The organism is Sphingomonas sp. Leaf38 (assembly GCF_001421825.1).
GTDB lineage: Bacteria > Pseudomonadota > Alphaproteobacteria > Sphingomonadales > Sphingomonadaceae > Sphingomonas.
Window position 1 is genome coordinate 793,466 of sequence record NZ_LMLD01000011.1, and the last position, 56,430, is coordinate 849,895.

The following is a 56,430-nucleotide window of genomic DNA, read 5'->3' on the forward strand; positions in this document are numbered from 1 at the left end:
GCCCGCTGCATTGATGACACCCCTGTCACACCGGTTGACTTGCACCCCCCCCTTTTCTAAACGGACCGCGCCTTGGCGGGATCGCTCGTCGCTGCTTGCTTCCTCCCCGATGCGAAATCAGGTGGAGGAACGTGCGTGGCGGAGATCGAACCCGGACAGGACCCCCAGGGTGTTGACGATCCGCGACTTTCCGCGCTCGATGAGCGATTGAGCGAGGTCAAGGCTCGGGAGACGCTCGCTAAGGGGCAGAAGGGGGCGGACGCCGAGCGGGGATACTCGCAAGGCAATCGCGTCATTTCCGCCCTGATTGGGAGTCTCGTCGGCAGTGCGCTGATCGGCTGGTTGATTGACCGCTGGTTCGGTACTGGCCCTTGGGGACTGATCGTGTTGCTGTTCCTCGGGATAGCGGTCGCGTTCAGGCAGATCATTCGAATTTCAGGCGAACGCCCGGAGTAACCGGGCGTTTGTCGTATCAAGACGGCAGGGATTCCACGTGGCGGCAGAACAGGGCGGCAAGATCGATCCGATGCACCAGTTCCTGATCGAGCCGGCGTTCGGCTCGCACTGGATCGTAGGTGGTTACGACCTGTCCTTCACCAATTCCGCATTGTGGATGGTGGTGACGCTGGTCGCATTGTGGGCATTCATGATCGGCGGGATGAAGCGCGAGCTCGTCCCCGGCCGGTGGCAGATGGCGGTCGAAGGCTTTACCGGCTTCATCTCGGGCATGCTCGAGCAGAATGTCGGCCCGGGCGGCAAGCGCTTCGTGCCCTATGTCTTCTCGCTGTTCATGTTCATCCTGTTCGCGAACATCATCGGTCTGCTGCCGTTCGGCATCGTCCCCGGCGTGCACCCGTTCACCGTGACCAGCCACATGACGGTCACCGGCGTGCTGGCGCTGATCAGCTTCGCGATCGTCCTGCTCGTCGGTTTCGGCAAGCACGGCTTCCACTTCTTCTCGCTGTTCGTGCCGAGCGGCACGCCCGCGCTGATGATCCCGCTGATCTTCGTGGTCGAGCTGATGTCGTTCCTGGTGCGTCCGTTCTCGCTCGGCCTGCGACTGTTCGTGGCGATGACCGCGGGCCATATCCTGCTCAAAGTGCTGGCCGCGTTCGTGATCAACGGCCTGAACCTCGGCGGGATGTATATCGGTCTGGTGAGCGCGCCGAGCATGCTGCTGATGGTCGGCATTACGCTGCTCGAGCTGCTGGTCGCCGCGATCCAGGCCTATGTGTTCGCGTTGCTGACGTCGGTCTATCTGAACGACGCGGTCAACCTTCACTAAGTTTTTCCATCACCTAAACTGTTTTTCAAAGGGAATTTACCATGGACGCACAAGCAGCAAAGATGATCGGTGCTGGCCTCGCAGCGATCGGCATGGGCCTCGCCGCACTCGGCGTGGGCAACGTGTTCGCCCAGTTCCTCGCCGGCGCTCTCCGCAACCCAGGCGCAGCCGACAGCCAGCAGGGCCGTCTGTTCATCGGTTTCGCAGCCGCCGAGCTTCTCGGCCTGCTCGCCTTCGTCACCATGATCATCCTGGTGTTCGTCGCCTAACCACTCGGTGATTTGGCCGGGCAACCGCGCCCGGCCGGATTAACGCAGGACACACCAATGCCCCAGATTGCCCAGATAGCCGCTACCTACGCCTCGCAGATCTTCTGGCTGCTGCTCACTTTCGGTATCCTGTATTTCGGGATCGGTAAGGGAATGGTGCCAAAGATCGTGTCCAACGTGGACTCGCGCGAAGGCCGGATCGCCGGCGATCTGGCGGCGGCGGTCGCTGCCCGTGCGCAGGCCGATACGGTCCAGGCGAACTGGCAGGCAGAAATGGACGCGGCACGTACCGCGGCGCAGGCCGAGACGGCCGCCGCTGCGAAGCGGGCGGCGTTGGCGTTCGAGCAGCAGGTCCATGCTGCCGACGCCGATCTCGCCGAGCGTCTGGGGCACCATGATCTGGCGGTCGCGAACGCGAAGGCCGAGGCACTCTCGAACCTTCAGGGCGTTGCCGCCGAAGCAGCACAGCAATTGGCCGCCAAGGTCGCAGGGCTCCAGGTCAGCCTGGATGCGGCGAGCGACGCGGTACGCAGGACGACGGCGCATGGCTAATCCCGATTCGGCCGCAAAGGTCATCCATGAAGAGGGCATGGCGCCCGAAGGTGCGATCGACAACCAGGGTATAAAGGGCCACACGACCGCGCCCGGTGGCGTCGAGCATGTCGCCGATCCGACCGCGCTTGGCCTGACCTCGACCGGCTGGGTTGCGGTTGCGATGATCGTCGTGATCCTGCTGATGATCTGGAAGAAGGTTCCAGGGATGATCGGCAAGATGCTCGATACGCGCATTGCTGGCATTCGCACGCAACTCGACGAAGCCAAGGCGCTCCGCGCCGAAGCCGAGGCGATCCGCACCGAATACGAGGCCAAGGCAAAGACCGCGCACGCCGAAGCCGAAGCCATGAAGGTCCACGCGCATCACGAGGCCGCGGCGATCATCGCCAAGGCCAAGGCGGGTGCCGAGGACCTGATGGTGCGTCGTGCCAAGATGGCCGAGGACAAGATCGCGGCCGCCGAACGCGCCGCGATCGCCGAAGTCCGCGCCCGCGCCGCCGATGCTGCGGCCAAGGCTGCCGGTATCCTGATCGCGGAGCATCACGACGCCGCCGCCGACCGCATGATGGTCGACCGCTCGATCTCGGGGCTTGGTCGCCTGAACTAAGTCTTCTCCTCTTCCTTCGGGGGAGGGGAAGGGGCCCGCTGCGCAGCAGTGGGAAGGTGAGGGCTCGTGTCCCTCCCGTGCTAACATTCTTGACGGCCGTCTCTTCCCGGGTTTCCGGCGGCCGGGTCTCCAATCTGAGCCCGTTGGAGAAGAATCATGTCCTGGCTCATCCTCGCGGTCGCCGTCGTCACCGAAATCTGTTGGGCGCTCAGCCTGAAATGGGCAGCCACCATCGCTACGTGGCAGGCGTCGAGCGTCCCGATCGTCCTCAGCTTCGTCAACATGGGCCTGCTAGCGTTGGCTATGCGCGGCCTACCGGCGGGCACCGCTTATGCGATCTGGACGGGGGCCGGCGCGATCGGTGTCATCATCGGCGGCGTGCTGCTGTTCGGCGACAAGGTCAGTGGTATCCAGGCCTGTTTCATGGCGCTCACCGTCGTCGGGATCGTCGGCACGAAGGTCTTCGCGCAGGCGTAACCCAGCGGCTCGCCGCCCTAACATAGTTTGATCATGCCTGACGCCCTCCACGTCTTGGGGGGCGCCTAGGGCTGTGTCATGTAAGCGTGGCACCCGTATGAGGTCTATGGGTCTGCTCTGCGGCCCCTGTAGCGCACGAATGCCTTGGGAGCCGCCTGCGCGCAGTGGGACCGACCTGTCCAAATTCGTCATATTGCTCCGATCGCAGGTCTTCGCGGGGCGCTTCCAGAGCCGCAAGAGCCCGGTACAATCACGTCATATCAGTTGTGATTTGAAACTAGGGTTTGCTGGCTGCCACTGTGTGGCGGTTTTGAGACACAATGTTCAAAAATTGGTTTCCGTATGCGGAAATCGCTAGACGTCAACAGCAGAAGGCCTCTACCTAACGTCCAAACCATAAGTTCGAAAAGTTCGAACACTCAGGAGAGAACGCCGATGCGCATGATCGCATATCTGTTGTCCGCCGCAGCAACCACGGCACTCGTGACGCCGGTCTTTGCGCAGCAGGCGACCTCGACCGTCGAGGCGCAGAGCACACCGTCGCAGGGAACGGCGAATGCATCGGTCGACGGCCAGACTAACGCAGCGACCGATGCAGATACGACGCGCGCTGCCAGTGCCGCCAGTGCGGTCGCCGAAACCGGCAACTCGAGCGACATCGTCATCACCGCGACCCGACGCTCGGAGCGTCTGTCGAACGTACCCATCGCGGTGTCCGCAGTGGGCCAGGCCGCGCTGCAGAATTCCGGCGGCAGTGACATTCGCTCGCTCAACCAGCTCGCACCGTCGCTGCTGATCTCGTCGACGGGCAACGAATCGAACGCGTCGGCGCGTATTCGCGGTATCGGTACGGTTGGCGACAATCCCGGTCTTGAAAGCTCGGTCGCGGTCTTTATCGACGGTGTCTATCGCAGCCGCACCGGCGTCGGCCTCAACGAGCTCGGCGAGATCGACCGGGTCGAGGTCCTGCGCGGGCCGCAGGGTACGCTGTTCGGTCGCAACGCGTCGGCAGGTCTCATCAACATCATCACGCGGTCGCCCGAGTTCGACTGGCACGGCAACGCCGAGGCGACCTATGGCAATTACGATCAGAAGCGCATCGCAGCCGGCATCACCGGGCCGCTGATCGCCGAGAAGCTCGCCTTCCGCGTCGACGGCGTCTTTGTGAAGCGCGACGGCTTCTACAAGAATGTGACCGCCGCCAATGGCTCCGAAAGCCGGATCAACGACCGCGATCGCTATTTCGTTCGCGGCCAGCTGCTGTTCAATCCGACCTCCCAGCTAAGCTTCCGCGTGATCGGCGACTATTCGCATCGCAAGGAAAGCTGCTGCGGCGCGGTCTATTACAGCCAAGTCGAGACGACCGATCCAACTGCCAATGCCGCCGGCGTCGCGCCATTCTTTGGCACCGTAAACACCGATGGCGCGGTCACGAACAATGCGAGCAACCGCATCGTCGATATCCTGCGTCGCCAGGGTGCGGTGTTCCCGCTCGCGGGTAACAAGGCTGATCCGTTCAGCCGCCAGGTCGCGGTGACGCCGGGCCAGACCTATCGCAACACGACCAAGGATTATGGCGGTTCGGTGCAGGCCGACTGGGATCTGGGCGGCGCGACCTTCACCTCGATCACCGCATACCGCGAGTATAAGTCGGGCAATGTCAGCGACATCGACTATACCAATGTCGATCTGACAAACCGTGCCGACGACGGCAACGCCTATCGTCAGTTCCATACCTTCACGCAGGAAGCGCGGCTTCAGGGCTCGCTGTTCAACGACAAGCTCGATTGGCTCGTCGGTGGCTTCTATTCGAAGGAGACGTTGAAGCTCGTCGACAACGCGAAGTTCGGTTCGCAATACGGCCAATTCGCCGCGTGCCGCCTCGTCGCGAACGTCAGTCCCGCGCTTGCCGCACTCGGCCAGAATTCGGCAGGTTGTCTGAATAGCACAGTCATACTGCCGACGGGTGCTACTGCGCGTCAAACCGTATCCGGTGCCTTTGGCGGACCGAATTCCGCAGGGGGCCTTATTACCGCAGCTCTTGATCGTCTGACTGGCGGCGCGGGGCTAGGCGGCGGCGTGAACAACGTCGGCGATTCGGGCTCGATCTACCGGCAGAAGAGCGAAAACTACGCGTTCTTCACGCACAACATTCTGCACCTGACCGACACATTGTCGCTGACCGGCGGCCTTCGCTACACGCACGAAACCAAGAAGTTCAACGCTGCGTTCAACAATAACAACAGTGTCTGCCCGATCCAGCAGGCTGCACTGGCACCGTTGACGCAGACGCAGAGCGGCGCGACGGCGTTCGCACAGGGCATCGTGACGCTGACCTGCACGGGCAATTCGAGCACGGCGCTGAACGGGTTGAACCTGAACGACAGCTTTGGCGACGGTGAGTTCACCGGCACCGCGGTCCTCTCGTGGAAGCCGTTCACCAAGCTGCTGACCTATGCCTCCTATGCCAAGGGCTACAAGGCGGGCGGCTACAATCTCGACCGGTCCGATCTGGGCGGCGTCAACGGCGTGCTCTCGTCGCGCAGCAACGCTGATGCGCCAGGTTTGCGCTTTAACGCCGAGAAGGTGAACAATTACGAGATCGGGGCGAAGTTCAACACGCGCCAGTTCACCTTGAACGTCGCCGCGTTCCGCCAGGAATTCACCGACTTCCAGCTTAACACGTTCAACGGCTCGATCTTCGTCGTGCAAAACGTCCAGGGCTGTAAGGACAACCTCAACGGTCTTGATAGCGATAACGGCTTCAACCCCGTCACCGGTGCGCAGACCGGCACCTGCGCTCCGGATCGGGCGAAGAAGGCAGGCGTGATCTCGCAGGGCGTCGAGCTCGAGGCGACGATGTCGCCGATCAAGCAGGTCACCTTCACCGCGGGCTACACCTATGCCGACACGTTTGCCCGCAAGAACCTGGTCGGCAGCTCGACGACCGGTGAGGCGCTCGACCGCGCGCTCTTCCTGCTCCCGGGCAGCCAGTTGTCGAACGCGCCCAAGCACGTCGTGACCACGTCGTTCGCCTGGACGCCCGATATCGGATCGAACGGCCTGTCGGGTCTGCTTTATGTCGATAGCCGCCTGTCGTCCGACTACAACACGGGTTCGGATCTGGCCCCGGAGAAGAAGCAGGATGGCTTCGCGGTGGTCAACGCCCGCGTCGGTCTGCGCGGCAAGGACCAGATCTGGGCGCTCGAGTTCTGGGCACAGAATGTGTTCAACAAGAACTACATCCAGGTCGCGTTCAACACGCCGTTCCAGGGTGCCGGATCGTCGGCCAACGTCGCTGCGTATGGCGGCACCGGCAACGCGCTCTACTCGGCCTTCCTCGCCGAGCCGCGCACCTATGGCCTGACGCTGCGCTCGCGCTTCTGATCGCGTAGTACCACGTGAAAAGCCGGCTCGCAGATCTCTGCGGGCCGGCTTTTTCGTGTGTGGGAGTAATTGCGCGCCCGTTCTCCTGCGAACGCAGGAGTCCCGGGTCGCAAGCGCTGCGTCCCGCTACCCTGGGCTCCCGCTTTCGCGGGAGAACAGGGGCCCGCTCACGCCGCCAAGTCGATATCCTCGCCCGCCGCCGCCGCGAGCAACCGCCGTTCCAGCGTCTTCAACCGCGCGGGCTGGGTGATCCGGTCGCCGGTCAGGTCGGTGATGTAGAACGTGTCGACCGCGCGCTCGCCATAGGTGGCGACATGCGCGGAATGGATCGTCACCTTCGACTGGAACAGCGCATTGGCGAGCTGGTTCAACAGCGCGGGCCGGTCGCGGGCGTTGACCTCGACCACGGTGAACCGGTTCGACGCCTTGTTGTCGACGAGCGCGTTGGGGACGATGTCGAACGCCTCCGCGCGCGTGCGGGGCAGGGGTTTGGCGACCAGCCGGTCGGCCAGCTTGCCGCGGTTGGCCAGCGCATCCTCGATCGCCGTCTTAAGGCGCGACAGCTGGCCGGATTCGTCGAACGGCCGCCCGAACGGATCCTGGACGAGGAAGTTGTCGACCGCCATGCCGTCGCGCGTCGTGTGGATGCGCGCGTCGATGATGTTGCCCCCCGCAACGTGGATCGCACCGGCGATACGGTAGAACAGCCCGGGATGATCCGCCGCGTAGATCGTCACCAGCGTCGCGCCGCGCCCCGGATAGACATGCGCGTCGATCGCGAGCTGCGCATCGAAGGTGGTCGCGAGGAAGCGCGCATTGTGCGCGAGCACGTCCTCGGGTTCGGCGATCCAATAGGCTTCGGGCAGGCGGTGGACGAGCGTGGCAAACGACTCCGCGTCCCAGCCGAGCGCGTCGCGCAGATGGTCCTGCTTGGCGGCGATCCGTTCGGCGCGGCCTTTCTGCTTGTGGCCCAGCCGGAGGACCTCTTCGGCGGCTTCGTACAGATCGCCGAGCAACTGGCGTTTCCAGCCGTTCCACACGCCCGGACCGACCGCGCGGATATCGACGATCGTCAGCGTGAGCAGCAGCCGCAGCCGCTCCGGGCTCTGCACGACGTCACAGAAATCGAGGATCGTCTTGAAGTCGCTGAGGTCGCGCTTGAACGCGGTCGCCGACATCAGCAGGTGCCAGCGGACAAGCCAGGCGACCGTTTCGGTTTCCGCAGGCGTCAGCCCGAAGCGCGGGCACAGCCGTTGTGCGACCTCCGCCCCCAGGATCGAATGATCGCCGCCACGGCCCTTGGCGATGTCGTGCAACAGCACCGCGACGTACAGCGCGCGACGCGACACGATCTGTTCGAAGATCGCGCTTGCGAGCGGATGGTCCTCCTTCAGCACGCCGTTCTCGATGCGCGCGAGCAGGCCGATCGCGCGGATGGTGTGCTCGTCGACGGTGTAGTGATGATACATGTCGAACTGCATCTGCGCGACGACGCGCGCGAAATCGGGCACGAACCGGCCGAACACCCCCGCCTCGTTCATCCAGCGCAGCACGAGTTCGGGATCGCGCGGGGACGTCAGCACGTCGAGGAACAGCGCGTTGGCGGTCGGACTGGTGCGGACGTCGTCGACCAGCTTTGCGTCCCGCGCGGCGGCGCGCATCGCGAGCGGGTGGATCTCGACGCCGTGCTTGTCGGCAAGTTGGAAGATCTCGATCAGGCGTTCGGGATCGGTCTGGAAATAGTCGTCGCTCGGCAGCGCGAGCCGGCCGCGATCGAGCACGAAGCCGTTGAGCTTGCGCGGGGAGCGGCGGATCGTCGGCAGGCCGAAGCGCCGCCCGCGCGCGGCGAACTTTTCGTCGAGATGCGCGAGGAAGACGCCGCTGAGCGTGCCGACGGTCTTGGCCTGCAGGAAGTAGAACTGCATGAACCGCTCGACCTTCGACTTGCCGGGGCGATCGGAGAACCGCATCCGGTCGGCGATCTCGCGTTGCAGGTCGAAGGTGAGGCGATCCTCGGCGCGGCCGGTGATGCTGTGCAGATGGCAGCGCACGGCCTGGAAGAAGTTGTCGGCGCGGTGGAACAGGCGATATTCGGCCTTGGTGAACAGCCCGACCCCAACGAGTTCGGCGGCACGCTGGACGTCGTAGATGTACTTGCCGATCCAGAACAGCGCGTGGAGATCGCGCAGGCCGCCCTTGCCCTCCTTGACGTTGGGCTCGACGACGTAGCGCGTGTCGCCCATCTTGCGGTGGCGCGCGTCGCGTTCGGCGAGCTTGTCGGCGATGAAGGTGCGCGCAGTGTCGGCCTGGACCTCGGTCTTGAAGCGGTGCGAGGCTTGTTCGTACAGCTCGGTATCGCCGCAGACGTAGCGTGCCTCGAGCAGCGCGGTACGGACGGTGACGTCGGCTTTGGCCTGCCGCACCATCTCGTCGAGCGAACGGCTGGACTGGCCAAGCTTCAGCCCGAGATCCCATAGCGCGTACAACATCGATTCGATCACGCGCTCGGCCCAGGGTGTCTGCTTGCCGGGCGTCAGGAAGCCGATATCGACATCGGAATGCGGCGCCATCTCGGCCCGGCCATAGCCGCCGACCGCGATCAGCGTCAGGCGTTCGCCGATCGTCGGGTTGGGCAGGGGGTAGAGTCGCTGCGTCGTGAAATCGAACAGGATGCGGAGCAGCGCGTCGATCAGATAGGCCTGCGCGCTCGATGCTTCCAACCCGCGCGACGGGTGCTCGATCAGCCGACGTTCGACCTCGATCCGGCCCTTCTCCAACGCAGCCTTCAGCAGCGCAGTCGCATCGCGACGAAGTGCGGTTGCGTCCACGCCTTCCAAGGTGGCGATGGTTTCGGCGACGGCGCGGCGATCAATGATCGTGCGACGGTTGGGGAGGTGATCGAAGCGGCCGGACATGTTGGTCAGATAGGGGGGTAACGCTCCTGCGTCATCAGGATTGCGCAAACTGCCCGCGAAACGTAACCGGACGCGCGAGTGGAGGACGAAAATGAGCGAACCATTGCGTGTAGCCCTTGCCGGGCTCGGAACCGTCGGCGGCGGTGTGATCCGATTGCTGGATGCGAACCGCGAACTGATCGCACGGCGGGCCGGGCGCGAGATCGAGATCGTCGCGGTCTCCGCGCGCGACCGCGGCAAGGATCGCGGCGTCGATCTGTCGCGGTTTGCGTGGGTCGACGACACGACTGCGCTGGCGAAGCAGCCGGGCGCCGACGTGGTGGTCGAGCTGATCGGCGGGTCGGACGGCCCGGCGCTGACGCTGGCGCGCAGCACGCTGCAAGCGGGACGCAGTTTCGTCACCGCGAACAAGGCGATGATCGCGCATCACGGGCTTGAGCTGGCGCAGGCGGCCGAGGCGGCGGGGGTCGCGTTGAAGTTCGAGGCGGCGGTCGCGGGCGGCATCCCGGTCATCAAGGGCCTGCGCGAAGGCGCCGCGGCGAACGAGATCGCGCGCGTGTACGGCATCCTCAACGGTACCTGCAATTTCATCCTGTCGAAGATGGAATCGGAAGGCCGCGATTTTGCCGAGGTGCTCGCCGAGGCGCAGGCGCTGGGGTTTGCCGAATCCGATCCGAGCTTCGACATCGATGGTGTCGATGCGGCGCACAAGCTGTCGATCCTGGCGGCGGTCGCGTTCGGGACGCAGCCGGCGTTCGACGACGTCGCGGTCAGCGGCATCCGGCACCTGCTGGGCGCGGACATCGCCGAGGCGGCGGCGCTCGGCTACCGCGTGCGGCTGCTGGGGCTGGCGGAAGCCGGGACGGACGGGTTGTTCCAGCGCGTGCATCCGCATCTCGTGCCCGTGGATCACCCGCTGGCACACGTCACCGGATCGCTGAATGCCGTGGTGGCCGAGGGCAACTTCGTCGGCCGGTTGCTGTTCCAGGGCGCTGGCGCGGGCGATGGCCCGACCGCGAGCGCGGTGGTCGCCGACCTGATCGACATCGCGCGCGGCGAGTTCGGGCCCCCGTTCGCGATGCCGGTCGCTTCGCTCTCTGCGGCGCCCCAGGCGGACAGCGGCGAGCGGCGGGGCAGGGCGTATCTGCGCTTCACGGTTGCCGACCGGGTCGGCGTACTCGCCGAGATCGCCGCAGCGATGCGCGATGCGGGCGTCTCGATCGAGAGCCTGATCCAGCGCGGTGCGATTTCGGATGGCAGCGTGCTGGTGGCGATCGTCACACACGAAAGCCCGGAACGCTCGATCGCCCAGGCGCTTGAGAAGTTGCGCGGGTCGCAGAGCCTCGTTGGTCAGCCAATGTGGATGCACATTCTGGATTGAGGGGGGGGCGGGCGGATAGCTTCAGGGCCGCCACTCCGACGAAGGCCGGGGCCCCATTGGCGTGGTCGCAGCAACGACGCGTGCCCTTCGTTAGTGCCGCCCCCCAATGGGCCCCGGCCTTCGCCGGGGTGGAGGACAGTAATGCAGCCTCCTGCTTGTTCTTCCGCGAAGGCGGGAGCCCAGTCTTGGCCCCACCTTCGCGGGGAAGCATGGCAGGACGATCTTACCTAGGCGGTTCGTCCAGCACGATCGGGACGCGGTTCGCCTTGTCGGGCTTCTTCCGGAATTTTCGCCCGACGTCGCGGAGCAGCGCCATCGGATCCTTTCCTTCGCCGTTCTCGCAACAGCTGTGCGGATCGATCAGCGCGCCGATGCCCCGGATCAGCACCACCGGGACGGTCAGCAGGTCGACCCCGGTGCAGCCACCCGGCGGGCAGACGGGCCCGGCATTGTCGAGCGCCGCGCGCGGATCGCCTACCGCCTGGCGCGGGCGATCCTGCGGCAGGCGTTCGTCGGGGAGGGGCAGGCGTGGCGCGGGGGTGCCGTTGGTCCCGCAGACGACGACCTCGGTCTGGCTCGAACCGGGGCAGGCGGGCGGGGCGAGGATCGACCAGCGTTGCGGCGGCGGTGTTACTGTCGAGGTAGGGGATGCTATCGTGGCTTGCAGCATCAGCGTCATCAGGATCATCGCGCGCGCCTCATCCTAGTTGACGGTACCGACCGGCCCATTGAGGTCGATCGGTACGCGGTCCCGTTTATCCGGCTTTTTCGCGAGTGTGCTCCTGATCAGCCCGACCGCCGCCTTCGCGATCGGGACGATCGGCGGGCCGAAGCCCACTTGGCACCCCCATTGGCTCGCCGCACAGGGCGTGTTTTCCAGTTGCAGTGCACGCACGGCACTGAGTTCGGGGTTGGAAGCGACCGGGCGATCGGGCGGGCCACGGTCGTCGCGCATCGGCAGGCGCGGGGTGGTGGTCGCCGACGTGCCGCAGACGACGACCTCGTTGCCGTCCCTTGATGTGGTGGCACACGGATCGACGAGGATCGAGAAACGCTCGGCACGTGGCGTTTGCGCGGCAGGCGCGCGAGCGGTCGCCTGTGCAAGGATCAACAGTATAGCGGGTATTGGCATTACAGGATCATGGTGCAGGCGGGCGCATGCCGCTAGCCGTCACGTCGCCCGAGCCCTCGCCAGGGCCGAACCCGACGGTCGCACGAACCCCTGCACTGCCCCCGCCTACCAGAAACGGACTCATGGCCTCGATTGGCGTGCGCGCATGGACCAAGCTCGCGCGCTGTTCCGCCACCATATCCCGGCGATCAACGGTCCGCGTCTCTAATGGTACACGGTAGCGATCCGCGTTGCGCATACCACAGACCGTGATGTCGGTTTGGTCAGCGCTGGGCAGACAGGGGCGCTCGGCGGCCATTCGCGACCGTGCGGCGGTCATCAGTGGATCTTCGATCAGTATCGATAGCAGCATCGCGAGCATGATCGCCTCCGGGCCAAGCGACGCTCATGATGACCGCGCTAGCCGTGCGCGGCAAGAATCATTCGGCGAGCGTCAGATGCCGGAAGCAGCGTCGATCTTCGCAACGCCGAGCCGAGGAATGTCGATTGCGGGGCAACGGTCCATGACGACCTTCAACCCGGCGGCCTCGGCACGCGCTGCGGCCTCGTCGTTGACGACGCCGAGTTGCATCCACACCGCCTTCGCACCCGCAGCGATCGCCTGGTCGACGGCACCGCCGGCCGCTGCCGAATTGCGGAAGATGTCGACGATGTCGATCGGGTCGCCGAGCTGCGAGAGGTCGCGGAAGACGAACTCGCCGTGCACATGTTCGCCGGTGATCTGCGGATTGACCGGGATCACGCGGTAGCCGTGCGCCTGAAGCTTGGCCATCACGCCGTAGGAAGGTCGATCGGGACGGTCCGATGCGCCGATCATTGCGATCGTCCGCGCGCTTTCGAGCAGCGCCTTGATGTCGGCATCGGCGGTTAACGGCATCGATGCCTCCTGTCGGGGGGAACCTGGTCCGCTCGTACCGCAACTCTACGCGTCGGGTACGACCGGTATTCAGACAACGTCGATCCGGCCCGCTGGTTTCATAGTTTTCCGAGCCATGCGACGACCTGAGCGGCAATCGGCATGAATATGCGATCGTCGGGATCCGCCGCGGGTGGCGTCCCTGCGTCTGAGGCGGTGCGGATTCCGATTTTCAGCGGTACGCGGCCGAGGAACGGGATGCGGAGCTCGCGCGCCGCCGCCTCCGCGCCGCCATTGCCGAACGGGTCCGACGCCTCGCCGCAATGCGGACAGACATAGCCCGCCATGTTCTCGACCAGCCCGATGATCGGGATCCCCGCCTTCTCGAACAGGTCGATCGCGCGGCGTGCGTCGATCAGTGCGAGGTCCTGCGGGGTCGACACGATCACCGCACCCGCCGGGCGGTATTTCTGGACCATCGTCAGCTGCACGTCGCCGGTGCCGGGCGGCAGATCGAGCACGAGCGTGTCGGTCGCGCCCCAGTCCGCCTCGACCAGCTGGCCGAGCGCACCCGCCGCCATCGGTCCGCGCCAGGCGATCGCCTTGCCCGGCTCGACGAGCTGCCCCATCGACAGCAGCGGCACGCCATAGGGCGTCGGAACCGGATCGAGCACCTTGTCCTTCGCGGTGGGCCGCGTGCCTTCGACGTTCATCAGGCGCGGCTGCGACGGCCCATAGATATCGGCATCGACCAGCCCGACGCGGCGCCCGGCGCGCGACATCGCGATCGCCAGGTTGGCGGCGAGCGTCGACTTGCCGACGCCGCCCTTACCACTGGCAACCGCGATCAGCCGGCGCGTCGAGCGTTCGGCGGTGACGGCAATCCGCACCTCGGTGACGCCGGGCTGCGTCGCTGCCATGCGGACGGTCGCCTCGAGCGCATCGCGTTCCTGCGGGTCGAGCCCGGTCGCATCGATGATGATGCCCGCACGCGTCCCTTCGAGCCGGACGGTCGCCCGCTTGCCCGCCACCGCGGCAACCGCCGCCTTTACCGCTTCTAGATCGATCATCGGGGCCAGATAGGGCCGCCGGGGCCGCTTGGCACTGTTTTTCCTCCGGCGCCTACCTATAAAGGTTCGTATGACGATCTTCTTGCGCTGGTTCCAGCGCCCCGATATCCTCGCCACCGAAACACCGAAAGGCCCCTGGGGCGGTTCGGGCGACGACGGTACCAGCGGCCCACGCAATCCCTGGGCGCAACCTCCGGGGGGCCGCAAGACGACCGCGAAACCGACCGCGCTGGACGAGTTCCTGCGGAAAGCGCGCGGATCGGGCGGCGGCGGCGGTGGCGGCACGGGCGGTTTCGGGGGCATGCCGTCGGGCGCCAATGCTCGTGCGCTCTGGGCGATCGGCGTTGCGATCATCGCGGTCGTCTGGATCCTGTTCACCTCGGTGCACCAGATCGGCCCGCAGCAGCGTGGCGTCGTCACCTATTTCGGCAAATACGCCGGAACGCTCGACCCGGGCGTCCGCCTGACGATGCCCGCGCCGATCGCCGACGTGACGGTGGTCGACGTCCAGAAGATCCGCACCGACAATTTTCCCGTCGGCGATGGCGAGAATCTGACGCTGACCGGCGACCAGAACATCATCGACCTCGCCTATTCGGTCCGCTGGGACATCGCCGATCCGCGCGATTACGTGTTCCAGCTCGCCGAGCCGAACGACACCGTCCGCGCCGCCGCCGAGAGCGCGATGCGCGCGGTGGTCGCGACCACCACGCTCGACCAGGCGATCGGGACGGGGCGCACGGTGATCGAACAGCGCGTCGCCGAGCTGACGCAGCAGATCCTCAACGATTACAAGTCGGGCGTTCGCATCCAGGGCGTCGCGATCAAGCAGGCCGCCGCGCCCGCGCGGATCGTCGAAGACTTCAACGCCGTCACCGCCGCACAGCAGGAGGCGATCGCCAACCTCAACCAGTCGCGCTCCTATGCGCAGCAGGTCGTGGCGCGCGCGCAGGGCGAAGCCGCGTCGTTCGACAAGGTGTACGAACAGTATAAGCTCGCCCCCGAGGTGACTCGTCGCCGCATGTATTACGAGACGATGGAGGCGGTGCTCGCCAAGAGCGACAAGACGATCGTCGAGACGCCGGGCGGGGTGGTGCCGTATCTGCCCCTGTCGAACGCCAAGCGTCTTCCGAACCCCGAGGCGGTCCAGACCACGCCCGCGCCGGCCGCGGCGGCGGCTGTCCCCCAGTCCGGAGCTGCCCAGTGAACGCCGTGAGTTTCCGCAATCCGATCGTGGCCGGCATCGTCGCGCTTTTGCTGGTCATCCTGGCCGCATCGACTTTCGCGATCGTCCCCGAAACCAGGCAGGCGGTGATCCTACGGTTCGGCCAGCCGATCCGGACGGTGAATGCCTGGCAGCCCGACACGCCGTTCGGCCAGACCGGCGCGGGCCTGATCGCGCGTATCCCGTTCGTCGACCGGATCGTCTGGATCGACAAGCGCGTCCAGGATCTCGAACTCGACAATACGCTCGTGCTGTCGACCGACCAGCTTCGGCTCGAGGTCGATGCCTATGCGCGCTACCGGATCGTCGATCCGCGCAAGATGCGTAATGCGGTGGGCAGCGAGGACCGGATCCCCGATCAGCTTCGCCCGATCCTGGGGTCGGCGCTGCGCAACGAACTCGGCAAGCGACGCTTCGTCGAACTGCTCAGCCCCGAGCGGTCGGAGCTGATGGACAACATCCAGAAGGGTCTGCAGCGCGTCGCGAGCCAATATGGCGTCGAGATCGTCGACGTCCGGATCAAGCAGGCGAACCTGCCTGTCGGCCTGCCGCTCGAAAGCGCGCTCAAGCGCATGTCAAGCGCCCGCCAGCAGGAGGCGATCACGATCCGCGCCGAAGGTCAGAAGCAGGCGCAGATCGTGCGTGCGCAAGCCGATGCGGATTCAGCGAAGATCTACGCCGAGAGCTTCGGCAAGGACGCCGATTTCTACGATTTCTACCGCGCGATGCAGTCATACCGGCACACGTTCGGCGCGGATGGCGGACCAGCACCCGAAGGGTCGACGTCGATCATTCTTTCGCCGAACAACAGCTATCTGAGGGAATTCGAGGGCCGCGGGCGTTAAGCCTGCGGAACCTTCGAACGCCGTTCATATTCAAGCATCATTCATGACGACGTCCCTACAGGGTACCTGTTTCGATTGATGAAACGAGAGGACAACATCTAGTGCGTTACGCCTACGCCATTACCAGTGCTCTTCTCCTCGGCGGCGCGACCGCCACGCTCGCGCTCCAGCCAAGCGGTGCGCAGGTCGCACAGAACGAACCCGGTGCGATCCAGGCCGTGTCGCCCAAGCCCGGCGCTCCGATGAGCTTTGCCGACATGGTCGCGCGGCTCCAGCCCGCGGTCGTCAACATCTCGACCAAGCAGACGATCGTCCAGAAGCAGCAGGCCAATCCGTTCGCGGGCACGCCGTTCGGCGATCTGTTCGGCGGCATGGGCGGTGGTGGCCAGGGCGGCGCGCCGGTCAAGCGCGAGGGGGCCTCGCTCGGCTCGGGCTTCCTGATCTCGCCTGATGGCTATGTCGTCACCAACAACCACGTGATCTCGCCCGGCGCGCAGGGCGCGACGGTCGATTCGATCACGGTGACGCTGAGCGACAAGAAGGAATATGTCGCCAAGGTCATCGGCAAGGATCAGGAATCGGATCTCGCGCTGCTCAAGATCGATGCGGCCAACCTGCCGTTCGTGAAGTTCGGCGATTCGAACGGCGCGCGCGTCGGCGACTGGGTCGTTGCGATCGGCGAGCCGTTCGGCCTCGGCGGCACCGTCACCGCGGGCATCGTCTCGGCGATCAACCGCGTCACCGGCCAGGGCGGCGCGTATGATCGCTTCATCCAGACCGACGCGTCGATCAACCAGGGCAACTCCGGCGGCCCGATGTTCGATCTGAACGGCAATGTGATCGGCGTGAACTCGCAGATCTTCAGCCAGTCGGGCGGCAACATCGGCATCGGCTTCGCGATCCCCGCGGCGGTCGCCAAGCCGATCATCGCCACCTTCATGAAGGGCGGCACGATCGAGCGCGGCTATATCGGCGTACAGCTCGGCCGTACGGGTCCGATCGACGAAGATACCGCCGCGGCACTCGGCATCGCGAAGAATCAGGGCGAACTGATCAACGACGTTACTGCTGGTGGTCCGGCCGCAAAAGCTGGCGTACGCGCGGGCGACGTCGTCACGAAGGTGAACGGCCAACAGATTACGGCCGAACAATCCTTGTCGTATCTCGTCTCGAACGTGAAGCCCGGCCAGACGGCGCGTCTCGACATCCTGCGCAACGGCAAGCCTGTTGCCGCCAACGTGGTCGTCGTGCCGCGTCCTAGTGCGGACAAGCTGGCAGCGACGCTGGGCGGCGATGCGCAGGGCTTCGGAACCGACGATGGCGATGACGGCGACGATGCCACCACCGCCGCGCCGACCGCAGGCGCGGTGCTCGGGATCGGTGTCCAGCCGCTCACCCCGGCGATCGCCCAGGCAGTAGGTGTCGAGGCGAGCACGCAGGGCGTCGTCATCGCGGTCGTTGCGCAGACCAGCGACGCCTTTGGAAAGCTGAAGCGCGGCGACGTCATCATCTCGGTCAACGGCACGCCCGTCCGCACCGCGGCGGACCTCCAGAATGCGGTCAACGTCGCCAAGACGGCTGGTCGCCCGCAGGTCCTGTTGCAGGTCAAGCGTGGACGTAGCCCCGCACAGTTCCTGCCGGTCAAGATCAAGTAATCCACGACCGTAACGACTAGCCTGGAAGGACCGTCGCTCATCCGAGCAGCGGTCCTTTTTCTTTGCGGGCTGCGGGGATAGGGTCGGTGCCGGATAACGAGGACGAGAGCATGAGCGACGGCATCTTCATCGGCGCGAGCGTGGATGGCAAACCGCAGACGCTGGCGTTGAAGCGCGCGAACCGGCACGGCCTGATCGCGGGCGCGACCGGCACCGGCAAGACGGTTACGCTGCAGGGGATTATCGAGGGGTTCTCGGCAAACGGCGTGCCGTGCTTCGTCGCCGACGTGAAGGGCGACCTGTCGGGCCTCGCGATGGCGGGTTCGCCGACCGCCAAGACGCATGCGACCTTTGCCGAGCGCGCCAAGGCGATCGGCGACGATGGCTGGGCCTATGCCGACACGCCGGTGCAGTTCTGGGACCTGTTCGGCGAACAGGGGCATCCGATCCGCACGACGATCAGCGAGATGGGTCCGCTGCTGCTGGCACGGCTGATGGAGTTGAACGACGTGCAGGAGGGCGTGCTGACGATCGCCTTCCACGTCGCCGACAAGGAGGGGCTGCTGCTGATCGACCTCGACGATCTGCAGGCGATGCTGACCGAATGCGCCGGCCGCGCGGACGAGCTGACGGTGACCTATGGCAATGTGTCGAAGCAGTCGATCGGCGCGATCCAGCGGTCGCTGCTCCAGTTGCGCACGCAGGGCGCGGAGAATTTCTTCGGCGAGCCCGCGCTCGAGATGAACGACTTCATCGGCGTCGACGATCGCGGTCGGGGGATCGTCAACATCCTCGCCGCCGACAAGCTGATGGCGAGCCCCAAGCTGTACGCGACGTTCCTGCTTTGGCTCATGAGCGAACTGTTCGAGCATCTCCCCGAGATCGGCGATCCCGACAAGCCGGTGCTGTGCTTCTTCTTCGACGAGGCGCATCTGCTGTTCGACGACGCGCCCAAGGCGCTGCTCGAGAAGATCGAACAGGTCGTCCGGCTGATCCGCTCGAAGGGGGTGGGCGTCTACTTCATCACGCAGAACCCGATCGACATTCCCGATACCGTCGCAGGCCAGCTCGGCAACCGCGTCCAGCATGCGTTGCGCGCGTTCACGCCGCGCGACCAGGCGGCGGTGCGCGCGGCGGCGGAGACGTTCCGCGCCAATCCGGGCGTCGACGTCGCCACGGTCATCACCGAGCTGAAGGTCGGCGAGGCGCTCGTGTCGCTGCTCCAGCCCGACGGCGCGCCGACCCCGGTCGAGCGCACGCTGATCAAGCCGCCCGCGTCGCGAGTCGGACCGATCACACCCGCCGAGCGTAAAGTGATGATCGAGACCGATGCGATCGGCGCGAAATACGACACGCTGGTCGATCGCGAATCGGCGGAGGAACTGCTCGCGGCGAAAACCGAGGAGGCGAGCGCCGCGGCGGCCGAGGCGAAGGCGACGACCGAGGCGGAGAAGGCGGCGGCGGCGCAGGCCAAGCTCGATGCACGGGCGGCGAAAGAGGCGGAACGCCAGCGTGTCGCGGACCAGCGCGAGGCGGATCGCCAGCAACGTGAGGCAGACCGCGAGTCGGCGAACTCGCCCTGGACCAAGATGGCGTCATCGGCGACGCGGGCGGCAAGTTCGTCGATCGGCCGGCAGGTGGCGAACGAGATCGGCAAACAGGTGTTCGGCACGACATCGCGTCGGCGGTCGTCGTCGAGCGGCGGCCTGGTCGGCACCGTGCTGCGCGGGGTTTTAGGTGGGCTGTTCCGGGGGTAGGGTGCAGCATGACCCGGGGCAGGCTGCCCTCAACGAACCGCCACCCCGGCGGAGGCCAGGGCCCAGTTGGCAAGGTCGATGTAACGGAGTGTCGTCCCACGTTACCTCTGTTTCCCAACTGGGCCCCGGCCTTCGCCGGGGTGGGGCTCAAATGCTAGACAGGAGTTCCTGATGTCCCTCGATTTCGAATCCGCCACCGACTGGACCAGCATCGGCGAGGACAGCCTCGACGACGCGATCACGCTACGGCGCGCGATCCATGCCGACCCCGAAGTCGGCCTCCACTGCCCGCGCACCTCGGACAAGGTGAAGGCCGCGCTCGCCGGCCTCCCGCTCGAGATCCGCGAGGGGACGTCGACCACCGGCTTCGTCGCGATCCTGCGCGGCGGGCGCGGCGGCACCGCCGGTGGCAACGGGCGCACGGTCCTGCTGCGCGGCGACATGGACGCGCTGCCGATGCAGGAGGAAACCGGGCTCCCGTTCGCGTCGAAGGTCGACGGCGCGATGCACGCCTGCGGCCATGATTCGCACACCGCGATGCTGGTCGGCGCGGCGAAAGCGCTGTGCGCACGCCGCGACGAGCTGCCCGGCACCGTCGTCTTCATGTTCCAGCCCGGCGAGGAGGGGCATCACGGCGCCCGCCACATGATCGCCGACGGCCTGCTCGATGCGCCGCTGCCCGAGGCCGGGTTCGCGCTGCACATCTCGCCCAACATGCCGATGGGGCATGTCGTCAGCCGCGCGGGCACGCTGATGGCGTCGACCGACACGCTGCGCGCGACGATCACCGGGCGTGGCGGCCATGCCGCGATGCCGCACGACTGCCTCGATCCGCTGCCAATCGCGTGCGAGATCGTCACCGCGCTCCAGACCTATGTCGCGCGGCAGGTCGCGGTCACCGACCCCGCGGTGCTGTCGATCACCAAACTCAACGCAGGGTCCGCGCACAACGTCATCCCGTCGACCGTCGAGATGCTCGGCACGATGCGCACGCTGTCGGAGCGGACCCGCGAACAGGTCCGCGCGGCGTTCATCCGCATGGTCGAGGGCATCGCCGCCGCACATGGCGCAGTCGGTACGCCGACGATCGAGGAAGGCTATCCGGTTACCGTCAACGACCAGCGCGCCACCGATCTGATGAAGGCGTGTGCGACCGCGATCGGCGGCGAGGGCGCCTATCAGGTGATGCCGCCGATGATGGGCGCGGAGGACTTCTCCTACGTGCTCCAGAAGCTCCCCGGCGCGATGGCATTCATCGGCGCAGCGCCCGAGGGCAGCGACCCGCGCACCAACCCGCCGCTCCACAATACGAAGATGACGATCGACGAACGCGTGATGGCGCACGGCATCGCCATGCACTGCGCGGTGGCGGAGCGGTTCCTGACGAACGGCTTCGACTGAGCCGCGCGCCGCGTACCCCCCATTTCGTCATCCTGACGAAAGTCAGGTCTTAGAGCCAAATACGGCACCGCCCGTGATCCTGGGTCCTGACGTTCGTCGGGATGACGGGAAAGTTTAGTTCAACGGCCGCGTGGTCCCCGCATAATTCGCAACCGCGGCCGCTGCATTCTGGATCAGCTTCTGCCGCTCCGGCATCGGCCGGATCGTGTCGCCGATCATTACCGCGATCGCATAGCGACGCCCATCCGGCGCGGTGAGCAGCCCAACATCGTTGAAGCCCGCGTTGCGCCGGCCGAGATCCTGCCCGGTCCCGGTCTTGTGCGCGATCTCCCACCCGCCGGGCAGCGCCGCGCGCAACCGGGCACGACCGGTGACCGACCGGCCCATCGTATCGAGTAAGATTTTGGTCGAGGTCTCGGACAGGAGATCCCCCTTCGCCAGCCGCGCAATGGCATCGGCGATCGCGATCGGCGCGGCGCCGTCGGGCGGATTGCGCACATAGGCGTCGAGCGCTGCCGCGCGCACCGCCGGCGACAGCCGGTTGCGCGCGGTCAGGAAGCCGCCATTGACCGCATAGGAAGGCTGCCACGTCAGCCCCGCGGTCCCGCTCTGCAACAGCCGCTCGCCGGGGCCGAAGCGGATCGCGCCCAGCTGTTTGCGCGCGATCATGCCGCGCACCGCCGACGGGCCGCCGACGCGCGTGAGCAGCCGGTCGTTCGCGGTATTGTCGCTATGCGTCAACGCGCGCGTAAGCAGGTCGCCGACCGTCGTGCGATAGCCGTCGCCCTTGACCAGCATCGCGATCGGCTGGTGGAACAGCGTCAGGTCCTGCGGGCGGACGACGATCGGCTCGTCGAGGCGGATCTTGCCCTGATCGCGCAGGTCCATGACGGTCAGCGCGACCCACAGCTTGCTGACCGATTGCTGGGGCAGCAACTGGCGGCCGCCGGCCTCGACCGTCCAGCCGTCGTCGACCGCGCGCACCGCGATGCCGGCCTTGCCCTGAAAGCCGCTCTGCAGTTGCGAAATCGCGTTGACCAGGCTGGAGGGCGCTGGGCGCGGCGTCCTCGGCAACGGCGGCGGCACCGGGATCGACACGAAACCGTCGGCCTGGTGCACCGGGGTGACCGCAGGCGGGGTGGGTCGCGATGCCGATCCACATCCGGCGAGCGCCACACCGAACAGGGTGGTTGCCAGAAGCCGCTTGAACGCACTCGCCGATGTCATGATGGATTGAACGCCCTGCACTGAAGCACCAATCCATATCGGCTGCTCCGTCGCGCGAAACAGCACCCCCGCACCGCTGCGACGAAGCGCGCGGGGGTTGCGCCCAATCGCGCCGAGGTCAGGGAACGAGAACCGTATCGACCGCATCGGGCAGAGTCTCCGGATAATCGAGCGTGTAATGCAGCCCGCGGCTTTCATGCCGGTGCAACGCGGACCGGACGATCAGCTCGGCGGTTTGGAGCAGGTTGCGCAGTTCGATCAGGTCGGGCGTGACGCGGAAATGCTGGTAATATTCGGCCACCTCGTCGTTGAGCAGCGTGATCCGGTGCTGCGCGCGTTCGAGCCGTTTGGTCGTGCGGACGATGCCGACGTAATTCCACATGAACCTGCGGATCTCGGTCCAGGTCTGCTTGATCACCACCTCCTCGTCCGAATCGGTGACCCGGCTTTCGTCCCAGGGGCGGATCGGCGGGGGCGGGGGCAGGCTGTCCCACGCGGCGGCGATGCTGTCCGCCGCCGCCTCGCCAAACACGAAGCATTCGAGCAGCGAGTTGGACGCGAGCCGGTTCGCGCCGTGCAGCCCCGATTCGGTGCATTCGCCTGCGGCATACAGGCCGGGCAGGTCGGTCTTGCCATGTTCGTCGATGACGATCCCGCCGCACGTGTAATGTTGCGCAGGGACGACCGGGATCGGCTGCGTCGTCATGTCGATGCCGACCGTCAGCAGCTTCTCGTGAATGTTCGGGAAATGGTGGCGGATGAACTCGGCTGGCATGTGGCTGATGTCGAGATGGACGTAATCGAGTCCATAGCGCTTGATCTCCGCGTCGATCGCGCGCGCGACGATATCGCGGGGGGCGAGCTCCATCCGCGCCGCGTCGTAATAGGTCATGAAGCGCTTGCCGGTCGACGGGTTGATTAACCGCCCGCCCTCACCGCGCACCGCCTCGGTGATCAGGAAGTTCTTCACCTCCAGATTATAGAGGCAGGTCGGGTGGAACTGCATCATTTCCATGTTCGAAACGCGCGCGCCCGCGCGCCACGCCATCGCGATCCCGTCACCGGTCGCGCCGCGCGGCGCAGTCGAGAACAGGTAAGTCCGCCCGGCGCCGCCAGTCGCCAGGATCGTCGCGCGCGCGGTGTAGAGCGCCACGCGCTCGGTCTTGCGGTCGACCGCATAGACGCCCCACACGTTGCCCGCGCCCGAATAGCGTTCCTCGTGACGGCCGGTCGCAAGGTCGATGGCGATCTGGTCGGGGACGAGCGTGATGTTCGGATGTGCCTCGGCCGCCTTTTGCAGCGCGTCCTGCACCGCCCAGCCGGTGGCGTCGGCGACATGGACGATCCGGCGATGGCTGTGCCCGCCTTCGCGCGTCAGGTGGAGTGCATTGCCCTCGGTCTCGAACGGCACGCCCAGACGGCTGAGCCGCTCGATCGCGGCGGGGGCGCCCTCGACGACCATCTCGACGATCGCGCGGTCGTTGAGGCCGGCACCGGCGACCATAGTGTCCTCTACATGATTCCCGAACGTGTCGCCGGGTTCGAGCACCGCCGCGATCCCGCCTTGCGCCCACGCGGTCGATCCCTCGTTCAGCGCGCCCTTGGCCAGCACCGTCACGGTAAAGCGATCCGCGAGGGTGAGCGCAGCGGTCAGTCCGGCGGCACCCGACCCGACGATGAGGATATCGCTGGTCATGCCGGTCGTGTTGGAAGGCCGCGTATCGTCGCGCGACGAGGGAAGAAAATCCTGCATTGCGCCGCTGTGGCACAAAAACGGGGCGGCAGGACAGGGTTTGCCGCAGACGCCAAGCCGCGTCGATGCGCAAACCCGAATCCCGGGGGTCGAACACGGGCCGGATCGCGCCTAGGCTGGAGCGCGTGAAGACCTATGACGCGCGCTTCTGGATCCTTGCCGCCGGCCTGTCGGGTATGGCCGGCTATGTCGACGCGATCGGCTTTCTCAAGCTGGGTGGCCTGTTCGTCTCGTTCATGAGCGGCAATTCGACTCAGCTTGCGGTCGGCGCGGTGCTTGACCCGCCGATGGCGGCGATGGCGGCGCGGCTCGTGCTTGGGTTCATCGGCGGGGTCGTCGTGGGCACGCTGCTGTCCGAGATTGCCGGCCGCTATCGCAAGTCTGCCGTCCTGGTCCTCGTCGCGGCGGTCCTTGCGATCGCGGCAGGCATCGACGGCCGCGCCTCGACCGGCTGGACGACGATCATGATGGCAGCGGCGATGGGATCCGCGAACACCGTCTTCCAGCGCGCGGGCGAGGTCAGCATCGGCGTGACCTATATGACCGGAACGCTCGTCAAGTTCGGCCAGCGGCTAGCTGGCGCGATGATCGGCGGGCCGCGCTGGGCGTGGCTGCCCTATCTGGTGCTGTGGGGCGCGCTGGTCGGCGGCGCGGTCGGCGGTGCACTCGCTTATGCGTGGCTTGGCACCGACGGATTGTGGATCGCCGCCTTGGTCGCGATCGCGCTGGCTGGCTATGCCGCAGCGCTCGGCCCCGCCGAACCTGCAGGCGCACGACACCGGCCTGCGGTGTAGCGCCTACCGCGACGTCAGGCGTTGGCGGCGCGTGTCAGGCTCAGGAACACGTCCTCGAGATCGGGTTCCTTGGTCGAGACATCGACGATCCCGAACCCGCCGCCTTGGATCGCCGCCAGCACTTCGCCGGCATTCACGCGATTCTTCTTGTAGGTGATCTCGAGCGTGCGATCGCCCTTGAGCGTGATCTTCTCGAAGCAAACGTTCGCTGGCACATCGGTCACGTCGCGGTCGACCGTCACCGCGACGATCTTCTCCTGCGCCTTGCCGACCAGCTCGCGCGTCGGCTCGTTGGCGATCAGGCGACCGTTGTTGATGATCGCGATCCGGTCGCAGAGTTCCTCGGCTTCCTCTAGATAATGCGTCGTCAGCACGACCGTGACGCCCGCCGCATTGAGGCTGCGGACATAGGTCCAGAGTTGCTGGCGAAGTTCGATGTCGACTCCCGCGGTCGGCTCGTCGAGCACGAGCACGGGGGGCGAATGGACCATCGCCTTGGCCACCATCAGGCGGCGCTTCATGCCCCCCGACAGCGTGCGGGCATAGGCGTGCGCCTTGTCCTCCAGATGCACCGCGCGGAGCAGCTCCATCGTCCGGCGCTTCGCCTTGGGCACGCCGTAAAGCCCGGCCTGGATTTCCAGCGTCTCGAACGGCGAGAAGAAGGGATCGAACAGGATCTCCTGGTTGACGATGCCGATCGAGGCCTTCGCGTTGCGCGGGTGCTCGTCCGTGTCGAAGCCCCAGATCGCGGCGTTGCCGTCGGTCTTGTTGACGAGTCCTGCGAGGATGTTGATCAGCGTCGACTTGCCCGCGCCATTCGGGCCGAGCAGCCCGAAGATCTGGCCGCGCGGCACGTCGAACGTCACGCCGTCGAGCGCGCGCTTGGGTGCCGCCGCGCCAACGGGGGCGTAGGTCTTGCAGAGATTGTTGATGGCGATCGCGGCTTCGGTCATGGTGGCGGCATAGCGGGGCGGGACGGGCGGGTCATCCCCTCGGGCGTCGCAAAGAAGATTTGTTCGCGCAGAGGCGCGGAGGCGCGGAGATGTTGCATCCCGCCTGTCGGTCGGGAGACTTACTTCCTGTCCCGCCGCTTCTGATGTGAAGGTCGCTGCGCGACAAGCGCGACACCTCCGCGTCTCCGCGCGAACCCATTCCTCCTTCTCCCCGACACAGAAGAACCAATTGCCCGCCCCGCCCGCGCTTGCTATCGCGCCCGCATGCACCCGCCGCTCGAAACCACCCGCGTCACCCACGCCCGCGTCGCCTGCGATGGCGCCACCGACATTCCCGGCGGCGCAGCGCTCGGCCATCCGCGCGTCTGGTTGCAGATCGACGAGACCGGCTATGTCGATTGCGGCTATTGCGACCGGCGCTTCATCCTGGTCGGCGGGGCCGCCGATGGCGCGGACCAGTCGACATTGCGCGACCATGGGGATGGCGCAGGCCGCTAAGCCCCTTATATCTATCGGATGACGATAGCTGCAGACCCCCGCTCGTTCCTCTACCGCGACACGCTCGACCCCGAGCAGGCGCAGGCGCTGACCGCCAAGGCGCTCGGCAAGGCCGATGACGGCGAACTCTATCTCCAATACCGCAAGGCCGAGGCGTTCGGGTTCGACGATGGCCGGCTGAAGACCGCGTCCTACGATACGAGCTCGGGCTTTGGCCTGCGCGCGGTGTCGGGCGAGATGACCGCGTTCGCGCATTCGAACGAGATGACCCCCGCCGCGATCCGTCGCGCCGCCGAGACGATGGCGCTGATAGAGCCGGGGGTCGCCGCCAAGGCCAGCCCGCCACAGGGCACCAACCGCCACCGCTACACCGCCGCCGATCCGCTCGACCTCGTGCCGTTCGCGGACAAGGTGAACCTTTGCCAGACGATCGACGCCGCCGCACGCGCGCGCGATCCGCGTGTCGCGCAGGTCTCGGTCAGCCTGTCGGGGACGTGGTCTGTCGTCGAGATCGTCCGTGCGGACGGGTTCATCGCGACCGACGTGCGGCCGCTGGTGCGGCTCAACGTCTCGATCGTCGCCGAGCAGAATGGCCGACGCGAGACGGGCAGTTACGGGATCGGCGGCCGCTATCTCTACACCGACCTGTTCGAGCCCGCGACGTACAACCGCGCGATCGACGAGGCGCTGTCGCAGGCGCTGGTCAATCTCGACTCGATCGCGGCCCCGGCGGGCGAGATGACGGTGCTGCTCGGTAATGGCTGGCCCGGCATCCTGTTGCACGAGGCGATTGGCCACGGGCTCGAGGGCGATTTCAACCGCAAGGGCACGTCGGCGTTTTCGGGGCGGATCGGCGAGCGCGTCGCGGCCGAGGGCGTGACCGTCGTCGACGACGGCTCGCTCCAGGATCGCCGCGGGTCGCTGACGATCGACGACGAGGGTACGCCGACTCGCGAAACCGTGCTGATCGAGGATGGCATCCTCAAGGGGTATATGCAGGACCGGCTCAACGCGCGGCTGATGGGCGTCGAGGCGACCGGCAATGGCCGCCGCGAAAGCTATGCGCATGCACCGATGCCGCGGATGACCAATACCTTCATGAAGGCTGGCAACGACGATCCCGCCGAGCTGCTGAGCCGCGTGAAGAAGGGCATCTTCGCCAAGGCGTTCGGCGGCGGACAGGTCGATATCGTGTCGGGCAAGTTCGTGTTCAGCTGCACCGAGGCGTATCTGGTCGAGGACGGCAAGCTGGGCGCACCGATCAAGGGCGCGACGCTGATCGGCGACGGTCCGAGCTCGCTGACCAAGGTGCGCGGGATCGGCAACGATTTCGCGCTCGACGAAGGTATCGGGATTTGCGGCAAGGGCGGGCAGTCGGTGCCCGCGGGCGTCGGGCAGCCGACGTTGCTGGTCGACGGGCTTACGGTTGGTGGAACGGCGGCCTAATAGCCTGAGATCAGCATATCGAGCGCGGCCTCTATCTCGAACTGTGCCGCCTCGAGCGTGGCCACGGTGTCTTCGATATCGCGGACGTCGACTGCGCGGGCTAGCGTCGTGACCATCGTCAGGACTTCGCCGTTGATCGTGAAGCTGGGCGTCAGCCTCTTGAAAATCACGGCTTCGGTTGGACGGAGCGGCACGACGAAGCGCGTCTGCAGGTCCGACAGAAGATCCGATTGGCAATCAATGGCCAGCACGTTGCCGCGGATTCGATAGACGTCGAACTGTGCCACTCAGAGCGGCCGCAGATGCGCGAGCGGATCGCCATTCTCGTCGTACCAGCGGTTCCAACCGTCGATTGCTTCACGATTCTCTTCCTTCCAGCGCCGCTCCTGCTCGACCTTCGTAGCGTGCCGGATCGCTTGTTCGCTGATCTGCGAAAGGTTGAGTCCCGCTTCCCGTGCCGCCGCGACAATGCCGGTATCCAGCGACATATTGACCGATTTGCGCTTGCCGCTTGCGATTGGACCATGCTTCATGCGCACAGGTTATGCGCGGAACTGGGGCGCGTCAATTCGGAGTAGTTCGATGGAATTCTTTCCCGCGCTCACGGACGATCACCGCGCTTTCGTCGCGCGGCAGCCGGTGTTCTTCGTTGCGACCGCAGCGGAGGGCGCGCGGATCAACCTCAGTCCGAAGGGCATGGACAGTTTTCGCGTGCTCGATCCGACGACGGTCGCGTATCTCGACGTGGGCGGCTCCGGGAACGAGACCAACGCGCATCTGGCCGCGGACGGGCGGATCACGATCATGTTCTGCGCCTTCGATCAGCCGGCGCTGATCTTCCGCATCTATGGCACGGGTCGCGCGGTGCTGCCGCAGGACGCGGAATGGGCGGCGCTCTATGCGCAGTTCGCTCCGCTGCCGGGGACGCGGCAGATCTTCGTGATTGCCGTTAGCGAAGTCCAGACGAGTTGTGGATGGGGCGTGCCGTTCATGACTCTGGAGCGCGAGCGCCAGACGCTGTCGAAATATCACGCCAAGCAGACCGAGGCCGAGCGGGTCGAGGAACTCGCCGGCCCCGTCGCGAGCATCGACGGGTTGCCGGTTCGGCTTGGCACCGTACTGCCGGACCGCGTCAGCGCATGAGCCTCGCCGAACTGGGCCGATACGGTCGGAACGAGGCGCATATCATCGTCGGGCGGCTCGAGAGCGAGGGCATTCCCGCGGTGGCATTCGATGGCGGGATGTCGATCATGGAGGGAAGCTGGCTGCTGATCCCGGTGCGCGTCATGGTCGACGAGGATGATCTGGACGCTGCGCGGGGGATTCTGGCGGAACGGCCCTGACGCGATTGCTGGGTTGGGGGGTAGCATTGTAGCCACCCCCACCGGATCAGCCGCCCGCGCTGACCCGCCAGATCACGTTGCCGACATCGTCGGCCACCAGCAGGCCACCAGTCTTGTCGGTAATGACCCCGACCGGGCGGCCCTGCGCATCTCCGTCTTTGTTCAGGAAGCCGCCGAGAACGTCGACGGGCTTCGCGTTCGCCGCCGGGAAGCCGGTGTCGCCGAACGGCACGTACACGACCTTGTAGCCCGAGACGGGCTTGCGGTTCCACGAGCCATGCTCGCCGACGAACACCCCGTTGCCGAAGCGCGCACCGAGCTTGGCGTCGGCCGAGAAGGTCAGGCCGAGGGCTGCGACGTGTGGCCCCAGCGCATAGTCCGGGCGCTTCGAATATTGCTGGAGTGCGGGATTCTTCGGCTCGACGCGGGCATCGGGATACCCGCCCCAATAATACCAGGGCCAGCCGAAATTGTCGCCGAACTCGACCTGCGTCATGTAATCCGGCGCGAGATCCGAGCCGAGCATGTCGCGCTCGTTGACGACGGTCCACAGCCCGCCCGACTTGGGGTTGATCGCCATGCCGTTGGGGTTGCGCAGGCCGGCGGCATAGATCCGCCAGTTCTTGTCCTTCGGCCAGACCTGCAGGATGTTGGCGCGGTATTTCTCGGCGTCCATGCCGTTCTCGGCGATGTTCGACGACGAGCCGACGCCGACATACAGCGTCTTCCCGTCCGCGGCGGTGATGACGTTGCGCGCCCAGTGGTTGCCGCCTGGGTTGAGCTTGATGACCAGCTCGGGCTTCGCGGTGATCTTGGTCGCGCCGTCGGTATAGGGCACGCGGACGAGCGCATCGGTGTTGCCGATATAGAGCTGTCCATCGAGCAGCGTCATGCCGAACGGCGAGTTGAGCCCGGTCATGAACACCGACTTCGTCTCCGCGACGCCGTCACCGTTCGCGTCGCGTAGCAGCGTGATGCGGTTGGCCGAGGGGACGCCCGCACCGGCGCGGCCCATCAGCACCTTCATCACCCAGCCGGTGATCCCGCCGCCTTCGCGCGGTGGCGAGTTCGTCTCGGCGACCAGCACGTCGCCATTGGGGAGACGGTACATCCAGCGCGGGTGATCGAGCCCGGTGGCGAACGGCTGGACCTTCAGGCCCGCAGCGGGGGTCGGCATCGCGCCGTTCTGCCAGCCGACGACCTTGGCGACCTTGACGGTCGGGATCGTCTGGATGCGCGGGTCGGTGATCTTGGGCAGCTTGCCGGCAACCTGGTCCACCGACAATTGGGCGGTGTCGGGCCAGGCGAGATAGGTGACGCCCGCAGCGACCACGAGAAGGATCAAGCCCAGGACGATGAGGATGTGTTTGCGCATGGGCGGAGATTAGGGGGGCGAGCGGGCGGGGGCAATGGCAGGTTTGGGACACGCCGTGCGGTCATCAGCCCGCCATCCCCGCCGCGCCATTCCCTACCTGTCATCCCCGCGGAGGCGGGGAACCAGATACGCCAACGTCGGCGCATCACCGTACCGCCAGCCAGTATGGGTTCCCGCCTTCGCGGGAATGACGGGTGGGTACGAGTGCCGGTCGGTTTGACGCCTTTCGATTCTCCCCCGCCAGGGGGAGGTGGCAGGCGTCAGCCTAACGGAGGGGGCGGGAAGGGGGAACGGCTGTTCCGTGTCCGCCCCCTCCGTCGCCTTCGGCGCCACCGCCCCCTGGCGGGGGAGAATTTGCGGGGGCGAACGAAAAAGGGCCGCCGGCATTGCTGCCGGCGGCCCCCTTCAACACGCAAACGGCGCTTACGAGATCGCGGCGTCCTGTTCCGCGCGGACCTTGGCGAGGTCGAAGCGGTCGGCGTTCATCACCTTGTTCCAGACCTTCACGAACGCGCCCGCGAACTTCGCGCTCGCATCGTCGGCCGCATAGACTTCGGCGAGCGCCCGCAGCTGCGAGTTCGAGCCGAAGACGAGGTCGACACGGCTGCCGGTCATCGTCGTTTCGCCGGTCTTGCGATCGCGCGCCTCGAACGTCCCGTCACCAGTCGCGGTCCACTTCGCGGTGAAGCTCGTCCGCAGGAGGTTGCGGAAGAAGTCGTTCGTGAGCGTCTCGGGACGATCGGTGAACACGCCGAGCTTGGAGTCGCCATGGTTGGCGCCGAGCACGCGCAGGCCGCCGACGAGCACCGTCATCTCAGGGGCGGTGAGGCCCATCAGATGCGCGCGGTCGACCAGCAGCTCCTCCGCCGAATAGACCGACTTTTCCCCGACATAGTTGCGGAAGCCGTCGGTGCGCGGCTCGAGCGGCGCGAACGAGATCGCGTCGGTCTGCTCCTGCGACGCATCGGTGCGGCCCGGCGTGAACGGCACGCTCAGGTCGTGACCCGCCTTCTTGGCGGCTGCCTCAATTGCAGCATTGCCGCCAAGCACGATCAGGTCGGCGAGCGACACGGTCTTGCCGCTGCCGGCGAAGTCGCGCTGGATACCCTCGAACGTCGAGAGCGCCTTGGCGAGTTCGGCGGGCTCGTTGACCGCCCAGTCCTTTTGCGGGGCGAGGCGGATGCGCGCGCCGTTTGCACCGCCGCGCTTGTCGGTGCCGCGATAGGTCGAGGCGGACGCGAACGCCGTCTTGACCAGACGTGAGATCGACAGACCCGAGTCGAGGATCTTCGCCTTCAGCGCCGATACGTCGGCGTCGGAGAGCGGCTCACCCTCGGCAGCCGGCACGGGATCCTGCCAGATGCGGGGTTCGGCCGGGACTTCGGGGCCGAGCAGCAGTGGGTAGGGGCCCATGTCGCGGTGCGTCAGCTTGTACCAGGCCTCGGCGAACGCCTTGGCGAACTCGTCCGGATTCTCGTGGAAGCGGCGCGAGATCTTCTCGTACGCCGGGTCCACGCGCAGCGCGATGTCGCTGGTCAGCATCGTCGGGCGATGCTTCTTGGTGGCGTCATGCGCGTCGGGCACGTCCTCGGCCGCGTCCTTCGCGACCCACTGGTGCGCACCGGCGGGGCTCTTGGTCAGCTCCCATTCGTGACCGAACAGATTCTCGAAATACAGGTTGGTCCACTTGGTGGGCTCCTGCGTCCAGGTGACTTCGAGGCCGCTGGTGATCGTGTCGCCGGCATTGCCCTTGCCGTAGCTGTTCGCCCAGCCGAGACCCTGCATCTCGATGCTCGCGCCCTCGGGCTCGGGACCGATATAGGGATCGGGCTCGGCGGCGCCGTGCGTCTTGCCGAAGGTGTGGCCGCCGGCGATCAGCGCGACGGTTTCCTCGTCACCCATCGCCATGCGCGCGAACGTCTCGCGGATGTCGCGCGCCGACCCCATCGGATCGGGGTTGCCGTTTGGGCCTTCCGGATTGACGTAGATGAGTCCCATCTGGACCGCGGCGAGCGGATGCGCGAGGTCGCGGTCGCCCGAGTAGCGCTCGTCGGCGAGCCATTCGCGCTCTGCACCCCAGTTCACGTCGGTCGCGGGTTCCCACACGTCGATGCGGCCGCCTGCGAAGCCTGCGGTCTTGAAGCCCATCGATTCGAGCGCGCAATTGCCGGTGAGCACGAGCAGATCGGCCCAGGACAGGCTCTGGCCGTACTTCTGCTTGATCGGCCACAGCAGCATGCGCGCCTTATCGAGGTTCGCGTTGTCGGGCCACGAGTTGAGCGGCGCGAACCGCTGCTGCCCTGCGCCCGCACCACCGCGACCGTCACCGATCCGATAGGTGCCCGCGGCATGCCATGCCATGCGGATGAAGAGTGGGCCGTAATGACCGAAATCGGCCGGCCACCACTCCTGCGAGTCGGTCATCAGCGCGACGATGTCCGCCTTGACGGCTGCGAGGTCGAGCGCCTTGAACGCCTCGGCATAGTCGAAGTCGTCGCCCATCGGATCGCCGGCGGGCGGATTCTGGTGGAGCACCGAGACGTTGAGCTGGTTCGGCCACCAGGTGCGGTTGGTCATTTCGAACAGGACGGCGGGGCCGTCCATCTTGCCAGGCTCGTTGGTCGCCTGGTGCGACGAACCGCCATGCATCGGGCATTGGCCTGCGGTGGGTACTTCGGTGGTCATACCATCTCCAATTCAGCGTATTCTGACGTTGCGGCTGGTATGCCACTCGCACACTGATTGGGGAAATAGATTGCGTCGTCGGCAGTGATCGGGTGGGTGATATCTGCGCCGAGCGCATGAACGGCAAACGCGGTGCGAAATCGGCATCCGTTCCCCTCCCTGCCGGGGAGGGGAACAGCACGTCAGTCGTCATCCTCGATCGGGACGGCCGGCGGATGCAGCCGCAGCCGATTGATGCGGCGCTCGTCCGCATCGGTGATCTCCAGTTTCCAGCCGCTCGGATGATCGACGCATTCGCCGACTTGCGGCACGTGGCCGGCGAGCAACGCCGCCAGACCACCCAGCGTATCGATATCGCCATCGACCTCGGCGAGACGCGGATCGATCAGCTTGGCTGCGTCTTCGAGTTCGGCCCGCGCGTCGACATCCCAGGCGCCACCGTCGATCGGCGTCATCAGGACCTGCGGCGCATCGTCATGCTCATCCTCGATGTCGCCGACGATCTCCTCGATCAGGTCCTCGAACGTGACGAGCCCCTCGGTCCCCGAATATTCGTCGAGCACGATCGTCAGGTGGACATGCTTCTGCCGCATGTCCGCGAGCAGATCGAGCGCGCCGCGCGACATCGGCGCATAGAGCGGCTCGCGGATCAGCCCGGCGATCGACGCCGGATGCTCGGCGCCGGTCGCGAGGATGTTGAACACATCCTTGATGTGGACCATCCCGATGATCGTATCGAGGTTGTCGCGGTACACCGGCAAGCGGCTATGGCCCGCCTCGGCGAACAGCTTGACCAGGTCGGCGAACGGCGTGTCCTCCTCGACCGCGATGATGTCCGCGCGCGGCACGCCGACATCGCCCGCATCGCGCTCGCTGAAGTGGAGCAGGTTGCGGACCATCTGGCGTTCGAGCGGGGTCAGGTCGCCCTTGGCATCGGGGGCGGGGTCGCCCTCGTGCCGGTCGATCGCATCCTCGAGCTGGTCGCGGAGCGATTCGTCCGGGTTGCCGAAGATCAGGCCCTTGAGCCCGCGCCAGATACTGTCGCTACTATCGCCGTTACCGGCAGTGGGGCCATCGGCCATCGTGGTCGTCAGTCCTCTGTTATCAAATAGGGATCGTGGAGCCCGAGCGCGGCGAGCACGTCGCGTTCGATCTGCTCCATACCCTCCGCCTCGTCGTCGTCGATATGGTCATAGCCTAGCAGATGCAGCGTGCCGTGCACCATCAGATGCATCGCATGATCCTGGACCGAGATGCCGCGCTCCGCGGCTTCCGCGACGCAGACGCCGTGCGCGAGGATGATGTCGCCGAGCAGCACCTCGCCATCGTCCGAATTCTGCGTGATGGTTTCGAGCAGGTCGGCCTGTACCATCGGAAAGGACAAGACGTTGGTCGGCTTGTCCTTCTGGCGATACTGCTTGTTGAGCGTGTGGACCTCGTCGTCGGAGGCGAGCCGGAACGAGATCTCGACCGTGGCGGCGCTGGTCAGCAGTTCGCCGTGCGGCGTGCGCTCGATCGCCGCGGTCGCGGCGCGCTGGGCGAGCGCGTCCCAGTCCTGGTCGGGCCAGGGAGCTTCCGAAGAAAGCGCGATTTCGAGCATGCGGGTCCTTCCGGCGGAAACGTCAGGGCGAAATCATTACACATGCGGCAAAGTTCCGCACGCTTTACGGTATGCGGATGGTCCGGCGGCTATCCCGGGGTGTCCGGGATAGCCGCGCGCGGATCAGGCGTCGCTGCCCTCATAGGCTTCGACGACGCGGCCGACGATCGGATGGCGGACGACGTCGCCGACGGTGAAGCGGCACATCGAGATGCTCTCGACCCCCTCCAGACGGCGGACCGCGTCGGCCAGACCCGATGCCGCGACGCCGCCGGGGATGTCGACCTGCTTGGGATCGCCGCAGATCACCATGCGGCTGTTCTGACCGAAGCGGGTGAGGAACATCTTCATCTGCGCGGGCGTGGTGTTCTGCGCCTCGTCGAGGATCACGAACGCGTCCGCCAGCGTGCGGCCGCGCATGAAAGCGATCGGTGCGACCTCGATCTCGCCGCTCGCGATGCGGCGTTCGACCTGCTCGGCGGGGAGGCAGTCGTACAGCGCATCGTAGAGCGGGCGAAGATACGGATCGACCTTCTCCTTCATGTCGCCGGGCAGGAAGCCCAGCCGCTCGCCCGCCTCGACTGCGGGGCGCGAGAGGATCAGCCGCTGGACGCTGCCGGTGATGAGCTGCTGCACCGCCTGCGCGACCGCGACATAGGTCTTGCCGGTCCCTGCGGGTCCGAGCGCGAAGATCATGTCGTTGTTGGCCAGCTCGCGCATGTAGTGCGCCTGCGCGGGCGTGCGCGGCACGATCGTCTTCTTCCGCGTGCGGATCATGATCGGCGGGGCGCCGCCGCCGCCGGCATCCGCGCGGATGATCCCTTCGAGCACGGGTTCGTCCGCCATCGCGATCGACGCGTCGACTAGGCCCGTGTCGACATCCTCGCCACGCTGGATCCGGGCATAGAGATCGTGGAGCACGTCGCGCGCCTTGGCGACCTGTTCGGCGGTCCCCTCCAGCCCGATCTTGTTGCCGCGCGCGGTGATGTACACGCCGAGGCGATTTTCCAGCGCCACGAGATTCTGGTCGTACTGGCCGAACAGCCGGACGAGGAGTTGGGGCTTGTCGAACAGCAGTTCGACTCGGGCGCGGTCACCGGACTGGGCGGGAACGGGTTTGCGGCTCATGCGGTCCTTTCGGGGGCAAGCGTGTCGGATCGATGATCGGGTATGGCCGGGCCGACACGCATCACGCCTGGGATGGCGTTCGACCAGAGATGAGCATGGGAGCCCGCGCGTTCAAGCGGTGCCGGGGCACCCGCCTGGAGATGATTCGAGTCGCGTGGGCGAAGCTGCATCGGGGGCGAGTGTGGCAGGGGATTCGGGTGGTGGACAGCGGTAGTTTTCGTGCGGTGCGCGAAGGTTGGGGTGGCGTTGCCCGAAAGCCTCAGGGGGGCGATGTGGCGGACGCCACCAACGAAACCAGCCGCTGTACCACCCCGGCGGAGGCCGGGGTCCAATTGGAAAGGTCGATGTAACGAGGGATCGTCCGTCGTTATTGCCGGTCCCCAATTGGGCCCCGGCCTTCGCCGGGGTGGTGAAATAAGGTGGGGGCGGTTTCAGGCGGCTTGGGCGATGCGTTCGATGCCGGTGAGGGAGTTGGGGCCGGCGGCGGCGAGGGTTACCTCGACCAGGTCGCCGATCGCTTGGTCGCCGATCAGGTGGACCGATTGCAGCCAGGGCGACTTGCCGATCAGCTGGCCGGGGAGCTTGCCGGGGCGTTCGAGCAGGACGGTGCAGGTGCGGCCGACCGTGGCAGCATTGAAGGCGTGCTGATCGCGGTTGAGCGCGGCCTGGAGGCGCTGGAGACGCTCGTCCATCACCGCCTCGGGGACCTGCTCGACGATCGACGCGGCGGGGGTGCCGGGGCGCGGGCTGTATTTGAAGCTGTAGGCCTGCGCATAGCCGACCGCATCGACCAAGCTCAGCGTATCCTCAAACTCGGCATCGGTTTCGCCGGGGAAGCCGACGATGAAGTCGCCCGACAGCGCGATGTCGGGGCGTACCGCGCGGACTTGGTCGAGCAGGCGGAGATAGGAGTCGCGGGTGTGCGACCGGTTCATCGCCTTCAGCACGCGGTCGCTGCCCGCCTGGACGGGGAGGTGGAGGAACGGCATCAGGCTCTCGACGTCGCGGTGCGCGTCGATCAGGCCCTGCGTCATGTCGTTGGGGTGGCTGGTGGTGTAGCGGATCCGCGCGAGGCCGGGGATGCGGTCGAGGTCGCGGATCAGGTCGTGAAGGCCGCGCCCCTCTGGAGTATTGGCGTTTTCGGACCAAGCGTTGACGTTCTGGCCGAGCAGCGTGATCTCGCGTGCGCCAGCGTCGACCAGCGCCTTGGCCTCGTCGACAATCGCGGCGAACGGCCGGCTGATCTCGGCGCCGCGGGTGTAGGGGACGACGCAATAGGTGCAGAACTTGTCGCAGCCTTCCTGCACCGTCAGGAACGCCGACGGCGCGACTTTCCGGCGGGTCGGGAGCGCGCCGAACTTCGACAGCAGCGGCATGTCGGTGTCGAGCGACGGCGTGCCCGCGGCTGCCTTGGCGACGAGCTCGGGGAGGTTGTGATAGGCCTGCGGACCGACGACGATGTCGACCTTGGCGCGGGTGAAGATCTCCTGCCCCTCGGCCTGCGCGACGCAGCCGGCGACCGCGATCATCGGCGTCTTGCCGTTCTTGCGCAGCTGGTCCTTCCGCAGGCGGCCGATGTCCGAATAGACTTTTTCGGTCGCGCGCTCGCGGATGTGGCAGGTGTTGAGGACAACGACGTCGGCGTCGACCGCATCGGCTTTGGTGAGGCCCTGCGCGGCCATCAGTTCGGCCATGCGCTCGCCGTCATAGACGTTCATCTGGCAGCCGAACGATTTGACGTGGTAGGTCTTGGGTTTCGAGGTCATGCGCGCGCCCTATCAAATTTGCGGCGGCGGGGGGAGAGGGCGTCTTAGGGCCCCGGTATTCAAGCGTACCTCCAAGGCATCAGAAGCACCTCCCCGGCGGAGGCCGGGGTCCAGTTGGGGGACGTCGCTAACCACGGGCGGCGCTTCGTTACTGCGACCTTTCCAACTGGGCCCCGGCCTTCGCCGGGGAGGTGTTTGCGTTTGGGATGGGCGGAAACGATAGGGTCAGAGCGCTTCCATGCGGCGGCGGGCTTCGGCGGCGATGGCCTTGCGGTCGCCATAGTCCGCGGGATCGAAGTCTTCTGCGAAGTGCAATGTCGCCACGAAGCTGCCCCGGCGTTTCAGGACGCGGGCGGCGTGGTGCTGGCCGGGTTCGTCGCCGACCCAGGCGAGTTCGTGCGTCGCCGCGCCATAATCGATACGGACCGGCTGTATCCTGACGCCGGGCGGCGGCGGATCGAGCGCTGCCAGCAGCGCGGCCTTGAAGGGGAGGAGCGTGGTGCCGTCGCCGGTCGTGCCCTCGGGAAAAAGCGTGACGGGCCGATCCGCCGCCAGCGCGTCGCGGATTTCGGCGATCTGTGCGGTCACCGCCATGCGGTCGGCCCGGCTGACGAAGATGGTGTGGTTGAGCGTGCAGAGCCAGCCGACCAGCGGTACGCCGCGGAGTTCGGACTTCGCCACGAACGCGCTGCCGGTCGCCCCGGACAGAAGCAGAATGTCGATCCAGCTCAGGTGGTTCGAGACGAATACGACGTCGTGGCGGAGCGGCGTGCCGGCGATGCGGGCCTTGGCCCCCACGATCCGTGCGACCAGTCCCAAGAAGCGCGGCGGCCAGGGCGACGTGCGCCCGAACAGTCGCCATGCGCCATGCACCGGAAGCGCCAGCACGAGCGCCGACACCAGCGCCGTCAGTCGCGCCGCAAGGCGTATCCGGCCGATCGCCTTCAGTCCTTGCGAGCGAGCGCCACGCCGTAAAGCTCCATGCGGTGATCGACCAGGCGAAAGCCCAGCTTCTCCGCGATCGCCTTTTGCAACTGCTCGAGCTCGGGATCGACGAATTCGATCACCTTGCCGCTCTCCACGTCGATCAGATGATCGTGATGCGCCTCGGGGGCGGGCTCGTAGCGCGCGCGACCATCGCCAAAATCATGGCGGTCGAGGATCCCGGCTTCCTCGAACAGGCGGACGGTGCGGTAGACCGTCGCGATCGAGATGCCCGGGTCGATCTGCGACGCGCGCTCATAGACCTTCTCGACGTCGGGATGGTCGTCCGCCTCGGACAGCACGCGCGCGATGACGCGGCGCTGCTCGGTGATGCGCAGGCCCTTCTCGTTACAGAGGGCTTCCAGATCGATCTTGCGCGGCATGTGTCTTTCCCTTGTTGAGGGCCATGTAGGGCGTTCGCGCTGTTGCGAAAAGGGATAGTGACTCGCAATAAGCCTTAGCTGTTGATATCTTTCGAATATGTATGTGCGTCATACGCGACGCCGGTCTTGCCGCGATAATAAGCGCGGCGTTCGCCCACCTTCGCGAAGCCGTGTGTAACATACATCTTGACCGCGTCGTTGCCGGCACGGACCTCGAGATGAAGTTTGGCGATGGCCCCGACCGAGCATTCGGCGATGGCGGCGCGGATGAGCGCGGTGCCGACGCCCCGACGGCGATAGTCGGGGGCGACCGCGATCAGCAGCAGCTCGGCTTCGTCGGCGACCGATCGGGTCATCGTGAAGCCCGCGGGGACGTCGTCGACGAACGCCAGCGTCAGGTGGACGCCGGTTAGCGCGAGCACGCCGAGGAACTGGCTGCGCGTCCACGCCTCGCCGTAGCGCGGGTCGAACGCCTGCGTCATCAGCGCGTCGACGATCGCGAGATCGCGGGCGTCACCGGTGCGCAGCGTGACGCTGCGCGTGGCGGCCTGTCGCGTCGCCATTATTTCGCGACCGAGGGTTTGGCGTCGGGTGCGCGACCGTAGATCGGGCTTGGCGACAGCGCAGTAAGTTCCGCGGGAAGCAGGATCGCGGCGGCGGCGTCGGGCAGCGCTTCGGTGAGGTCCAGGCCGTCATCGAGCGCGGCGAGCCAGCGCACGCCGTTACCGACCGCGCGGCGGCCCGCCAGCGCGGCGAGCGCAGCCTCGGGCTTCAGCGATACCATGGCGGATCGCGGCGACAGATCGGCGGCAAAGGCCTGCATGAAGACCTCGCCATGCCCGCCTTCCATGACCACCGCACTATCGTCGGTTAAGCGATCTGCGAACCCCGCGGCGGCGATCAGCGGGAGTGACGAAAATCCGGCGATCTGCGCGCCCCAGCCGAGCGCGAGGCCGCGCGCGGCGGCGATCCCGACGCGCACGCCGGTGAAGCTGCCGGGGCCGCAATCGACGAGAATGCGATCGGCGCGGCCACCATCGGGCAGGCCCGCGATCATCGGGATGAGCCGCTCGGCATGGCCACGCCCGACCACGTCGTGCGCGCGCGCGATGACGGCGCCGTCCTCGATCAGCGCGACCGAGCAGGCAGTGGTGGATGTTTCGATTACCAGAATGCGCATGTCTTATTCCCTCTCCCACTCGGGGAGAGGGTCAGGGTGAGGGGCGCCGCGACCGCCGTCCTTCCCAACGGCCCCTCACCCCGACCCTCTCCCTGCGGGGGAGAGGGAGCAGGTCTCTCCCCCTCAGGCGATGCTGTTGAACTTCGCGAAATCGGGACGCGGCGACCGCGCGTAGATCGTCGCGGGATCGCCGTGGCCGAGCGTCGCGATGAAATTGGTCCGCACCGCCGGCGTCTCGTGGAAGAACGCCGCATCGACCTTGCCTGCATCGAAACCCGACATCGGCCCGGTATCGAGCCCGAGCATCCGCGCGGCGATGATCAGATATGCGCCCTGCAACGTCGAGTTGCGGAACGCGGACGCCTCACGAAGCTCGGCATTGCCGTCGAACCAAGCCTTGGCGTCGGCGTGCGGGAACAGCTCGGGCAGATGCTCGTGGAAATTGGTGTCCATGCCGATGATCACCGACACCGGCGCCTTGAGGATCTTAGGCTGGTTCTGCGCGCTGCACGCGTCGGCAAGCTTCTGCTTCGCCGCGTCGCTGGTCACCCAGATCAGCCGCGCCGGAAGCTGGTTGGCCGACGTCGGGCCCCACTTCATCAGATCCCAGATCGCGTGGAGTTCGGACTCGGCGACGGGCTCATCGGTATAGCCGTTATAGCTGCGCGCATCGCGGAAGACCGCGTCGAGCACATTATCGTCGACGATCATCAGACGGCTCGCACTTCGGTGACTTCCGGAACGTAATATTTCAGCAGCTGCTCGATGCCGTTCTTGAGCGTCGCGCTCGACGACGGGCAGCCTGCGCATGCGCCCTGCAGCTGGAGGAACACCTTGCCCTTGTCGAACCCGCGATAGACGATGTCGCCGCCGTCATTGGCGACGGCGGGACGGACGCGCGTATCGATCAGTTCGCGGATCTGTGCGACGATGTCGGCATCCGCGGGATCGTCCGACAGCGTCGGCTCGTCGGAGGGCACCGAGAAGCCGGCGCGCGCGGGCTTGAACAGCGGCATTGCGGCGGAGAAATGATCGAGCAGGATCGCCAGCACGTCGGGCTTGAGATCGGACCAGGCGACGCCCGGCGCGGCGGTCACCGACACGAAGTCGCGGCCGAAGAACACGCCGGTCACATCGCCGAGATTGAAGATCGCCTCGGCCAGCGGACTGGTCTCGGCCTCCTCAGGGGTGGCGAAGTCGCGCGTGCCGGCGTCCATGACGGTGCGTCCCGGCAGGAACTTCAGCGTCGAGGGGTTCGGGGTGGATTCCGTTTCGATGAGCATAGGGGGCATGTGGCCCGACGGCGGCACCGGATCAAGCGTGGAACGGGAAACCGTTTCTTTCGGGCGATGTGCGATAGCGGGTGTTGGGGTAGCGGTGTCGTGTATTTCGGCCGTCTCAGACGTCGAGCTGTTTCACCGCGGCGTTCCAGCTGCCGATGTTGCGCACCGCATCCTGGACGAACGCCGAACGACGGACGATCCCGAGGAACAGGTTGGCGATCCACTTGCCCGGGTTGCGCAACGGACGTTCGACCTGGATCAGCAGCACCACGCGCGTCCCACTGGTGTCGTTCCACACCTCGTGCTGGTAGGTATCGTCGAACACCAGCGTTTCGCCTTCCGCCCAGCGGACGGTGCGATCGTGGACGCGCATCCTTACGTCGCCGTCGCGTGGCACGATCAGCCCGAGGTGGCAGGTGATCAGGCCCTTGGTGACCCCGCGATGCTCGGGGATATGCGTGCCTGGCGCAAGGATCGAGAAAAACGCGCTGTTGAGGCCGGGAATACGCGCGACCGCCGCCGCCGTCTGCGGGCAGCGCGCGAGACTCTCTTCGATCGGATAGCCATAGCCATAGAGGAAGAACGAGCGCCATTTGTCGACCTCGGCGATCGAACGGTGATCGGGCGAGATCGTTGCCAGGCTGGGCGACGCGTCGCCTTGCAGTGCGACCTGCACCGCCTCGTCGCGGATCGCCGTCCAGCTGTCACGCAGGTCCGCGGTCCAGGCGAAGTCGCGGACATCGAGCACCGGGTCGTTCGAAACCAGCGACGAGGATGCGATCATCCGGTCGAACACGCCGCGCAGATGCTTGCCGACGCGGATGATCAGCGGGCGGTTGGCCTCGGCGACCATCGGTGTGCCGGGCCTGGGTGCACCCGAAAGGATGTTCAGATCGGGTAGGCGGGCGCTGTGTCGTACGGCCGTCTCGCCCGAATCCCGCCACATTGAAGTCTGCCCCAGTTTGGCTTCGACCGTCATCTCTACCCTGTATCCTGGCGCATCATGGCGCCGATCCCCTTGTCGAAGCACGATATACCCGCGGTGTTGGACGAAATGATGGCATCGCCGCACCGCGCCGGAGGCGAGCACTGGCGAGCGACGTCCGCGGGCGCTACAGATGCCCGATGGTGTCTTTCTCGCGCTTGTATCGCGCTCCCGCCCTGCTTCCCGTCATCCTCGGCCTCGCCCTTCCGGCGAGCGGCCAGATGTCGACGCCGCAGGCCGTCTCCGCCCCCGCGAAGGAGGCGCCGACGCTTCCCGAACTGACCGGGATCGATACGACCGCGTGGCTCTACAAGGGCAGCGACCTCACCCGCGACCCCGAGTGGAAATTCGGCACGTTGCCCAACGGCATGCGCTTTGCGGTGCGCAAGAACGGCGTGCCGCCCGGCCAGGTCTCGGTGCGCGTGCGGATCGACGCGGGCTCGCTCAACGAGACCGACAGCGAACGCGGCTTTGCGCATTTCATCGAGCATCTCTCGTTCCGCGGCTCCGAATACGTCCCCGACGGCGAGGCCAAGCGCGTGTGGCAGCGGTTCGGCGCGACCTTCGGGTCCGATACCAACGCGCAGACCACGCCGACCTCGACGACGTTCAAGCTCGACCTGCCGTCGGCGACCGAAGCGGGGCTCGATGAGAGCCTGAAGATCATGTCGGGGATGATGGAAAAGCCCGTCATCACCGATGCGTCGGTGACCGCGGAGCGTCCCGTCGTGCTCGCCGAACAGCGCGAGCAGCCAGGGCCGCAGGTGCGCTTCGGCGATGCGATCCGCGCGACCTTCTTCGCCGGACAGCCGCTCGCGGACCGCTCGCCGATCGGCAACATCAAGACGCTGGAGGCCGCCACGGGCGCCACGGTGAAGGCGTTCCACGATCGCTGGTATCGCCCCGAGAATACCGTCGTCATCATCTCGGGCGATATGGACCCGGCGCTGTTCGGGCGGCTGATCGTCAAGAATTTTGCGGATTGGAAGGGCATCGGCCCAGTCACCCCCACGCCCGATTTCGGCAAGCCCGATCCGAAGGCGCCGGTGTCCGCGACGATCGCCGAACCGGCGATTCCCGCGGTGGTGACGCTCGGCGTGGTGCGACCTTGGGAGTATAAGGACGACACCGCGATCATGAACCAGAAGCGGCTGGTCGACGTGCTGGCCACCCGCCTGATCAGCCGCCGCCTCGAAACGCGCGCGCGCGCCGGCGGCAGCTTCCTCCAGGCGGGCGTGTCGATCGACGACGTGTCGCGCTCGGCGAACCTGACCAGCGTCAACATCGTACCGATCGGCACCGACTGGGAGGCGGCGCTGAAGGACGTCCGCGCGGTGATCGCCGACGCGCAGACCAACGCGCCGAGCCAGGCCGAGGTCGATCGCGAATATGCCGATTTCGACACGATCATGCGCACCAGCGTCGAGACCGCGAAGGTCGAGGCGGGGTCGAAGCAGGCCGACGACATGGTCGGCGCGCTCGACATTCGCGAGACGGTGGCCGGGCCGGAAACCTCGTACAAGATTCTGCAGGACGCCAAGGCGAAGGGCATGTTCACGCCCGCCACGCTGCTCGCGTCGAGCAAGGCGATCTTCGAGGGCACCGCGACGCGCGCGCTGGTGAACACGCAGACCCCCGACGCGGGCGCCGCGGCGAAGCTGGCGACGGCGTTGAAGGCGGACGTTTCGGGCCTGGCGGGCAAGCGCCGCGCGCAGGCGGCGGTCGATTTCTCGAAGCTGCCGTCGCTCGGCAAGCCGGGCGTCGTGGCAAGCCGCGAGAAGATCACCGCGTTCGACATGGAGCAGGTGAACTTCGCCAACGGCACGCGCGTGCTGCTGTTCCCCAATGCCGGCGAGACCGGGCGCGTCTATGTCCGCGTGCGGTTCGGTGGCGGCTATACCGCGATCCCGTCGAACCGGCCGACACCGGCCTGGGCGGGTGATCTCGCGCTCGTCGCAGGCGGTATCGGCAAGCTCGATCAGGGCGATCTCGACCAGTTGACCGCAGGGCGGCGGATCGGGCTCGACTTCGGGATCGACGACGATGCGTTCACGCTGAACGCGATCACCTCGCCGACGGATTATGCGGATCAGCTGCGGCTGATGGCGGCGAAACTCGCCTTCCCGGCCTGGGATCCGGCACCGGTCGCGCGCGCGCGGGTGGCGGCGCTGGCCGGGTTTGCCGGCTATGATTCGTCGCCCGACGGCGTGTTGTCGCGCGACCTCGAAGGCCTGCTGCGCGCGGGCGATCCGCGCTGGGGAACGCCGTCGAAGGCGACCGTCGAGGCGCTCACCGCGAAGGACTTTCGCGCGTTCTGGGCGCCGATCCTGAAGACCGGACCGATCGAGGTCTCGATCTTCGGCGACGTGAAGGCCGAGGACGCGATCGCCGCCGTCGCCAAGACGTTCGGCGCGCTCAAGCCGCGCGCCGCCGTGTCGACGGTCGGCGCGCCAGTCGGCTTCCCCGCGCACAACACGACTCCCGTGATGCGCGCGCATACCGGGCCGGAAAACCAGGCGGCGGCGGTGATCGCCTGGCCGACCGGCGGCGGGATCGACAACATCGTAGAGGCGCGCCGGCTCGACGTGCTCGCGCAGGTGTTCAGCGACCGGTTGTTCGAACGGCTGCGACAGGCGGCGGGCGCGAGCTACAGCCCGAACGTCTCGAGCCAGTGGCCGGTCGGGATGAGCAGCGGCGGGCGGATGGTCGCGATCGGGCAGGTCGCGCCCGACAAGGTGTCGTTCTTTTTCCAGATTGCGCGGCAGATTGCGGCTGAACTGATTTCGACGCCGATCGCGGCCGACGAGCTCGACCGGATCAAGAAGCCGATGGGGCAATATATCCTGCGCGCCTCGACCGGGAACCAGTTCTGGTTGCAGCAGCTTGGCGGCGCGACGTTCGACCCACGCCGGATCGCGGCGACGCAGCGGATCGCGTCGGACCTCGTAGCCACCACGCCGGTCGAGCTGCAGGCGACCGCGGCGAAGTATCTGCGGCCCGAGAAGGACTGGACGATGGCGGTGGTGCCGACTGCGGCGAAGAAGTGACCTCCTTCCCTCTCCCTGCAGGGGAGAGGGAAGGAGGAGCCTCTTGGCGACGGGAGGGTGAGGGCACGGGCTTTGCGCCGGCTTCGTGCTTTCCGCCAGCCGCGTGCCCTCGTCCTCCCACACGCAAGTGCGTGCCCCTCCCTCTCCCCCGAGGAGAGAGGGGTTTGAGTTTAGGCCTTGTACAGCGCGTCTAGCCTCTCGCCATAGGCCTGTTTGATGACGTGCCGACGGATCTTCAGGCTTGGCGTGAGCTGCTCGTTCTCGATCGTGAACGGACCATCCGCCAGCACGAACCGGCGCACGCGCTCGGTTACCGTCAGATCGGCATTCACCCGCTCGATGGCATGTCCGATCGCGGTGCGGAACTCGCTGTTCTCCGCCAGCCGCGAAAAGCTGCACGCATCGCCGTTCCGCGCGCACCATTCCTGCGTCCATTCGGGATCGGGCACGACCAGCGCGACCATGTACGGCCGCTTGTCGCCGGCGATCATCGCCTGCGCGATCTCGGGCTGGAGCGTGAGCATCCCCTCGACCTTTTGCGGGGCGACGTTCTCGCCCTTGTCGTTGATGATCAGGTCCTTCTTGCGATCGGTGATGCGGATCCGGCCGCGCTCGTCGATCTCGCCGATGTCGCCGGTGTGGAGCCAGCCGTCCTTGAGCACCTTCGCGGTCTCGGCATCGTTGCGCCAATAGCCGTGCATGACCAGTTCGCCGCGGACCAGGATCTCGCCATCCTCGGCGATGCGGACCTCGGTGTCCTTGAGCGCGGGGCCGACTGAGTCCATCCGGACGCCCGCCTTGGGACGATTGCACGAGATGACCGGTGCGGCCTCGGTCTGGCCATAGCCTTGCAGGAAGGTGAGCCCGAGCGATTCGAAGAACAGCCCGACCTCGGGGTTGAGCGGTGCCCCGCCCGAGATCATCGCCTTCAGCCGGCCGCCGAATTTCTTCGAGATCTTCGGCTTGAACAGCGTCGCGACCACCGCCTGCATCGGCCGGTCGATCAGGCGGAGGCGACCGGCATAGCGCTTGCCGCCGATGTCGAGCGCGCGGGCCAGGAGGTAGGCCGACGCGCCGCCCTGTTTCTCGATCGTCTTCGAAATGCGCGTGCGCAGGACCTCGAACAGGCGGGGCACGACGAACATGATCGTCGGCCGCGTCTCCTCGATGTTCGCGGCGAGCTTTTCGAGGCCCTCGGCATAATAGATCTGCCCACCGAGCGAGATCGGGAAATGCTGGCCGCCGGTGTGCTCATAGGCGTGGCTGAGCGGCAGGAACGACAGGAAGACCTCGTCGTCCCAGCCGAAATCCTCGGAGATCACCGCGGCGCACCCGGCGCAATTGTGCAGGATCGCGCCGTGGTGCTGCATCACGCCGCGCGGCGCGCCGCCGGTGCCCGAGGTGTAGATGATGCAAGCGAAATCCTCGCGCGTGAAATCGGCGCGCGCGGCGGCGGTCTCGGGCGCGGTCGGATGCGCGGCGATCAGCGCGTGCCAGTTGTGGAAGTCGATCGAGGAAGGAACCTTCATGTCCTCGAGCCCGATGACCGTGTGCGCCTGGTTTGAGCGGATGACCGCGGGAAGCAGCGTCTTGGCCAGTTTCGCGGTCGAGACGATGATCGCGCCGGCGCCCGCATTCTCGATGATGTGGAGGTGATCGCGCTCGGTGTTGGTGACGTAGGTCGGCACCGTGACGCAGCCCGCCGCCATGATCGCGAGGTCGCTGAGGCACCATTCGGGGCGATTCTCGCTGACCAGCATGACGCGGTCGCCGCGTTTAAGGCCGATCGCGGTAAGTGCGGTGGCAAGGCTTGCGACTTGGCGCGCGGCATCGGCCCAGCTGGTGGCGACCCAGGCCCCGCTCGTCTTGGTCCACAGGAACGGCGCGGCGCCCTTCTCCGCGGCGCGCGCGAAGAACATCGTGACAAGGTTCGGGAATCGTTCGAGCTGGCGCGGCATGATCTCTCCCTGGGCGCACCGCGAGCCGACGCGCCTCGTTACCGCCCTTGTAGGCGAGAAGCCTTGCGCCGGACAATCGCCGACACCGTCGATGACGTCCGCCGCTTCAGATGCTCGCGTGCTCGATCGCGGTCAGACGCGGACATACCTAAAATACCAGACCTCATGCCCCTGCCGCCGCGCTTTCCGCTCGTACCGCGTTTCGGGCCAGTCGGCGGGGCGCGTGAGGAAATCATGCGGCGTTTCCGCCTGCCAGACAAAATCGCGACGCGCATTCATGATCATCATCGACCAGCGGCAATAGGTCGGGTCGTCGGTGCCGAGCCGGAACTCCGCGCCGGGTTTCAGCTTGGCCGCGATCGTGTCGAGCGGCCCATGGTTGACCATGCGCCGCTTGGCATGGCGCGCCTTGCGCCACGGATCGGGATGCAGCAGGTACAGCCGGTCGAGGCTCGCATCGGGCAGCCGCTCGATGACCTCGAGCGCATCGCCCATGTGCAACCGCACATTGGTCAATGCGCCATCGCGGATATGCGCGAGCGCGCCCACGACGCCGTTGAGGAACGGTTCGCAGCCGATGAACCCGATCTCGGGATTCGCCGCGGCCTGACCCGCGAGATGCTCGCCCGCACCGAAGCCGATCTCGACATGCAGCGGACTGTCTTGGCCGAACAGCATCGCGGCGGTGATCGCACCCTCTTCGGGCACCGACAGGTCGGGGAGCGTTTCCTCGACAAGGGCGGCTTGGCCAAGCCGGAGCTTGTGGCCCTGGCGGCGCCCATAGAGGCGGCGGATAATGGAAGGATCGGTCATCGCCGCGCGCTCTAGCGCCGTGCGCGCGCAGGCGCAAAGCGTCGCGCGGATGTTTCCGCATTTGCGCGACCGGACTCTGGCATTGCCGCGGCGCTTGCCGTACCGGATGCTGCATGGGCGATCTGGACAGGCTGGTTCCATCGGGAATCATCGAGCAATGGGTCTATCACCTGCGGCGCCAGCGCGCGCGCGCGCTAGATGCGATATGGTTGATCGATCAGGGCTTCACGCTGCACGACGGGCAGGGCGGTACGCCGCGGCACGATGCGACCGCACGGTGGCGCGCCGAGCAGGAGACCGTGGTCGAGGAAGTGACCGCGTTGCTGGCGCTGTACGACGGAATCAATCTGGGTAAGGTCGACGCCGACGTTCTGGCGGACTGACGTCGGGCAGCCGTCTCACGGCTGGTCGCCATAGCTTTGCCGGATGAGCCATCCGGTCGTGCGCAGCGACGAGCTTTGCGGCATTTCGGGATCGGCCATGCCGACGACCTGCTCGGCCGAGGTCATGAGCTGGGCATGGCGATCGCTGAGCAACAGGTGCGCAGTCCGGCCACGCGCCGTTTTCGACCGCTCGGCGAGGTGTTTCTCCTGAAGCGCGCGATCACGGTGATAGGCGACGCGGTCGCGCCAGGCGTCCGCGGTCGTCGGCGTCTCGGTATGATCGTCCGTCATGTTCGTCTCCAGCACCGTCTGGAGATCGATGTAGATCAGTTTAGGCGCAGTTACCCGGCGTGGTTAACGCGCGGCCGGGGGCGCGGGCTGGCCATCAGCCGAGCTATCGATGCGACGAAGATAGCGGCGCGGGGTGGTGCCAAGAAATCGATTGGCATCGCGCAGGAAGTGCGACGCGTCGAAATAGCCGAACGCCGCCACCGAGGCGAAGTCCAAGTGCGTTTCCTGGAACCGCTCGAGCGCCGCGATGAAACGACGGCGCATGAGCAGCGTCTTCGGTGGGAAGCCGAACCAGCGCAACGCGATGCGGCGTAGGTTGTGCGGCGACGTCGCGAGTTGCTGGGCCGCGGTTGCCGCATCGTAGACGACACCGTCGTCGATCAACCGCATTAACGGTAAAATCAGCGGCCAGTTGCCGCCATCGGCCGATGCGATGTCGCGCGCGACGATCGTCTCGGCGAGCCGCGCGACCGCCGCCAGCGCGATATCGGTCGGGGCTGCGTCGACCAGTCCGTCGAGGCACGATATGCCGAGATCGCGCGCTCTGATGATGCGATCGGCTGTCGTCGCCGCGATGGTCCCGGTGAGGCGCGACCAGTCCAGCGGGCTCAGCGGAATTTCGATCGGCGCGGGACCATCGATCTTCAACGCGACCGGGCGGCTGGACGGACCGACGATCGCGACATCGGGCAGCCGGTCATAGCGCCGATTGCGGATGGTGGCGGATACGCGCGTCTGTTCGGGGATCAGCAGGATCCGTGCGGTTCCGGGCAGGCGCGACACGTCGACCGGGCCGGCAGGCCGCGGCTGCGGATTGGCGAGTGCGTCGATCCGCGACCGCAGCGCGCCCTCGACCGAGCATGATGGCGGCATCATCCCTTCGGCAATGGAGGGCGAGCGCATCGGAAAAACCAGCATCGTTATATCCCATTATCGAATGCGGATCGGCTATCGACCGCATGCCGTGTGACCGACACTTGATCCAGATTGTACAACGGCGAAATGTCCACCGGGCTCAACTTTGAGACATCGGAACAATTGTTACGGGGAAAATCCTGATATCTCCAGCAGCTGCGGACGGGCGTTCAGGCGTCGGCGCGCGGGGCGCATGATCACGAGACTAGCGCGATCAGCTGGGCCAGCCCGTTGGTGCCGGTCTTGGTGACGATCGCGGCGCGGTGGTTCTCGATCGTCTTGATGCTGAGACCGAGTGCGCCCGCGATCGCCTTGTTGCTGTGGCCGCACACGAGCAGGTCGAACACCTGCCGCTCGCGCGTCGTCAGCGTCGCGGTCCGCCGGCTGAGCAAACGGCGGCGGTTCGACCAGGCAACCCCCTCGGCCACCGCGATCAGCAGGCGGTCTTCGTCGATCGGCTTTTCGAGATAATCGAGCCCGCCATAACGCCGCACGCTGTCGACCGCGTTGGCGGTGGTCGGCCACGCGGTCATGAACACCAGCGCGACATCGGGATCCAAGTCGCGCAGCGCATCGGCGAAGGTGAAGCCGTCCATGTCGCCCATCATCACATCGGAGATGATGCAGGCGGCGTGCCCGCTCGTATAGTCGCGAAGCAATGCGGCGGGCTCGGCGAACGCCCGCGCGGCGTGGCCGTGGCGGGCGAGCAGCCGCGCGACGCTGGCCCCGAGATCGATGTCGTCGTCGAGCACGTAGACCGTCGCCGGTTCAGCGGTGGAAGCGATCATGTGGCATCTCCGACGAGCGATCCGACGAGGGGAAGGGTGATGATATGCGCGATCCGCGCCGGACCGCGATCCGCGCGCGCGAGCGTCCCGCCATGCGCCTCGACGATCGCCTTCGCGACCAGCGAGCCGACGCCCATGCCTTCATGCACCAGCGGGTGATCGGTACAGTGGTTGACGACCGCGATCGCGGCGTGCCCGCCGTGATGCGTGTCGAACCGCGCATCGCGGCAGGTGACGGTGATGTCGACGATCCCGTCGTCGGTCGCCTGGACGGCGTTGCGGACAAGATTGACCAGCGCCTGCGCGATCTCGATCTCCTGTGCCAGTACGGTCCATTCGGGATCGATGGGCGCGATCCGGATCGTCACGCCGGCGACGCTCGCTTCGGGCCGGACCAGCGCCTGGACGGTATCGAGCAACGTCGCGACCGGCAGCAGCGACGGCTCGTCGACCGCGCGCCCGCCGAACCGCCTGAGCCTACGGACCAAGGTCGACAAGGTTGCGGTCTTGCGTTCGATCAGGACAGCGGTCTCGGCGATCTCGGCGTCGGCGTGCGCGCTTATCTCGACCAGATGGCGCGCCTCGATCGCCAGCGTCGACAGCGGCTGGCTGATCTCGTGGATGACCGCGACCGACATCGCGCGCAGCGTCTTGAGGCGTTCGGCCTGGAACAGCATCCGGTCGCGCCGGGCGACGGCGGCGAGCGCGCGTGCCTCGGCATCGGCGAAGCTGCCCGCGAGATAGCCGACCACCGTGACCGCGGCGAGGCTCATATGCAGCGCGAGCCGCTGGTCGACGGGCATCGCCCCGGTGGTCTCGGGCAGGACGAGGATCGCGGTGGTGACGATCGCAGCCCAGGCGGCGGCGCGACCAAACCGCAGCCCGATCCAGGCGATTGCGAGCAGCACAGGGGTTGCCGGAAGACCAAGGCCGATCGTCGCGAGCATCGCCACCAGCCCGAGCGACATCCCGAGCACGAGGATTGCCTCGGCGACATGCGCCCGCGACGGAAAGATCGCCGGCATCACCGTCTTGCCGTCGGACAGGTCGGCGAGCCACAGCAGCGGTGGCGCGACCAGCAGGACGCCGAGCATGTCGCCGACCGCGAACCCGGTCAGCGAGGCGATGACGTCCCGGACGTTTGCGACATTGGTGATGTCGGGCCGGACAATCGACCAGGGCAGCGCGAACGTGACGGCAGTGATCGGCGCGAGGACGGAGGCGAGACCGAGCGGCATCGGCGCGGTCGCCAGACTGCCGCTTGCACCCGCCGCGAGCCGGCGGACCACCGCGACCGCGACGCCGTACGCGATCACCGGGCTGGCGATCCCGAACATTTCGCGCGGCCAGTCGGGGTGGCTGAAGACGACGATCCCCGTCAGGCACTGGACGACGATCTCGGTCAGCGCGGCGGCAGGGGCAAGGCGCGCTCCGAACCGCCAGAACAGCGCGAGGCGAACGCCGGCAGCCGGGAACCACAAGGAATAATAGCCCGCGCCGCCCCACAGGATCGCGAGCCGGTGCAGCGCGAAGAAGGCGACCCCATAGCCGGCGAGCAACAGCCACTCGCGATCGCGCGGGATCCAGCGAGGACGCCCGCGCACCGGACTGTCCGCAGCGGGAGCGACAGGAAGGAAAGCGATCGGCATGGATGCTCGATACCCCGAACGGCGTTGCGCAATACCAGGGAATTACCCGGACGCGGCGGGTGTTCGGGAATGGCGATTGTAAGGACCGGGGGTTTTTCCCGGACTGACGCGGGGCGGGCCGCGCGCTTACCCACCGGACTCAAGTGAGTGTCCGGGGAATCCGATGTCGGCCGAAGCACGATGAACTATTACCACAATATCGAAGGCGAACAGATCAGCCCGATGGTCTTGCCGGCGATCTCGATCGGCGGCGACGCGCTGTTCGCGCTGCGGCAGACCACGGTTTCGGGCACACATGCCCTAGCGAACCTGCGGGTCGATTACCGCCCGAGCGAAGATGGTCGGCGGACGATCGCACAGGACGGCCATAGCGGGCCGGGAATCTATGCGTGCTTCTGGGATCGGCAGCTGTTCTACGTCGGCACCTTCGCCGGCAACGACCGGCCGACCAACGGCAACGTCGCCCGTGAGCGCTGGACCAAGCATATCGCCGGGATGACATTTCGCGGCCACAACGTGACGATCGGCGAACGCGCGCTCGCGCAGATCGCACGCGGTGCACCGTCCGCGCTTGGCACGTTGCTGCTCGACGCGGATCGGGCGCGGATTTCGAAGACTGCGGGCGCGCTCCAGACGCACTACGCCAAGTTCCGGTTCGCAGACCGGCTATGGGACGATTTCTCGGTGCTCGACACCGACATGCTGACGCGGTTCGCGTTCGTGTTCATGCGGCCGTCGCTGCACGGTCGGCTCGCGGGCATGGATAAGGCGGCGCTCGATCCGCATCTTCGCGCCATGGAGCGGGGAATCGTCACGCTGCTCGATCCGCCCTGCAACGGGGCGTCGCCCAATGGCGATGGGACGCCTGGGCCCGGCATGGCAGACACCGCGCAAACGATGCGGCAGGTGATGGATGCGCATCTTGCCGCAGTTCAGGGCGACCACCCCGATTATCAATTGAAGCCACGCCGCACGCGCAAGATGTAACGCGCATCGACAGGCGAGACCGCTGTCGCCTTGTGGGATAGAGGCTAAGGACCCCTCGATCGTGGGCAGCCGCTTGGATTGTACGCGCGGCCTTAGCCCTGTAGGCTTACCGGACAACGGCGCCGCTGCGCGCCGATGGGCGGCCATCGACACGGGCGGAACATGGACTCCTCGGGCCTCGAAGCCGTTTTCCTCGCTAATCGCGACACGCTGCTGCGGTTCATCCGCTCGCTCGGCGCGCGCGATGCGGAGGACGTGCTGCACGAGGTGTGGGTCCGGATCCAGTCGGCGCCGACCGGGCCGATCGCGTCGCCACTGTCGTATCTGTTCCGGATGGCCAACAACCTGATGCTCGATCGCCATCGCGCAGTTCGGCAGGCGGAGAAGCGCGATCGCGAATGGACCGAGGCGACCGGCGGCGCCTCGCTCGACCAATCCGAGGCGCCGTCCGCCGAACGCGTGGTGATCGCGCGCGAACAGGCCATGCTCGCGGAGGCGGCGTTGCAGTCCGTCGGCGACCGGGCTGCGCGGATCTTCAGGCGTCACCGGATCGACGGTGTCGAGCAGCGTGTGGTCGCAGCGGAGTTCGGTGTCAGCCTCAGCACCGTCGAAGCCGACCTGCGCAAGGCGTATCGTGCGATCACCGATGCAAAGCGACGCTATGACGAGGGCTGAGGCATCAAGGGCGCACGCGATCGACTCCGTCTTCGGCTATAGGAGGCCATGATGGCGGATCAGGACGATATCGACGCGCACGCGCTGGACTGGGTGGTCCGGACCGGCAGCGATGCGTTTGACGACTGGCCGGCGTTCATGGCCTGGCTGGAAGCGGACCCGCGTCACGCCGCTGCCTATCATGCGATGACGGCGGATATCGAGGATATGGCCGCATTCGTGCCGGCTCAGCCGGCTCAGCCCGCTGCACCGGTCGTCGCTGCGATGCCGAAGCGGCGCTGGCCGGTCTGGGCCGGCGGCGCGCTCGCCGCCTCGCTGGCGCTCTTCGTCGGGTATCAGGCGACCGAGACGGGCGGGCACCCCTATGCGGTCGAGACCAATGCGGGGGCCATGCGTACGGTGCAACTCGCCGACGGCAGCAGCATCGCGATGGGCGGTGCGACGCGACTGATGCTCGACCGCGACGACCCGCGGGTCGCGACGCTCGAACGGGGCGAGGCGATGTTCATGGTCCGGCACGACGCGAGCGATCCGTTCGAGGTGAGCGTCGGCGGCGCGCGGCTGGTCGACGTCGGCACCGCGTTCGACGTGAAGCTCGCACGGGGCGAGACGCGCGTCGCGGTGTCGGAGGGGGCTGTCGACTACAATCCCGGGCGCGACGCGATCAGGCTGGTGAAGGGGCAGCGACTGCATGTCCGCGACGGCCACGCGACCGTGACGGCGGTCGACGTGGCGAGCGTCGGATCGTGGCGCGACAGCGTGCTGGCCTATGAAGGCGCGACGCTGGCGGAGGTCGCGGACGATCTGTCGCGTGCACTCGGCGTCGATCTTCGCGCCGATCCGACGGTGGCGAATCGTCCGTTCAGTGGCAGCATCGCGACCGCCAAGCTGGCGGGCGATCCCCGGCTGGCCGCGCCGCTGCTGGGGGTGGCGATCCGTCAGACCGGCGGTCACTGGGTGATGTCCGCGCGCTCGTGACGATGCGCGGATGTCTGGTCGTCGCGGCGCTCGCCGTCGCCGTTCCGGCGCAGGCCGGGCGCGCGATGCTCGACCTGCCGGCAGGCCGGCTCGGCGACGCGGTACTGGCGCTCGGGCGGCAATCGGGAACGAGCATCGTCGTCGGCGACCAGCGGCTTTGGGCGCGGCGCGTACCGGCGGTACGTGGACGGATGAGCACGCGCGAGGCACTCGACCGGCTTGCGGCCGCGGCAAAAGCGGAAGTCGTCATGGCAGGCCCGGTCGGGTGGCGGCTCGTAGCGCGCGCGCCGCGTGTCGACGCGGTCAGGGTGCGGCGACCCAGGCCCGTTCCTGCCACCGCGCCGGTTGCGCAAGGTGCGGACATCGTCGTCACCGGCAGCAAGCGCGACGTGGCGCTGCGCGACTTTGCCGGGCAGGTGGCGTTGCTCGACGGCGTCGATCTCGCGCTTGGCGGGGCGGGGGGGACCGAGGCAATCCTCGCGCGGCTGGCGAGCGTGTCGTCGACGCATCTGGGGGCCGGACGCAACAAGCTGTTCATCCGCGGGATTGCCGATTCGAGCTTCACCGGGCCGACGCAGACGACGGTCGGACAATATTTCGGCGATCTGCGGCTGAACTACAACGCGCCAGATCCGGACCTGCGGCTGTACGATATCGCCTCGGTCGAGGTGCTCGAAGGGCCGCAGGGGACGCTGTACGGCGCAGGCTCGCTCGGCGGGATCATCCGCACCGTGCCGAACGCGCCCGAGATGGGCGCGGTGTCGGCGTCGATCGCGGGGGGGCTGTCGGCGACATGGCATGGCGATCCGGGTGCCGATCTCGGCGCGACGCTGAACCTGCCGCTGGGCGAGCGGGTGACGCTGCGCGTGGTCGGCTACGGGGTCAGCGAGGGCGGCTATATCGACAATCCAGCGCTCGCGCGGCGCAATGTTAACCGGACGCGGATCGGGGGCGGTCGCGCCGCGCTGCGGCTCGACGCGGGGAATGGCTGGAGCGTCGATCTCGGCGCGATCGGGCAGTGGACCAAGGGCGACGACAGCCAATATGCCGACCGCGATGCACCGAGCCTCGGCCGGGGCGCGCTGACTCGGTCGAGCGCGATCGTGCAGGGATTCTCGGCGGACTATGCGATGGGGCAGGCGGTCGTGTCGGGCGCGATCGGCGGGGTAAGGGTCAAATCCTCGACCGGGATCGTCGGGCAGGCGCTGACCGAACGCTATGACGCGACGATGCCCGGGGGCGATGCGCGGGTATTCGCGCAGCGCAACGCAACCACGCTGATCGCCAACGAGACGCGGGCTTGGCGGCCGATGCGGCACGGCTTCGGCTGGGTGGTGGGCGGCAGCTTCACGCACAACCGGACGCGGCTGTCGCGCTCGCTGGGCCCGATCGATTCACCCGCGCCGGTGACGGGCGTCACCAACAGCATCGACGAAGCGACGTTGTACGGCGAGGGCAGCGTGCAGCTTGTCCGCGGGCTGACCGCGACGGCGGGCGCGCGCGTCACGCGCGCATCGCTGGCGGGGACCGGCGAGGACATCGCCCCCGCGCGGCTGGAGTCGGTCGCGGTGGCGCGTGCGCGCGTGACGGCGGACCGGATCGAGACGAGCGTGCTCCCGACCGCCTCGCTGATCGCGGCGGTGCTGCCCAAGGTGTCGCTCTACGGGCGGTATCAGCAGGGGTTCCGGCCGGGCGGGCTGGCGATCGAAAGCGATTTCGTACGACGGTTCGAGAATGATCGCGTCG

At 66.7% G+C, this 56,430-nt stretch carries 54 protein-coding genes (1 of these 54 running past the window's edge); 24 read left to right on the plus strand and 30 right to left on the minus strand.

What is annotated here, in order from left to right; translation table 11 throughout:
• Positions 1-135 precede the first annotated feature (135 nt).
• From ASE88_RS11035 to ASE88_RS11065, 7 genes are all read left to right on the plus strand, one after another.
• Positions 136-456 (plus strand): AtpZ/AtpI family protein, encoded by a 321-nt coding sequence (locus tag ASE88_RS11035; RefSeq protein WP_056478106.1) that lies wholly within the window; start codon positions 136-138, stop codon positions 454-456.
• A 70-nt stretch (positions 457-526) separates the two neighbouring features.
• Positions 527-1,285: a F0F1 ATP synthase subunit A gene (locus tag ASE88_RS11040; protein ID WP_056479406.1), complete on the plus strand. Its 759-nt coding sequence runs from the start codon at positions 527-529 to the stop codon at positions 1,283-1,285.
• Positions 1,286-1,326: 41 nt separating this feature from the next.
• Positions 1,327-1,554, plus strand: a complete 228-nt coding sequence (locus ASE88_RS11045; protein ID WP_055873230.1) for a F0F1 ATP synthase subunit C — start codon at positions 1,327-1,329, stop codon at positions 1,552-1,554.
• 57 nt (positions 1,555-1,611) lie between these two features.
• Positions 1,612-2,106 (plus strand): ATPase, encoded by a 495-nt coding sequence (locus tag ASE88_RS11050; RefSeq protein WP_055873226.1) that lies wholly within the window; start codon positions 1,612-1,614, stop codon positions 2,104-2,106.
• 37 nt (positions 2,107-2,143) lie between these two features.
• Entirely contained in the window at positions 2,144-2,716 is a 573-nt protein-coding gene (locus ASE88_RS11055) for a hypothetical protein (protein WP_200910241.1), read from the plus strand.
• 156 nt (positions 2,717-2,872) lie between these two features.
• Positions 2,873-3,193: a DMT family transporter gene (locus ASE88_RS11060; RefSeq protein WP_055873220.1), complete on the plus strand. Its 321-nt coding sequence runs from the start codon at positions 2,873-2,875 to the stop codon at positions 3,191-3,193.
• A gap of 435 nt (positions 3,194-3,628) precedes the next feature.
• Positions 3,629-6,580, plus strand: coding sequence for a TonB-dependent receptor (locus tag ASE88_RS11065; RefSeq protein WP_055873216.1), 2,952 nt, complete (start codon positions 3,629-3,631; stop codon positions 6,578-6,580).
• Between the two features lie 167 nt (positions 6,581-6,747).
• Here ASE88_RS11065 and ASE88_RS11070 read toward each other — a convergent pair whose 3' ends face one another.
• Positions 6,748-9,495, minus strand: a complete 2,748-nt coding sequence (locus ASE88_RS11070; RefSeq protein ID WP_056478110.1) for a [protein-PII] uridylyltransferase — start codon at positions 9,493-9,495, stop codon at positions 6,748-6,750.
• Positions 9,496-9,586: 91 nt separating this feature from the next.
• On the opposite strand from ASE88_RS11070, the gene ASE88_RS11075 reads away from it, so the two are divergent.
• On the plus strand, positions 9,587-10,876 hold the full coding sequence (locus tag ASE88_RS11075; protein WP_056478112.1) for a homoserine dehydrogenase: 1,290 nt from the start codon (positions 9,587-9,589) through the stop codon (positions 10,874-10,876).
• 223 nt (positions 10,877-11,099) lie between these two features.
• Here ASE88_RS11075 and ASE88_RS11080 read toward each other — a convergent pair whose 3' ends face one another.
• The 5 genes from ASE88_RS11080 to ASE88_RS11100 all read right to left on the minus strand — a co-directional run bounded on the left by ASE88_RS11080 (position 11,100) and on the right by ASE88_RS11100 (position 13,934).
• The gene (locus ASE88_RS11080; protein WP_056478114.1) at positions 11,100-11,564 is read right to left on the minus strand and encodes a hypothetical protein; all 465 of its coding nucleotides are present in this window, start codon (positions 11,562-11,564) and stop codon (positions 11,100-11,102) included.
• 15 nt (positions 11,565-11,579) lie between these two features.
• On the minus strand, positions 11,580-11,987 hold the full coding sequence (locus ASE88_RS11085; RefSeq protein WP_235525540.1) for a hypothetical protein: 408 nt from the start codon (positions 11,985-11,987) through the stop codon (positions 11,580-11,582).
• Between the two features lie 28 nt (positions 11,988-12,015).
• Positions 12,016-12,369 (minus strand): hypothetical protein, encoded by a 354-nt coding sequence (locus ASE88_RS11090; RefSeq protein WP_056478116.1) that lies wholly within the window; start codon positions 12,367-12,369, stop codon positions 12,016-12,018.
• Positions 12,370-12,441: 72 nt separating this feature from the next.
• Positions 12,442-12,885, minus strand: coding sequence for a CoA-binding protein (locus ASE88_RS11095; protein ID WP_056478118.1), 444 nt, complete (start codon positions 12,883-12,885; stop codon positions 12,442-12,444).
• Positions 12,886-12,983: 98 nt separating this feature from the next.
• The gene (locus ASE88_RS11100; RefSeq protein WP_056478120.1) at positions 12,984-13,934 is read right to left on the minus strand and encodes an Mrp/NBP35 family ATP-binding protein; all 951 of its coding nucleotides are present in this window, start codon (positions 13,932-13,934) and stop codon (positions 12,984-12,986) included.
• A 70-nt stretch (positions 13,935-14,004) separates the two neighbouring features.
• Between ASE88_RS11100 and hflK the strand changes: the two genes are divergently transcribed.
• The 5 genes from hflK (at position 14,005) to ASE88_RS11125 (ending at position 20,817) form a co-directional block, all read left to right on the plus strand.
• Positions 14,005-15,141 carry a protease modulator HflK gene (gene hflK / locus ASE88_RS11105; RefSeq protein WP_056478122.1) on the plus strand — a complete coding sequence of 379 codons (1,137 nt, stop codon included), beginning with the start codon at positions 14,005-14,007 and terminating at the stop codon, positions 15,139-15,141.
• A 5-nt stretch (positions 15,142-15,146) separates the two neighbouring features.
• The gene (hflC, locus tag ASE88_RS11110) at positions 15,147-16,004 is read left to right on the plus strand and encodes a protease modulator HflC (RefSeq protein ID WP_055873192.1); all 858 of its coding nucleotides are present in this window, start codon (positions 15,147-15,149) and stop codon (positions 16,002-16,004) included.
• Positions 16,005-16,105: 101 nt separating this feature from the next.
• On the plus strand, positions 16,106-17,659 hold the full coding sequence (locus ASE88_RS11115) for a Do family serine endopeptidase (RefSeq protein ID WP_055873188.1): 1,554 nt from the start codon (positions 16,106-16,108) through the stop codon (positions 17,657-17,659).
• Between the two features lie 110 nt (positions 17,660-17,769).
• Entirely contained in the window at positions 17,770-19,416 is a 1,647-nt protein-coding gene (locus tag ASE88_RS11120) for a helicase HerA-like domain-containing protein (protein ID WP_056479409.1), read from the plus strand.
• Between the two features lie 171 nt (positions 19,417-19,587).
• Complete coding sequence (locus tag ASE88_RS11125; RefSeq protein WP_055873182.1) at positions 19,588-20,817, plus strand: M20 metallopeptidase family protein; 1,230 nt, start codon at positions 19,588-19,590, stop codon at positions 20,815-20,817.
• A 114-nt stretch (positions 20,818-20,931) separates the two neighbouring features.
• Here the strand turns inward: ASE88_RS11125 and ASE88_RS11130 are convergent, their stop codons facing one another.
• Together ASE88_RS11130 and nadB are read right to left on the minus strand one after the other, a co-directional pair.
• Entirely contained in the window at positions 20,932-22,044 is a 1,113-nt protein-coding gene (locus ASE88_RS11130) for a serine hydrolase (protein ID WP_056479412.1), read from the minus strand.
• A gap of 118 nt (positions 22,045-22,162) precedes the next feature.
• Positions 22,163-23,740, minus strand: a complete 1,578-nt coding sequence (gene nadB / locus ASE88_RS11135) for an L-aspartate oxidase (protein ID WP_056479414.1) — start codon at positions 23,738-23,740, stop codon at positions 22,163-22,165.
• Positions 23,741-23,922: 182 nt separating this feature from the next.
• On the opposite strand from nadB, the gene ASE88_RS11140 reads away from it, so the two are divergent.
• Positions 23,923-24,591 carry a YoaK family protein gene (locus ASE88_RS11140; protein ID WP_156357008.1) on the plus strand — a complete coding sequence of 223 codons (669 nt, stop codon included), beginning with the start codon at positions 23,923-23,925 and terminating at the stop codon, positions 24,589-24,591.
• A 14-nt stretch (positions 24,592-24,605) separates the two neighbouring features.
• Here the strand turns inward: ASE88_RS11140 and ASE88_RS11145 are convergent, their stop codons facing one another.
• Positions 24,606-25,544, minus strand: a complete 939-nt coding sequence (locus tag ASE88_RS11145) for an ABC transporter ATP-binding protein (RefSeq protein WP_056478124.1) — start codon at positions 25,542-25,544, stop codon at positions 24,606-24,608.
• Positions 25,545-25,808: 264 nt separating this feature from the next.
• Between ASE88_RS11145 and ASE88_RS11150 the strand changes: the two genes are divergently transcribed.
• Positions 25,809-26,042, plus strand: a complete 234-nt coding sequence (locus tag ASE88_RS11150) for a zinc-finger domain-containing protein (RefSeq protein WP_031393477.1) — start codon at positions 25,809-25,811, stop codon at positions 26,040-26,042.
• Positions 26,043-26,060: 18 nt separating this feature from the next.
• Positions 26,061-27,488, plus strand: a complete 1,428-nt coding sequence (tldD, locus tag ASE88_RS11155) for a metalloprotease TldD (protein WP_056478127.1) — start codon at positions 26,061-26,063, stop codon at positions 27,486-27,488.
• Here tldD and ASE88_RS11160 read toward each other — a convergent pair.
• Together ASE88_RS11160 and ASE88_RS11165 are read right to left on the minus strand one after the other, a co-directional pair.
• A complete protein-coding gene (locus tag ASE88_RS11160; RefSeq protein ID WP_056478129.1) occupies positions 27,485-27,775 on the minus strand; it encodes a CcdB family protein in 291 nt (96 codons plus the stop codon). The genes tldD and ASE88_RS11160 overlap by 4 nt on opposite strands.
• Positions 27,776-28,021, minus strand: coding sequence for a type II toxin-antitoxin system CcdA family antitoxin (locus ASE88_RS11165; RefSeq protein ID WP_056478131.1), 246 nt, complete (start codon positions 28,019-28,021; stop codon positions 27,776-27,778). It lies immediately after the preceding gene.
• A 49-nt stretch (positions 28,022-28,070) separates the two neighbouring features.
• Between ASE88_RS11165 and ASE88_RS11170 the strand changes: the two genes are divergently transcribed.
• Positions 28,071-28,631 carry a pyridoxamine 5'-phosphate oxidase family protein gene (locus tag ASE88_RS11170; RefSeq protein ID WP_055873160.1) on the plus strand — a complete coding sequence of 187 codons (561 nt, stop codon included), beginning with the start codon at positions 28,071-28,073 and terminating at the stop codon, positions 28,629-28,631.
• A complete protein-coding gene (locus ASE88_RS11175) occupies positions 28,628-28,831 on the plus strand; it encodes a DUF2007 domain-containing protein (protein ID WP_055873159.1) in 204 nt (67 codons plus the stop codon). The genes ASE88_RS11170 and ASE88_RS11175 overlap by 4 nt, the downstream gene beginning before the upstream one ends.
• Positions 28,832-28,877: 46 nt before the next feature.
• Here ASE88_RS11175 and ASE88_RS11180 read toward each other — a convergent pair whose 3' ends face one another.
• The 13 genes from ASE88_RS11180 to ASE88_RS11245 all read right to left on the minus strand — a co-directional run bounded on the left by ASE88_RS11180 (position 28,878) and on the right by ASE88_RS11245 (position 42,068).
• Positions 28,878-30,206, minus strand: a complete 1,329-nt coding sequence (locus tag ASE88_RS11180; protein ID WP_056478132.1) for a PQQ-dependent sugar dehydrogenase — start codon at positions 30,204-30,206, stop codon at positions 28,878-28,880.
• A 423-nt stretch (positions 30,207-30,629) separates the two neighbouring features.
• The gene (gene katG / locus ASE88_RS11185) at positions 30,630-32,891 is read right to left on the minus strand and encodes a catalase/peroxidase HPI (RefSeq protein WP_082466505.1); all 2,262 of its coding nucleotides are present in this window, start codon (positions 32,889-32,891) and stop codon (positions 30,630-30,632) included.
• A 182-nt stretch (positions 32,892-33,073) separates the two neighbouring features.
• Positions 33,074-33,973, minus strand: coding sequence for a hemolysin family protein (locus tag ASE88_RS11190; protein WP_055873149.1), 900 nt, complete (start codon positions 33,971-33,973; stop codon positions 33,074-33,076).
• An 8-nt stretch (positions 33,974-33,981) separates the two neighbouring features.
• Positions 33,982-34,491, minus strand: coding sequence for an rRNA maturation RNase YbeY (ybeY, locus tag ASE88_RS11195; RefSeq protein ID WP_056478137.1), 510 nt, complete (start codon positions 34,489-34,491; stop codon positions 33,982-33,984).
• 123 nt (positions 34,492-34,614) lie between these two features.
• Positions 34,615-35,619, minus strand: coding sequence for a PhoH family protein (locus tag ASE88_RS11200; RefSeq protein WP_055873144.1), 1,005 nt, complete (start codon positions 35,617-35,619; stop codon positions 34,615-34,617).
• Between the two features lie 431 nt (positions 35,620-36,050).
• On the minus strand, positions 36,051-37,385 hold the full coding sequence (miaB, locus tag ASE88_RS11210; RefSeq protein ID WP_082466507.1) for a tRNA (N6-isopentenyl adenosine(37)-C2)-methylthiotransferase MiaB: 1,335 nt from the start codon (positions 37,383-37,385) through the stop codon (positions 36,051-36,053).
• Positions 37,386-37,610: 225 nt separating this feature from the next.
• Entirely contained in the window at positions 37,611-38,285 is a 675-nt protein-coding gene (locus ASE88_RS11215; RefSeq protein WP_235527911.1) for a lysophospholipid acyltransferase family protein, read from the minus strand.
• A 44-nt stretch (positions 38,286-38,329) separates the two neighbouring features.
• A complete protein-coding gene (locus ASE88_RS11220) occupies positions 38,330-38,752 on the minus strand; it encodes a Fur family transcriptional regulator (RefSeq protein ID WP_055873135.1) in 423 nt (140 codons plus the stop codon).
• 74 nt (positions 38,753-38,826) lie between these two features.
• Positions 38,827-39,315, minus strand: a complete 489-nt coding sequence (locus ASE88_RS11225; RefSeq protein WP_056478143.1) for a GNAT family N-acetyltransferase — start codon at positions 39,313-39,315, stop codon at positions 38,827-38,829.
• Entirely contained in the window at positions 39,315-39,932 is a 618-nt protein-coding gene (tsaB, locus tag ASE88_RS11230; RefSeq protein ID WP_056478145.1) for a tRNA (adenosine(37)-N6)-threonylcarbamoyltransferase complex dimerization subunit type 1 TsaB, read from the minus strand. The genes ASE88_RS11225 and tsaB overlap by 1 nt, the downstream gene beginning before the upstream one ends.
• A 123-nt stretch (positions 39,933-40,055) precedes the next feature.
• Positions 40,056-40,643, minus strand: coding sequence for a malonic semialdehyde reductase (locus tag ASE88_RS11235; RefSeq protein ID WP_055873125.1), 588 nt, complete (start codon positions 40,641-40,643; stop codon positions 40,056-40,058).
• Positions 40,643-41,215, minus strand: coding sequence for a NifU family protein (locus tag ASE88_RS11240; protein WP_056478147.1), 573 nt, complete (start codon positions 41,213-41,215; stop codon positions 40,643-40,645). Before ASE88_RS11240 ends, ASE88_RS11235 begins: the two co-directional genes overlap by 1 nt.
• A gap of 115 nt (positions 41,216-41,330) precedes the next feature.
• A complete protein-coding gene (locus ASE88_RS11245) occupies positions 41,331-42,068 on the minus strand; it encodes an aspartyl/asparaginyl beta-hydroxylase domain-containing protein (protein WP_056478149.1) in 738 nt (245 codons plus the stop codon).
• Between the two features lie 272 nt (positions 42,069-42,340).
• On the opposite strand from ASE88_RS11245, the gene ASE88_RS11250 reads away from it, so the two are divergent.
• Positions 42,341-45,247 (plus strand): M16 family metallopeptidase, encoded by a 2,907-nt coding sequence (locus ASE88_RS11250; protein WP_056478150.1) that lies wholly within the window; start codon positions 42,341-42,343, stop codon positions 45,245-45,247.
• A gap of 170 nt (positions 45,248-45,417) precedes the next feature.
• On the opposite strand, the gene ASE88_RS11255 is transcribed toward ASE88_RS11250, so the two are convergent.
• Both ASE88_RS11255 and trmB read right to left on the minus strand, forming a co-directional pair.
• Positions 45,418-47,205 (minus strand): AMP-dependent synthetase/ligase, encoded by a 1,788-nt coding sequence (locus ASE88_RS11255; protein ID WP_056478152.1) that lies wholly within the window; start codon positions 47,203-47,205, stop codon positions 45,418-45,420.
• A gap of 132 nt (positions 47,206-47,337) precedes the next feature.
• Positions 47,338-48,018: a tRNA (guanine(46)-N(7))-methyltransferase TrmB gene (trmB, locus tag ASE88_RS11260; RefSeq protein ID WP_056478154.1), complete on the minus strand. Its 681-nt coding sequence runs from the start codon at positions 48,016-48,018 to the stop codon at positions 47,338-47,340.
• A gap of 113 nt (positions 48,019-48,131) precedes the next feature.
• On the opposite strand from trmB, the gene ASE88_RS11265 reads away from it, so the two are divergent.
• Entirely contained in the window at positions 48,132-48,401 is a 270-nt protein-coding gene (locus ASE88_RS11265) for a hypothetical protein (RefSeq protein WP_055873109.1), read from the plus strand.
• Between the two features lie 15 nt (positions 48,402-48,416).
• On the opposite strand, the gene ASE88_RS11270 is transcribed toward ASE88_RS11265, so the two are convergent.
• The 4 genes from ASE88_RS11270 to ASE88_RS11285 all read right to left on the minus strand — a co-directional run bounded on the left by ASE88_RS11270 (position 48,417) and on the right by ASE88_RS11285 (position 52,044).
• Entirely contained in the window at positions 48,417-48,692 is a 276-nt protein-coding gene (locus tag ASE88_RS11270) for a hypothetical protein (protein WP_156357009.1), read from the minus strand.
• A gap of 63 nt (positions 48,693-48,755) precedes the next feature.
• A complete protein-coding gene (locus tag ASE88_RS11275) occupies positions 48,756-49,610 on the minus strand; it encodes a helix-turn-helix domain-containing protein (RefSeq protein WP_055873103.1) in 855 nt (284 codons plus the stop codon).
• Between the two features lie 194 nt (positions 49,611-49,804).
• Positions 49,805-50,395: a response regulator transcription factor gene (locus ASE88_RS11280; RefSeq protein WP_055873100.1), complete on the minus strand. Its 591-nt coding sequence runs from the start codon at positions 50,393-50,395 to the stop codon at positions 49,805-49,807.
• The gene (locus ASE88_RS11285) at positions 50,392-52,044 is read right to left on the minus strand and encodes an MASE1 domain-containing protein (RefSeq protein ID WP_156348126.1); all 1,653 of its coding nucleotides are present in this window, start codon (positions 52,042-52,044) and stop codon (positions 50,392-50,394) included. Before ASE88_RS11285 ends, ASE88_RS11280 begins: the two co-directional genes overlap by 4 nt.
• Positions 52,045-52,224: 180 nt before the next feature.
• Between ASE88_RS11285 and ASE88_RS11290 the strand changes: the two genes are divergently transcribed.
• The 4 genes from ASE88_RS11290 to ASE88_RS11305 all read left to right on the plus strand — a co-directional run.
• Positions 52,225-53,031, plus strand: coding sequence for a hypothetical protein (locus ASE88_RS11290; RefSeq protein ID WP_056478158.1), 807 nt, complete (start codon positions 52,225-52,227; stop codon positions 53,029-53,031).
• Positions 53,032-53,193: 162 nt separating this feature from the next.
• Positions 53,194-53,706, plus strand: coding sequence for an RNA polymerase sigma factor (locus ASE88_RS11295; RefSeq protein WP_056478160.1), 513 nt, complete (start codon positions 53,194-53,196; stop codon positions 53,704-53,706).
• Positions 53,707-53,757: 51 nt separating this feature from the next.
• Positions 53,758-54,684: a FecR family protein gene (locus tag ASE88_RS11300; protein WP_162233416.1), complete on the plus strand. Its 927-nt coding sequence runs from the start codon at positions 53,758-53,760 to the stop codon at positions 54,682-54,684.
• Between the two features lie 2 nt (positions 54,685-54,686).
• Positions 54,687-56,430, plus strand: the 5' portion of a protein-coding gene (locus tag ASE88_RS11305; protein ID WP_056478164.1) for a TonB-dependent receptor. Its footprint extends 626 nt past the window's final position; the window shows 1,744 of its 2,370 coding nt (coding positions 1-1,744); its start codon is at positions 54,687-54,689; its stop codon lies beyond the right edge, outside the window.

Excerpts from the sequence above, each read along its gene's own strand:
- ASE88_RS11255 (WP_056478152.1), bottom strand. The coding sequence starts at position 47,205 with ATGCCGCGCCAGCTCGAACGATTCCCGAACCTTGTCACGATGTTCTTC.
- ASE88_RS11250 (WP_056478150.1), top strand. The coding sequence starts at position 42,341 with ATGGTGTCTTTCTCGCGCTTGTATCGCGCTCCCGCCCTGCTTCCCGTC.
- ASE88_RS11225 (WP_056478143.1), bottom strand. The coding sequence starts at position 39,315 with ATGGCGACGCGACAGGCCGCCACGCGCAGCGTCACGCTGCGCACCGGT.
- ASE88_RS11200 (WP_055873144.1), bottom strand. The coding sequence starts at position 35,619 with ATGAGCCGCAAACCCGTTCCCGCCCAGTCCGGTGACCGCGCCCGAGTC.
- ASE88_RS11290 (WP_056478158.1), top strand. The coding sequence starts at position 52,225 with ATGAACTATTACCACAATATCGAAGGCGAACAGATCAGCCCGATGGTC.
- ASE88_RS11125 (WP_055873182.1), top strand. The coding sequence starts at position 19,588 with ATGTCCCTCGATTTCGAATCCGCCACCGACTGGACCAGCATCGGCGAG.
- ASE88_RS11150 (WP_031393477.1), top strand. The coding sequence starts at position 25,809 with ATGCACCCGCCGCTCGAAACCACCCGCGTCACCCACGCCCGCGTCGCC.
- ASE88_RS11280 (WP_055873100.1), bottom strand. The coding sequence starts at position 50,395 with ATGATCGCTTCCACCGCTGAACCGGCGACGGTCTACGTGCTCGACGAC.
- nadB (WP_056479414.1), bottom strand. The coding sequence starts at position 23,740 with ATGACCAGCGATATCCTCATCGTCGGGTCGGGTGCCGCCGGACTGACC.
- ASE88_RS11175 (WP_055873159.1), top strand. The coding sequence starts at position 28,628 with ATGAGCCTCGCCGAACTGGGCCGATACGGTCGGAACGAGGCGCATATC.
- hflK (WP_056478122.1), top strand. The coding sequence starts at position 14,005 with ATGACGATCTTCTTGCGCTGGTTCCAGCGCCCCGATATCCTCGCCACC.
- ASE88_RS11165 (WP_056478131.1), bottom strand. The coding sequence starts at position 28,021 with ATGAAGCATGGTCCAATCGCAAGCGGCAAGCGCAAATCGGTCAATATG.
- ASE88_RS11075 (WP_056478112.1), top strand. The coding sequence starts at position 9,587 with ATGAGCGAACCATTGCGTGTAGCCCTTGCCGGGCTCGGAACCGTCGGC.
- ASE88_RS11275 (WP_055873103.1), bottom strand. The coding sequence starts at position 49,610 with ATGCTGGTTTTTCCGATGCGCTCGCCCTCCATTGCCGAAGGGATGATG.
- ASE88_RS11285 (WP_156348126.1), bottom strand. The coding sequence starts at position 52,044 with ATGCCGATCGCTTTCCTTCCTGTCGCTCCCGCTGCGGACAGTCCGGTG.
- ASE88_RS11145 (WP_056478124.1), bottom strand. The coding sequence starts at position 25,544 with ATGACCGAAGCCGCGATCGCCATCAACAATCTCTGCAAGACCTACGCC.
- ASE88_RS11095 (WP_056478118.1), bottom strand. The coding sequence starts at position 12,885 with ATGCCGTTAACCGCCGATGCCGACATCAAGGCGCTGCTCGAAAGCGCG.
- ASE88_RS11080 (WP_056478114.1), bottom strand. The coding sequence starts at position 11,564 with ATGATCCTGATGACGCTGATGCTGCAAGCCACGATAGCATCCCCTACC.
- ASE88_RS11070 (WP_056478110.1), bottom strand. The coding sequence starts at position 9,495 with ATGTCCGGCCGCTTCGATCACCTCCCCAACCGTCGCACGATCATTGAT.
- ASE88_RS11090 (WP_056478116.1), bottom strand. The coding sequence starts at position 12,369 with ATGCTCGCGATGCTGCTATCGATACTGATCGAAGATCCACTGATGACC.
- ASE88_RS11245 (WP_056478149.1), bottom strand. The coding sequence starts at position 42,068 with ATGGTCGCCGAGGCCAACCGCCCGCTGATCATCCGCGTCGGCAAGCAT.
- ASE88_RS11170 (WP_055873160.1), top strand. The coding sequence starts at position 28,071 with ATGGAATTCTTTCCCGCGCTCACGGACGATCACCGCGCTTTCGTCGCG.
- ASE88_RS11050 (WP_055873226.1), top strand. The coding sequence starts at position 1,612 with ATGCCCCAGATTGCCCAGATAGCCGCTACCTACGCCTCGCAGATCTTC.
- ASE88_RS11065 (WP_055873216.1), top strand. The coding sequence starts at position 3,629 with ATGCGCATGATCGCATATCTGTTGTCCGCCGCAGCAACCACGGCACTC.
- ASE88_RS11040 (WP_056479406.1), top strand. The coding sequence starts at position 527 with ATGCACCAGTTCCTGATCGAGCCGGCGTTCGGCTCGCACTGGATCGTA.
- miaB (WP_082466507.1), bottom strand. The coding sequence starts at position 37,385 with ATGACCTCGAAACCCAAGACCTACCACGTCAAATCGTTCGGCTGCCAG.
- ASE88_RS11235 (WP_055873125.1), bottom strand. The coding sequence starts at position 40,643 with ATGATCGTCGACGATAATGTGCTCGACGCGGTCTTCCGCGATGCGCGC.
- ASE88_RS11270 (WP_156357009.1), bottom strand. The coding sequence starts at position 48,692 with ATGACGGACGATCATACCGAGACGCCGACGACCGCGGACGCCTGGCGC.
- ASE88_RS11300 (WP_162233416.1), top strand. The coding sequence starts at position 53,758 with ATGGCGGATCAGGACGATATCGACGCGCACGCGCTGGACTGGGTGGTC.
- ASE88_RS11240 (WP_056478147.1), bottom strand. The coding sequence starts at position 41,215 with ATGCTCATCGAAACGGAATCCACCCCGAACCCCTCGACGCTGAAGTTC.
- ASE88_RS11295 (WP_056478160.1), top strand. The coding sequence starts at position 53,194 with ATGGACTCCTCGGGCCTCGAAGCCGTTTTCCTCGCTAATCGCGACACG.
- ASE88_RS11130 (WP_056479412.1), bottom strand. The coding sequence starts at position 22,044 with ATGACATCGGCGAGTGCGTTCAAGCGGCTTCTGGCAACCACCCTGTTC.
- ASE88_RS11265 (WP_055873109.1), top strand. The coding sequence starts at position 48,132 with ATGGGCGATCTGGACAGGCTGGTTCCATCGGGAATCATCGAGCAATGG.
- trmB (WP_056478154.1), bottom strand. The coding sequence starts at position 48,018 with ATGACCGATCCTTCCATTATCCGCCGCCTCTATGGGCGCCGCCAGGGC.
- ASE88_RS11180 (WP_056478132.1), bottom strand. The coding sequence starts at position 30,206 with ATGCGCAAACACATCCTCATCGTCCTGGGCTTGATCCTTCTCGTGGTC.
- katG (WP_082466505.1), bottom strand. The coding sequence starts at position 32,891 with ATGACCACCGAAGTACCCACCGCAGGCCAATGCCCGATGCATGGCGGT.
- ASE88_RS11120 (WP_056479409.1), top strand. The coding sequence starts at position 17,770 with ATGAGCGACGGCATCTTCATCGGCGCGAGCGTGGATGGCAAACCGCAG.
- ASE88_RS11190 (WP_055873149.1), bottom strand. The coding sequence starts at position 33,973 with ATGGCCGATGGCCCCACTGCCGGTAACGGCGATAGTAGCGACAGTATC.
- ASE88_RS11055 (WP_200910241.1), top strand. The coding sequence starts at position 2,144 with ATGGCGCCCGAAGGTGCGATCGACAACCAGGGTATAAAGGGCCACACG.
- tsaB (WP_056478145.1), bottom strand. The coding sequence starts at position 39,932 with ATGCGCATTCTGGTAATCGAAACATCCACCACTGCCTGCTCGGTCGCG.
- tldD (WP_056478127.1), top strand. The coding sequence starts at position 26,061 with ATGACGATAGCTGCAGACCCCCGCTCGTTCCTCTACCGCGACACGCTC.
- ASE88_RS11045 (WP_055873230.1), top strand. The coding sequence starts at position 1,327 with ATGGACGCACAAGCAGCAAAGATGATCGGTGCTGGCCTCGCAGCGATC.
- ASE88_RS11100 (WP_056478120.1), bottom strand. The coding sequence starts at position 13,934 with ATGATCGATCTAGAAGCGGTAAAGGCGGCGGTTGCCGCGGTGGCGGGC.
- ybeY (WP_056478137.1), bottom strand. The coding sequence starts at position 34,491 with ATGCTCGAAATCGCGCTTTCTTCGGAAGCTCCCTGGCCCGACCAGGAC.
- ASE88_RS11060 (WP_055873220.1), top strand. The coding sequence starts at position 2,873 with ATGTCCTGGCTCATCCTCGCGGTCGCCGTCGTCACCGAAATCTGTTGG.
- ASE88_RS11220 (WP_055873135.1), bottom strand. The coding sequence starts at position 38,752 with ATGCCGCGCAAGATCGATCTGGAAGCCCTCTGTAACGAGAAGGGCCTG.